The following is a 55,958-nucleotide window of genomic DNA, read 5'->3' as shown; positions in this document are numbered from 1 at the left end:
CCCTAGATCGGCGTCAAATCGCGTCGTTAGGCGTCAAACGGCGTCAACTCTCGTCAATCGGTTCCGCTCCTAACCGGCCTGTCGCATCGCTCCATTCACGTCCGCCGGTGCTCATGCGGATACGAATGGAGCAACACCATGTCCGATATCGATCGCCTGATCCCTGTCACAGACGCTTTCGCGATGGCCGGCATGCGCCGCACCAAGGGCTATGCCGAGGTCACCGCCGGCCGGCTCGCCGTCATTCGCAATGGCCGCCGCACCTTCATCCGCGCCAGCGAGGTGCAGCGCTATATTGACAGTCTCGCCGCCGCCGCGCCGCCGCCGTCGCACGGGCGCTGATCGGTGTCCCGTCGCGGCGCGGTGCTGCGCGGCGTTAGCAAGCACCAATCCTACACCATCGCCGAAATCGCCTTCGCCCTGCGCAAATGCCGGGGCACGGTGGAACGCTGGATCAAGGCCGGGCTTCCGGTCATGGCGGAGAAAAAGCCGCATCTGGTCCATGGCGCCGACGTGATCGCCTTCCATGCCGCCCGCAAGGTGCCGAGGCAGAAGTGTCGCATCTCCGAGTGCTACTGCTTCCATTGCCGTAGGCCTCGCGAACCGGCCGGCGGAATGGCGGACCTCCACGTCGGTTCGGGCTCGACCGGCAACCTGCATGCCCTGTGCTGCGAGTGCCTGGGGTCGATGCACAAACGGGTGTCCCTGACAAAATTCGACGACCTTCGCACCGTTCTGGACGTCGCGATCAGGCAGGCTCCCGCACGCATAGGTGAGTGAAGCGTGCCCTGTCTGAATGTCGCATTCCCCGCGAAAGGAACACCGATGCGAAAGCGCAACTCGAAAAACCAGCGCATCAAGCGTGATTACCTGATCTACCTCGCGGAAGCGCAGGGCCGCTCGAAGCCGACGCAGGATCAGGCGATGGCCGCCATCGCCGCCTTCGAGACCTCGACGGGGCAAAAGGACTTCGCACTGTTTCATATCGAGCAGGCACGCGGATTCAAACGCCAGCTTTCCGAACTGCGCCACCCCGAAACCAAGGCACCGCTGGCGACGGCGACGATCCATGCCCGGCTGATGGCCGTGAAGGCGTTCTTTCACTGGCTTGTCGGCCGGCAGGGCTATCGTCGGCTGGCTTATGGTGACGTCGAGTATTTCAATCCCTCGACCAAGGATGCGCGGATCGCCACGGCCAAGCGCGAGCGGCCCGCGCCGAGCGTCGAAATGGTCCTGCGTGTCGTGCAGGGAATGCCGGCCGGGACGGACATTCAGAAGCGCGATCGGGCCGTGATTGCCTTTGCTCTGGTGAGCGGCGCGCGCGACAACGCCATCGCCAGCTTCCGCCTGAAGCATGTCGACTTGGGGGCGCGGACGATCGCTCATGAGCCGCGCGACGGCGTGCGGACCAAATTCAGCAAGACCTATACGACATGGTTTTTCCCGGTCGGCGGCGGCCTTGAAGCGATCATCGCCGACTGGATCGCTCATCTGCGGACCACGCATCTTTTCGGCCCAGACGATCCGCTGTTTCCGGCGACCGAGATGCGCATTGGAGCCGATGGCGGATTCCGCCCGGCCGGCCTGAGCCGCCAAGGCTGGGCATCAGCGGAGCCGATCCGCCGCATTTTCCGCCAGGCCTTCGCTGCCGCCGGCTTGCCCTATTTCAATCCGCATTCGTTGCGGAAGACGCTCGCGGCATATCAGCATGAGGTCTGCGCGACATTGGAGGAGCACAAGGCCTGGAGCCAGAACCTTGGCCATGAAAAGCTCGATACGACCTTCACGCATTACGGGGCAGTACCCGGCCGTCGTCAGGCCGAAATCTTCGCCGGCCTTCGCGCTGGCGTGTCCCGCAATCCCGGCGGCATGTCCGATCAGGAGGTGCTGCGGCGTGCGGCGGAACTGATGCAGCAACGCGCGTCCTGAAGGCGGCACTTGCCAAGCCGCGACCGCCTGCCCTCTATGTCGATAGGCATAAGGCGATCGGGCGGGGCAGGGCGGCGTGACGGGTCAGAAGGGCGGAGAGCAGGAACCGGCCATCCAAGCCTTCATTCAGCGCTGGGCTGATCGCGAAGGCGGGCAAGAGCGCGCCAACTATGTGCTTTTCCTGTCTGAACTCTGCGACGTGCTGGGCGTTCAGCGGCCCGATCCGGCCAGCGCCACAACGCACAATAACGACTATGTCTTCGAGCGATCCGTGCGCGAGGCCGCCCGCGATGGAGGTGCCTCGACAAAGCGCATCGATCTCTACAAGCGCGACTCGTTCGTCCTGGAGGCCAAGCAGTCGCGGCAGGAAGGCGGCTCCAAGGCCATAGCCGGCCAGCTCGATCTCCTGAAAAGCGATGACGCCGCACGCGGCAGGCGGGGCGGCGCGCGGGCCTGGGACGTGCTGATGCTGAACGCCCGGCGGCAGGCGGAAGACTATGTGCGGCTCCTGCCCGCCGGCCATGAACCGCCGCCCTTCATCGTCGTCTGCGATGTTGGCCACTGTCTCGAAATCTATGCGAACTTCCGTCGCGACGGGAAGGCCTATGACCAGTTCCCCGACCGGAAGTCGTTTCGGGTCTATCTGGACGATCTCCACAACCCGGAGATTCGCGAGCGGCTGAAAGCCATCTGGCTTGATGCCCCATCATTGGACCCCGCCCGTAAATCCTCAAAAGTCACGCGCGAGATAGCCGAGCGTCTGGCCGCCGTGTCGAAGGCGCTGGAGAACACGAAGGACGCCAGGGGCAAGCCGCTTTATGCGCCTGAAGACGTGGCCGCCTTCCTGTCCCGCTGTCTCTTCACGATGTTTGCGGAAGACGTCGGTCTTCTGCCGGAAGCGTCTTTCAAGGATGTGCTGGAGCGCTGCGAAAAAGACCCGGATACCTTTTCGCATGATGTCGGCCAGCTCTGGGAAGCGATGGACGTTGGCGGCTATGCCCATGCCATCCGCAAGAGCGTCAAGAAATTCAACGGCCAGTTCTTCAAGAACCGCGCCGCCCTGCCCTTGGGGCGGGAAGAGATTGGCGAGCTGAAGCAGGCGGCCTCCTACAACTGGAAGGATGTCGAGCCCGCCATCTTCGGCACGCTGCTGGAGCAGGCTCTGGACCCGCTGGAGCGGCGCAGGTTGGGCGCGCACTACACGCCGCGCCCCTACGTCGAGCGGCTGGTGATCGCGACCGTCATGGAGCCCCTGCGGGCCGAATGGGAAACGGTGCTGAACACGATTGAGCTGAAGAAGGGCGAACTGGCGACGATCGGCCCCAACGATCCGCGCCGCGACGCCGTCTTCAGGGACGCGCGCAATCAGGCGCTGGCTTTCCATGCCAAGCTCTGCGCCACCCGCGTGCTGGACCCCGCCTGCGGCACCGGCAACTTTCTCTATGTCACCATGGAGCTGATGAAGCGCCTGGAGGGCGAAGTCATTGAAGTGGTGGAGGCGCTGGGCGGCCAGTCTGAACTGTCCTGGCTCGACCGCGCCACGGTGGACCCGCACCAGTTCCTGGGCCTCGAAATCAATCCGCGCGCGGCGGCCATTGCCGAGTTGGTGCTGTGGCTGGGCTATCTGCAATGGCACTTCCGCACGCAGACCAATGCGCCGCCGGAGCCGATCCTGAAGGCCTTCCGCAACATCAAGGTTATGGACGCCGTCTTGCAGGCGGACAAGGAACTGGCGCGCGGGCCAGACGGCAAGCCGCTTTATAGATCAAGGTCCGACGGCAGCATGCATGAGGTTTATGCATTCGAGAGGCCTAGACGAGCAGACTGGCCGCAATCCGAATTCATTGTTGGGAACCCGCCATTCATTCCAAATAGGCGATTTCGCGAGGAATTCGGCGACAATCAGATTGCTGCAATGAAGCTTGCATATCCAGAATTTACGCAAGCTGCTGATTTTGTACTATTTTTTTGGCTTCGCGCGTTAATTCAGCCGTCTTCTTCGTTGCAGCGCGTGGGCTTCATATCGACTAGCCGATTGAGAATGCAGCAAAATCGCAAGGTTTTTGAGAACGCGCTCGGCAAAAAATGGACAATAAACTACGCTATTCCAGACCATGATTGGCCATCTGGAACAGATGCTGCTGTTCGAGTTTGTTTCGTAGCGGTTTCACTCGAAAAAACGAAGCCGCAATTAGTTTTTGCTCCAGATCATGGTATTGTTAAAGGAAAATTTAAAGGTAATAATTCTGAATATAAAATTCAGAATGTCGAAAAAATTTCGAGTGATTTAACTTCTGATTTTGATGTAAATCTTATTGTCGATTTAAATTCGAATCTAGGGCTGTGTCACGCAGGCGTTAAGCCATACTCAAGGAAACTACATATTGATGAGGCGCAGCGGAATTTTCTATTTGAAGATCCTTTCAATGCAGAAAAATATGCTCCACTAATTATGAATGGACGTGACGTCGGTCAACGCCCGCGCAAGTTACATGTCTTAGACTTTTTTCACGTTCCAATTGATGAAATTGAGAAATCAATGCCGCGCGTTTTTCAGTATTTGCTTGAGCATGTTAAGCCGGAAAGGATGTCTGAGCGAAACATCAGACTTAGAACGCAATACTGGCTATTCGAGGCAAATAGAGAAGAAATGAGGAGTGGAATTAAAGGAATCGAACGATATATTTGTACTCTTGAAAATTCACCGCAACGCTATTTTACATTTTTGAATTCAACGAATTTGCCGGACCAGAAACTTCGAGTCGTAACCCATTCAGATGCTTATTTTCTCGGAGTGCTATCGAGTAAATTTCATGAGATGTTTTCGATCAGGATTGGCGGGCGGGAGCCGCTAATACTCCCGTTTACAATACGGATTGTTTTGCAAAATTCCCATTCCCAGACGCCACCGATATCCAGAAATCAACCATCCGCGCTACCGCGGAAGAACTGGATGCGCACCGCAAGCGCGTACTGGCCGCCCATCCGCACCTGACGCTGACAGGCCTCTACAACGTGCTGGAGAAGCTGAAGGCGGGCGTTGCGCCCGCTACGCTGGAAGCGGAGGACCGGCGCATCTTCGACGATGGCCTCGTGCTGATTATGCAGGAGCATCACGCCGCTTTGGATGCAGCCGTGGCGGCGGCCTATGGCTGGCCGGTCGATGCGCCGGAAGACGTGATACTGGCCAACCTTGTGGCGCTGAATCACGCGCGCGCCATGGAAGAGCAGGCAGGCCATGTCAAATGGCTGCGCCCGGATTTCCAGATACCGCGTTTCGGCACCACCACCGACAAGGCGCAACTGGCGCTCGTCGGCGGCGCAGGGGCAGGCCTCACCGAAACCATCGCCAAGGGGCAGAAGCCGTCCTTCCCGTCCGACGATTACGGCCAGATGGCCGCCGTCATGGCCGCCATGGCGAGCGCGGGCGGCGCGCTCGACGCCGCCGCTATCGCCGCCACCTTCCGACAGGGCCTGCGCATCCGCGACCGCGTCACCGCGACGCTGAACGCCCTAGCCCGCACCGGCTGGATATCGAGCGCTGACGGCGGCAAGACCTTCACCATGCGCCGCGTGGCGTGACCTGTCGGCAACATCGCAGATCAAAAGCGCATTGGGCTTTTTATTCGCCGAAAGCCATCGAAAACCGCCAGCAGCCGAGCCATTTGTTGGCCTTATCGTTGGCCTTTATGAAATATCGAACCTGGCTAAACTAATAATATCAATGGATTGAGTGAATACTACGACTCCCCTTGCGCACCATGTTCCCCCAGCTTCACCGCTAAGCCAGCCGCGACTGGCGAGTCATTCCGCAGGCGACCGCCAATCGACGGCTCGACACCGACGCCAAACCGGTGTGATCTCGGCAAGAGCGGAGGGAGTCCCGATGCGCAGCGTCATCGCAGCCATTTTTCTCATGCTGGGCCTTTGCCTTGCGCTGCCGGCGAATGCCCAGCTTGGCGGCACGCCGGGCACCGGGCCGCTCGTGCCGGGCGGGCCAAGGCAGGGCCTCGGGCCGCCCTCACTGCGCGACAACGTCCCAGACATCCGGCTGCACTCGAGCGAGGGGGGCATCCCGGGCGCGGGGCCGCCGATCGACTACAGAGGCGGCTATGGCGGCACGCCGGGCAATGCCGGCCTCGGGGGCGGCTATCGCTTCATCGATCGCCCGACGGTGCGGGCAGCGGGCCTCCGCTGCCGGACTCCGGCGCGGGTCTGCGTCTTAAGGGGCTCGGCTCCTGTTGGAACCGGCTGCTCATGCCGAACGGCAAATGGCGGCCGTGCGCGAGGTGCCGTCATACGATGACACCCTGAACGCCGCCGCCGCTTCAGGCCGAAGGATCGTGCGGGAATCTCGCCGGTCTCGCCTTGCGAAAGCCGGCCTGCGGACTATCTGCATGTCAAAGGGGTCAATCGCGGAGGCAGCGTCATGCACCACGAGAGACTGAAGCAGTTCCATTGCCAATCGGTCGAGAAGGCCCGCAAGGCGGGCATCCCGGCCTATTTTTCCTCGACGGGTTTGAGGGCGTTCTCCGCGTCCTGCCGGACGGCAGGAAGGACCGCATCGTCACGTCTCAGGGGCAGCCGGTCGTGCTGCCCGTTTGCCATGTCCAGCCGCAGCAGCTCAGCCTCGGCTGAAGCAGGACATTCGCCATGGGCCTCGCCGCAGGGCGGCGGGGCCAGAGCCCCGTCCTCGTTGCTTGTGAAGTTCCCTCAGCTTCCAGCCTTCTCATCGGCCATGGCCTTGTCGAGGATGCTGACGGCCTCTTCCAGGCTCTCCTTCACGCCGAGCATGAAGTCCTTCTGGAAGGCGATGATCGTGTCGGGCGGCTCGCCCTTGTAGGTATAGACCACGCTCACTTGCGCGGCATTGACATAGACCGGCTTCCCGTCGGCGGGCGATGTGAACTTGCAGAGCTTCGACATGGGGCCTCTCCTGAGAACGATTCGTCGGGCCGCACTATCGACGCTTGGCGAAGCGGCGGAAACCGCCGCCGGAGCAGGGACCGCGCTCACTGCGGTCAGAATGGAACGCGCGTCATTCCGGCACCTCTGCTTCGCGGCTTGTCCGGAATGACGAGGTGATTCCCCGTGAACTTGGCAGCTACACTTCCGCCAGCTTGAGCGCGGCGCGCACGGCGACGGGATAGCCCTCCGCGCCCAGCCCGGCGATGATCGCGGTCGCCGCCAGCGAGACATAGGATTTGTGGTAATGCGCCTCGCGGCGGTGGATGTTCGAGATGTGCAGCTCGATGATCGGGCCGGGGAACATCTTGAGCGCATCGAGGATCGCGATCGAGGTGAAGGAATAGGCCGCCGGGTTGATGACGATCGCGCAGCCTTCGTCGATGGCCTCGTGGATCCAGTCGACCAGCTCGTATTCCCGGTTGCTCTGTCGGAACTCCAGCGGATTGTCGCCGGCGGCCGCACGGCACATCGCCTCGACCTCGGCCAGCGTGGTGCTGCCATAGATATGCGGCTCGCGCTTGCCGAGCCGGTTCAGGTTGGGGCCGTTCAGGACGTAGATCGGCTTGTTCACGGCGCACCTGTCTCAAGTTCGGTCGAACGGTTTCAGCCCTGGTAGCCCATCAGCCGCGGCAGCCAGAGCACGAGCTCGGGCACGAAGGTGATCAGCGCCAGCGCGGCGATCATCGCGAACAGGAACGGCATGCAGTCGCGCACGATGTCCCGGAGCGGCACTTCGGCGATGTTGGTCATGATGAACAGCAGCAACCCGTAGGGTGGCGTGATCAGGCCGAGCATGATGTTGACCACGACGACCACGCCGAAATGCACCATGTCGATGCCGAGCGCCTTCGCCGTCGGGATGAAGACCGGCACGACGATCAGCAGGATCGCGGTTCCCTCGAGCAGGCAGCCGAGCACCAGCAGGATCACGTTGACCAGGATCAGGAAGCCGATCGGCGTCAGGTTCCAGCCGGCGAGGAGGACGCGCAGGCTGTCCGGGATGTTCTCGATCGTGACGACGTAATTGAAGACGAGCGCTCCGGCGATCAGCATGCCGATCGAGGCCGTGGTTCGCGCGCTATAGGCCAGCGAGCCGTAGAAGGCGCGCAGGCTGACGCTGCGATAGAGCAGCGTGGAGATCGCCAGCGCATAGGCCGCCGCGACGGCGGCAGCCTCGGTCGGCGTGGTCGCGCCGCCATAGATGCCGCCGAGCAGCACGACGGGCATCATCAGGGCGGGCAGGGCGCGCCAGGTGATGCCGGGCAGGGCTCGCAGCGGGATCGGCGCCTCGACCGGGAAGTTCTTGCGCCTCGCCGCGACCGCGACGATGCCCATCTGGGCCGCCGCCATCAGCAAACCGGGGATGACGCCTCCCAGGAAGAGGAAGCCGATCGAGGCGTCCGAGACCAGCGCATAGAGCACCATCGGGATCGAGGGCGGGATGATCGGTCCGATCACGGCGGACGCCGCCGTCAGCGCCGCGGCGAAGCTCGGCGGATACTTGCCGTCCTTGGTCATCATCGCTTGCATAATCCGGCCGGTTCCGGCCGCATCCGCGATGGCCGAGCCCGACATGCCGGCGAAGATCACGCTTTGGACGATGTTGACCTGGGCCAGACCGCCGCGGAAACGCCCGACCAGCGCATCGCAGAAGCGCAGCAGGCGCTCCGTCATCGAGCCGATATTCATCAGCTCCGCCGCCAGGATGAAGAGCGGCACGGCGAGGATGACGTAGTTCGTGTACATGCCGTTGAGCAGTTGCTCGGCGGCGATGCTGAGATCCTGGCCTGCCAGCAGCAGGTAGAAGATCGAGCCGGCGATCATCGCATGGCCGATCGGCAGGCCGAGCAGCGACAGCGTGACGATCGCCAGGATGGCGAGGGAGAACGGGCTGGTCATACGCCGGAGCCCGCCTTGGTGGGATCGAACTCCTCGGGCGCCTTGCCGCGAATGGCGGTCCAGCCGAGCCAGAGATAGCGGATGATCGCCGCCACGGCGAAGGCGAGGTAGATCGCATAGACCCAGTTGAACGGGATCTTGAGATAGGCCGTGCGCTCGACCTTCATGAACGCGACATAGTCGGCCATGGCCGGCAGCGAGAGCGTGTAGAGCATGACCAGCGCGACCGAGGTGATGATCGCCATGATCCGTCGCAGCCTCGGGCCGACCGCGCCGTAGATGATGTCGAAACGGATCTCCTCCCGCTCGCGCAGCACGAAGCCGGCGCCGAACAGCACGAGCCAGAGCCACAGCACGACGCTGATCTCATGCGTCCAGCCGATCGGCAGGTTGAGCACATAGCGGAACACGATCTGCAGGATGAAGACCGCGAACATGGCGAAGAGCATCAGCGCGAGGATGTTTTCCGCGCGCCGCGCCAGCCATGTGCCGATGGCAGTGAGGCGATCGATCATGGCGCTCCCGTCGAACCGCGTTGGGCCTCGTGCCGGCCGGGATCAGAGGGCGTTGATCTTCTCGACCATGCCCGGTGGCCAGCTCTTCGCCAGGTCCGAGGCCAGGTATTTCTTCTGGGCGAAGTCGCGGAAGGCGGCGAGGTCGGGGGTGTAGACCTCGAGCCCCTGCTTCTTGAAGAAGTCGACCAGCTCGGCTTCCTTGGCGAGATGCTCCTTCGTGCTCCAGTCGATCGCCGTATCGGCCGCCGCCTGGAAGGCCGCCTGCTTCTGCGCGTTCATGCCGTCCCAGACGCGCTTGGTGACGCAAAGCAGGTCGAAGCCGACCAGATGCGAGGTCAGCACGATCTGCGAGGAGACCTCGTAGAACTTCATGTTCTGGACGTTGGGGAGCGGGTTGTCCTGCCCGTCGATCGCTCCGCTCTGCAGGCCGGTATAGACCTCGGCATAGGCCATCGGCGTCGGATTGGCGCCGATCGACTGGCCGAGGAACTGCCAGGCGTCGCCGCCGGGCATGCGCAGCTTGACGCCGGCGAGGTCGGCCGGGGTGCTGATCTTCTTCTTCGGCTTCAGGCCGACCTGGCGGGCGCCGAAATAGGTCGGTCCCAGGATTTTGATGTTGAGCTTCTCCTCGGCCATCGTCTTCAGGTCGCGGCCGACATCGCTGGCGAAGACCTTCTTCAGGTGGTCGGCGTCGCGGAAGAGGTAGGCGGAGGTGACGATCGACCAGGCCGGGATCTGGTTCGAGATGTCCTGCGGCGCGATATTGCCCATCTCGAGGTTGTTGCGCTGCATTGCGACGAGTTCTGTCCCCTGCTTGAACAGGTTGCCGCCGTAATAGGGCTGCAGCGTGAACTCGTCTTTGATCGCCTCGCCGAAGCGCTTCATCATCTCGGCGCGGATGTCCTGTTCGGAGAACACGGCCGAGAAACGCAAGTTCGGCTTGGCCTGCGCGCTCGCGCCTTGCGCGAAACCTGCCACTGCCGCTGCCGCGCCGGCTGCCATGAATGCGCGTCTGTCGATCCCGGTCATCGCAAATCCTCCCATCACGGCGGTTATGCCCCGCCTCTCACCTCAGCATTGCCGATCATACCGGCGTTAGCAACATACGAATCTCATTTCATATGAGATTTTTTATATCATCATAGCAATTGCCCGGATGGCAGGTTGCGCTATCATCGCTGGCTTGCAGCCGCTCCACCCTCCGACAGGACGCCAAGGCCCGAAGCATGTTGACGATCACGCCCCCCAACGCCTCGATCGGCGAAATGGCGTATAGGCGCATCCGCTCCGACATCATCTTCGGACGCCTGGCGCCGGGCCAGAAGCTCAAGCTGGAACAGCTGAGGGAGGCCTATGGCACGAGCGTCAGCACGCTGCGCGAGCTGCTGAACCGGCTGTCATCCGAAGGGTTGATCGAGGCGGAGGGCCAGAAGGGCTTCATGGTCAGCCCCGTCTCGGCGACCAACCTGAAGGAGCTCGCCGCGATGCGCCTCCTGCTCGAAGGGCACGCGCTGGCGCAATCCTTCGATGCCGGCGACATGGAATGGGAGGGCCGCGTCGTCGCGGCCCATCACAAGCTCGCGCAGATGGAGCGCCGGATGCTCGACAGCGACCGGGCCGATTCCGAATTGTGGAAGCGCTATGACTGGGAGTTCCACCATGCCCTGATTTCGGCCTGCGGCTCGCAGGTGCTGCTCGATACCCACGCCACGATTTATGACAAGTACTTGCGTTACCAGATGGTCGCGGTGATCTTCCGCGGAAAGGTCGCGGCCGACGAGCACCAGATCCTGCTCGATTGCGCGCTGAAGCGGGACAAGGATCGTGCAGCCTCGGTCCTGGCGACCCATGTCAATGCCTGCGTCGATCACACGCTGGATCTCGGTAGGCTCGGATAAGGGTCTCAGCTCTCGCTCTTGGCGGGCTTGTCCGTGGCGCTGAAGTCGATCCGCTTCTGCAGGCCGAGCAGCAGGTTGTAGGACGTGACCGGCGTCAGCCCGGTCTCCTTGACCTTTCGCAGGGACGCCGAGGCCGTCGCCGTCAGGCCATCGCCGAGTGCATATTGGTAGTCGACGCCGACGCTGCGCAGGCTCGATTTGGCGTCGAGGCCGACATAGTCGTCGATCTTCCAACGCCCGATCAGGCTGAGTGCATGTTTCTCGTCGATGCGCGCGCTCAGCTTCGCCTCATGCGCGGTGACGACATTGATGACAGAGAAGGGCAGCGTCGTGTCCTCGACGGTGCGTCCCGAGGCGAGCTCGAGCGTGACCATCCGATAGGGCAGGCGCAGCTTGGCGGTGTAGAGCAGCCGCTCGACCGTATCGAACTCCTTGTCGGGAAATTCCGCGCGAAAGGGCGAGAGCGAGCCTTCGAGCGTGATGTCCGAGAAGGCCGCCGAGAAGAACAGGTTGGGCTGGAAGCGGTCATGGTCGCGCCGGAAGCCGAGATAATCCATGCCGTCGATGAAATGGGTGCGCGAGGCGGTGAAGGACAGGCCGATCTCGCTCGCGCCGAGGCGATAGGCGATGCCCGGCGTCAGCGATAGCGTGGTGAAGTTCTCGTCGCGCGGCAGGAAATCGCCGAGATTGAAGACGTTGCGCTCGTTCAGCGCCGTGATGCGCGCCTCGCCATTGGCGAAGACGCGAAAACCGCCGAGGCGATAATCGAGCCGCTCGCGCCAGGCCAGGCTGCTCCGGCGCCGCGACCAGCTCTGCTCGTCCCCGGCTGTGAGCGTGGATTGCACGGAGCCACCGTCGCCAAACGAGAAGCCGTGCTTCAGCGCCAGCGAATGCGCGCGGCCGGCGGCGAGTTCGCGCGGGTCATATTGGGTCTCGATCAGCACGAGATTGACGCCATAGCCGTCCTGCAAGGTGCCCTTGATGTAATCCCAGGTTGCAAAACTCGTCAGGACAGGGCTGCCGCGGCCGCCGACGACATTGCCCGGATTGGCGTCGAAGCCGCCGCGCAGGCCGATCGTTGCTGTCGAGATCTCGATGGCGGGCTTCGGCTCTTCGGCGGCGAGGGCCGCGCTCGCGGCGAATGCTGCAATACAAAGCAGAGCGATGACTTGAGCGATCATGTTGCCCACCATGTTCGGTGGGGCATGATCAGTCTATTATGATTAACACGGGATTAAATCATAAAATATAGCGGCGACAATAGTATTAATCAGTACATATAAATTTCAAGTAAAGCCTTCGGCGCAAAGCTCTCATCGTTGAGAGAGGCGGGTTAACGGTACCAGGTATGGTTAATGTTATCCTCTGATTGCGTTGACAATAAAATACAACCTATACGTGTCTCATCGCTTCAATCCCGAAGCGACAACAGGGAGAGTTCGATGAAATACGCATTTGTACTCGCTACGGTTGCAGCCTTCGCCGTGTCTCCGGCCATGGCTTCGGGCAAGGGCGGCCGCGGCGGCTCGCTGCTCGGCGGCATCATCACCCCGGTGACGACCTCCGTCTCGGGCCTCAACGTGACGGCGCTGAACAATGTCAGCGTGCTGAGCGGCACCAGCATCCTGAGCGGCATCGGCAACGGCAACAAGGTGAGTGTCGTGGCGCCGATCAAGGCGATCGTCAGCAAGAACGGCATCGTCGGCGGCCTGCTCGGCGGCTTCGGCCACGGCTGCGGCTGCAACTGACCGGTTGCCCGACCGGCGCCGCAAGCCGGGACGGCATGAGGGGGAGGAGGGCCGGTCTGCCGGCCCTTCTCTTCGTGAGCGCGACAGGCCGCGCTTCAGTCGGAGGCGATCTCCAGCAGCAGGTCTCCTGCCGCGACGGTGTCGCCCGGCCGGATCGCGATCGTCCGGGCGACACCGCTGGTCGGCGCCTTCAGCTCCATGAACAGCTTCATCGATTCCAGCACCGCGACGACCTGACCGGCTTCGACCGCGTCGCCCTCGCCGACGCGAAGCTCCGCCACGGTGCCGGGCATCGTGGCCCGCAGGGCGCCGTCCGCCTCGGTCGGTCCCGAGCGCTTCGCCGCAGCGGCCTCGACGGCGAGCGCGATTGCGATCCGGCCCTCGAAGCCGCGATAGCGCAGGTCGATGCCCTCGGTGTCGCAGACGGCCTCGACCTGCAGGCTCATCCCGTCGAGGGTCACGATCCAGCTCCCGCTTGAACCGGCGGGGGCGAGCACGACATCGTGCCGGCTTGCCCCGGTGGTCGCGCGCAGGAAGCCGTCATGGCTCTCGACGCTGACCCGCGCCGTTCTACCATGCGCGCTCGTCGTCAGATGCGTGACGGCGGGCCGTCCCGACGGCGCCAGCAGCCGGAAACCCATCAACGATCGCCAGGGCGAGGCTCCGCCTCCGTTCCGGCGCGCCGCCAGCCAGATCGCCGCCGCGACGGCCTCGACGGCGCCGTCCTCGACCGTCGCGGGCGCCCAGCCCTCGGGATAGGTCTCGCGCAGGAAGAGCGTCGTCGCTTCGCCGGCCATGAAGACCGGGCTCCGCAGGGCTCCGGCCAGGAAGGCCCTGGTCGTCGCCGGGCCGAGCACGCTCATTCGCTCCAGCCCGCCCGCCAGCTTGCGGATCGCGCCCTCGCGATCGGGCGCATGCGCGATCACCTTGGCGAGCAGCGAATCGTAATGCGGCGAGACCTCGCTGCCGGCTGCGACGCCGCTGTCGACGCGCAGGCCGTCCGGCTCGCGCCAGAGGCTGACCGTGCCCGTGTCCGGCCGAAAATCCTCGTCGGCGCGCTCGGCCGTCAGCCGGGCCTCGATGGCGTGGCCGCTGCAGTGGATATCGGCCTGTGCGAGCGGCAGCCGCTCGCCCGCGGCGATGCGGATCTGCCATTCGACCAGGTCGAGCCCGGTGATCGCCTCGGTGACCGGATGCTCGACCTGCAGTCGCGTGTTCATCTCCAGGAAGAACACGCCCTGCGTCGCGGCATCGACCAGGAACTCGACCGTGCCGAGATTGTCGTAGGAGATCGCCCGCGAAAGCTTCAGCGCATGGTCGTGCAGCGCCTTGCGGGTCTCGGCGCGCAGGTTCGGCGCCGGCGCCTCCTCGATCAGCTTCTGGTTCGCGCGCTGCACCGAGCAGTCGCGCTCGAACAGGTGGACGATGTTGCCGTGCTTGTCGCCCGCGACCTGCACCTCGACATGGCGCGGCCGCGTCACGAATTTCTCGATCAAGAGCCGCCCGTCGCCGAAGGCGGCCTGCGCCTCGCGGCTCGCGGCGGCGATCGCGCCGTCGAGCTCCGCTTCGTGCTCGACCTTGCGGATGCCCTTGCCGCCGCCGCCGGCGGAGGCCTTGACCATGACCGGCAGGCAGACGCGCAGGGCTTCGCGCCTCAGCGCCTCCGGCGACTGGTCCGCGCCGTCATAGCCGGGCACGCCTGGCACCCCGGCCTCGCGGGCGATCTGCTTGGAGCGGATCTTGTCGCCCATCGCGTCGATGGCCGCGGCCGAGGGGCCGATGAAGACGATGCCGGCCTTCTCGCAGGCCGCGATCAGGTCGAGGCGTTCGGACAGGAAGCCGTAGCCGGGATGGATCGCCTGCGCGCCGCTGGCGAGCGCGGCCTCGACGATCCGGTCGGCGCGAAGGTAGCTCTCGCGCGCCGGGGCGGGGCCGATCGCGACGGCCTGATCGGCAAGTCGCACATGCAAGGCGTCGCGATCCGCCTCCGAGAACACCGCGACCGTGCGGATGCCCATGCGCCGGCAGGTCTTGATGATGCGGCAGGCGATCTCGCCGCGATTGGCGATCAGGATGGTGTCGAACATCGATGCGCTCACATCCGGTAGACGGGGCGAGGGGAGGTGTCGCGCGGCTCGCCCGCAGCCAGCGACAGGCACAGGCCCAGCACGTCGCGCGTCTGCGCCGGCTCGATGATGCCGTCGTCCCAGAGCCGGGCCGTGGCGTAATAGGGGTCGCTCTGCTCCTCGAACTGCGCTCGCGTCCGGCGGTCGAGCTCGGCGATGGCGGCCTCGTCGGCCGCTCCCTTCAGGCTCTGGCGGCGCAGGTCCGTGACGACATTCGCGGCCACCTCCGGGCTCATCGTGGCGATGCGGGCATTCGGCCAGGAGAACAGGAAGCGCGGCCGGAAGCCGCGCCCGCACATGCCGTAATTGCCGGCGCCATAGGAGCCGCCGATCAGCACGGTGTATTTCGGCACGCGCGCATTCGAGACGGCATAGACCAGCTTGGCCGAATGCTTGGCGATACCGCCGCGCTCCGCCTCTGTGCCGACCATGAAGCCGGTGATGTTCTGCAGGAAGATGAGCGGAATCTGGCGCTGGTCGCAAAGCTCGATGAAATGCGCGCCCTTCACGGCCGATTCCGAGAAGAGCACACCATTATTGGCGATGATCCCCACCGGATGGCCATGGATGCGGGCGAAGCCGGTGACCAAGGTCGCGCCGTAATCGGGCTTGAAGGCGGTGAAGGCGCTGTCGTCGACGATGCAGGCGATCACCTCGCGCACGTCATAGGGCCGGCGCAGATCGGTCGGCACGATCCGCTCCAGCTCCGCCGCATTGCGCTTCGGCGGCGTGGATGGGTAGGGCGCGGCACTGACCTTTCCGGCTTCGCCGAGCGCACCGACGATTTCGCGCAGCTTGGCGAGCCCCTCCATCTCGGTCTCGACCAGATGGTCGCTGACGCCCGAGACCATCGTGTGCATCTCGGCGCCGCCCAGCGTCTCGCCGTCGACGATCTCGTTGATCGCCGCCTTCACGACCGGCGGCCCGCCGAGATGGATGCGCCCGGTGCCACGCACCATGATGACCTCGTCGGAGAGCGCCGGGATATAGGCGCCGCCGGCGGTGCAGCCGCCGAAGACCAGCGAGATCTGTGGGATGCCGGAGGCCGACATTCGGCACTGGTTGTAGAAGGAGCCGCCGAAATGGTCGCGGTCGGGGAAGACCCGGTCCTGCTCGGGGAGGTACGCGCCGCCGCAATCGACCAGATAGAGGCAGGGCAGGCGGTGCTCCTCGGTGATCTCCTGCGCGCGCAGGTGCTTGCGCACCGTCTCGGCGAAGAAGGAGCCGCCCTTCACCGTCGCATCGTTGGCGATCAGCATGCAGGCGCGGCCCTCGACCATGCCGATGCCGGTGACGATGCCGGCGCCGGGCACCTCGTTGCCGTAGAGCCCCCAGGCGGCCAGCGGCGAGAGCTCGAGGAACGGCGTCTGCGGGTCGAGCAGCAGGTCGATGCGCTCGCGCACCATGATCTTGCCGCGGCTCTCATGCCGCTCGCGCATTTTCGCGCCGCCGCCATTGGCGACAAGGCCGTGTCGCTCGCGGAGCGTGGCGAGCATCTCGGTGAGGGGCGGAGGAGAGGGCGTGCGCGCCTCGCTCGTGGAGCTTGCAGACATCGTTCCTCCGCCTCGACGCTCGCCCTTGATCTCGCCGATCAAGTCACCTACCGTCCGTTAGGTAGGCTAATTGCCTTGAACAGGTCAAGCAGCGGGATTGTGGCCATGGCGGCGGTAGAACAGTTCGGAGCCGGGGGCGCCGCGCCGGCGCGCTCGCCCTATTTCAGCGAGGAGCACGAGGCGCTGCGCGACCAGCTCCGCCGCTTCGTCGAGACCGAGATCAAGCCGCATGCGGCGGCCTGGGAGGAAGCCGGTTTCGTGCCGCGTGCGGTGCTGCGGCGGATGGGCGAGCTTGGGTTCCTCGGTATCCGCTACCCGGCCGACTATGGCGGCTCGGAAATGGATACGCTCGCCACCGTCGTCCTTGCCGAGGAGCTCGGCCGCTCGACTTTCTCGGGCGTCGCGATCACCGCGCTGGTCCATACTGACATGGCTTCGGTCCATGTCTTCAATGCTGGCAGCAAGGCGCAGCACGAGCGCTACATGCCCGACATCATCGCCGGCAAGGCGATCTGCGCCGTGGCGGTGACCGAGCCCGATGCCGGGTCCGACGTGAAGGGCATTCGCACCACGGCGCGGCGCGAGGGTGACACCTATGTGCTGAACGGCGCCAAGATGTTCATCACCAATGGCGTTTATGGCGATCTGTACTGCGTCGCGGTCAAGACCGATCTCTCGGCCAAGCCGTCTCAATCGGTCTCGATCTTCCTGGTGGAGAAGGGCACGCCCGGCTTCACGGTCTCGCGCGCGCTCGACAAGCATGGCTGGCGCTCGTCGGATACCGCCGAGCTCGCCTTCGAGGAGTGCCGCATCCCGGCCGAGAACCTGTTGGGGCAGGAGGGGCGCGGCTTCTACGCGATCATGCGCAACTTCCAGAACGAGCGCATCGTCATCTCCGCCATGGCGATGGGCGAGGCGCAGGCCGCGCTCGACCTGACGCTGGACTATGTCCGCACCCGAAAGGCTTTTGGCGCGCCGCTCTGGGAGAAGCAGGCGATTCGCCAGAAGCTCGCCATGCTCGCCGCCAAGGTCGAGGCCGGCCGCCAGCTCGTCCATCACGCCGCCTGGATGGATGCTCAAGGGTTGGACGCAACCCGCGAGGTCTCGATGGCCAAGGCCTATTGCGGCGAGCTGGTCAACGAGGTGATGTATGCCTGCGTCCAGTTCCATGGCGGCATGGGCTTCATGCGCGAGAGCGCGATCGAGCGCATGGCCCGCGACGCCCGCGTCCAGTCGATCGGCGGCGGCGCCACCGAGGTGATGCTCGAAGAGGTGGCGAAACGGCTGTGACGGCGCGGGCGAACAAGGCCGACAAGGAAGTCGAAGGCGGTTCGCGGCGCCTGATCCTCGACACCGCGGCGCGGCTGCTGCGCCAGGGCGGCTACCATCAGACCACCTTGCGCGAGGTCGCGGAGGCCGTCGGCATCCGCAAGGCCAGCCTCTATTACCATTTCGCCTCGAAGGAGGAGATCGTCGAGGCAGTGGTCAATGACGGGGTCCGTTTCGTCCACGAGGCCGTCGTCGCGGCCTTGGCCGAGACTTCGGACGCCGCGGCGCATGTCCGGCTCGAAGCGGCGATCCGCGCGCATCTGACGGCGCTGCACGGCCATGGAGATTATACCTCGGCCAGCATCAAGGCCTTCGCCTTCGGCGCCATGCCGGTTCCCGACAGCGTGCTGCGGGTCCGCCGGGCCTATGAGGAGGTCTGGCGCGCGCTGATCGCCGAGCTCCAGGACGCTGGCGCGATCTCCGCCGAGCGTTCGCCCGAGGCGCTTCGGTTTTTCCTGCTCGGCGCGCTCAACGGCTCGACCGACTGGTATCGTCCCGGTCGCTTCGACATTGCCGGCCTCGCGCGCGAGTTCGCGGTCCTGATCGCACCCCATAACGATGCCGTGAAAACCTAGCACGGCCTCATTCGCGCATGCTGTGATGCTGTATGAATCGCGGGCGGCGGCTCGGATGAGGACGGCATGGAATCCATCTATTACTCGATCACCTATGCCTGCCACCGCAAATGCGTGCATTGCTACGAGGACCGGTTCCGTCCCTATGTCCGCAATGCGCTCGGCGATGTCGTCGGCCAGACCATGGAAACCTGGCCCCGCGTCGTCGAGAACCTGCCGGAGCGGATGACCTATCTCGACCTGGAGCAGCCGGTGGCCGGCGGTGGCTGGCAGGAGCGCCGCGGCCGCATCATCCTCTCGGGCGGCGAGGTCCTGATCGACCCGATCCGCGAGTCCGCGCTCTATCCGCTGCTCGACGCCTTGCGCGAGCGCTATGCCGCCAAGGGCGGCGTCAATGTCGTGGTGCAGACGACGGGTGATCTCGTCACCGAGACGATCATTCACGAGCTCGTCGCGCGTGGCGTCTGGATGATCTCGGTTTCCGGGATGGACGATTTCCATGTCGGCATGGAGGGCGCCAAGCGCGACCCGCTCAAGGAGCGGCTGATCGCCTGGTTCGAGGCGGCCGGCATGCAGCGCTCCGGCTTGCAGCACGAGACGCGCAAATGGCACGAGGAGGATGGGCCGCTCTACTCCTTCTTCGGCGCCACACCCGATGCCTGGATCGGCAGGCTCTGGCCACGCGGCCGCGCCTGGAAGAACGGGCTTTCGACCGCGACCATGGCCGATAATTTCTGCAACCGCTGGTCCGGCGGGCTGAACTTCCTGAACCACCGCTACTCAGGCTCGGAAGTCGCGATCGATGCCGCCGGCGATGTCTATCCCTGCTGCATGAAGACGAAGCTGCCGATCGGCAACCTGACGCAGGAGCCGCTCGAACCCATGCTCGATTCGCTCGTTGGTCATCCGGTGTACGAGGCGATCAATGCCGGCCATCCCGAACGCATGGGGCTGGCCCATGGCTGGGATCTCGATACCTATCTCGCGAAATCGCAAACGATCCAGCCCAAGGGCGGCGAGTACCGCAATCTCTGCATCGGCTGCGACCGCTTCCACGAGGAGGTGCTCGGGCCGGTCATCGCGCGCCTTCGCGAGGAGCGGCTGGCGCGCGGACGACGGATGGCGGCGGAATGAACCTGTCGTCATTGCGAGCGCAGCGAAGCAATCCAGGGGCTTCACGCACTCCCTCCTGGATTGCTTCGTCGCTCCGCTCCTCGCAATGACGCTGACTGCCGATGGAAATGCTCGACATGCCGGGAGCCCGCTCATGATCACCCGCCGCACCGCGCTGCGCCTTGTCGCTCTTGCCGGGGCGGCCGGCCTGACCTCGCCCTTGCAGGCGCGTGCCAGGGATATCGCCGCCGACTGGCCGGGCATCCTCGAGCGCGCGAAGGGGCAGACCGTCTATTTCAACGCCTGGGCCGGCGACGAGCGCACCAATGCCTTCATCGCCTGGGCCGGCGAGGAGCTGAAGCGCGCCCATGGCGTCATCATCAACCATGTCCGCCTGCGCGACACCGCCGAGGCCGTCACCCGCGTCGTCGCCGAGAAACAGGCGGGCCGCGACAAGGATGGCAGCGTCGACCTGATCTGGATCAACGGCCCGAATTTCCTGGCGATGAAGCAGCAGGGCCTGCTCTACGGCCCCTTCGCCGAGGCCCTGCCGAACTGGCGCTATGTCGACACCACGAAGAAGCGCTCGAACATCGTCGATTTCACTGTGCCGGTGGAAGGGCTCGCCGCGCCCTGGCGGTTGGCGCAGGTCGTCTATCTCTATGACAGCGCCCGCACGCGTCGCGAGAGCCTGCCGATTTCCGTGCCGGCGATGCTGGGCTGGGCAAAGGCCAATCCGGGCCGACTCACGCACCCGACCATCGGCAATTTCCTCGGCTCGACCTTCCTGAAACAGGCGCTCTACGAGCTCGCGCCCAATCCCGAGATCCTCGACCGGGCCGCTGACGATGCGAGTTTCGCGATGGTGACCGCACCGCTCTGGGCCTGGTACGACGAATTGCGGCCCAATCTCTGGCGCCAGGGCAGGGAGTTTCCCGAGACCGGCCCGGCGCAGCGGCAGCTCTTGGTCGACGGCGAGATCGATTTTTACATCTCCTTCAATCCGGCCGAGGCCGCGACCGGCATCGCCAACCGCCAATTGCCGGACAGCGCGCGCGTCTTCGTGCTGGAGCGGGGCACGATCGGCAACAGCTCCTTCGTCGCGATCCCCTACAACGCCGCCCATGCCGAGGCGGCGATGGTGGCCGCCGATTTCCTGCTCGCGCCGGCGACCCAGGCGCGGGCGCAGGACCCGCGCCAGATGGGCAATTTCACCGTGCTCGATCTCGACAAGCTCTCGGCCGAGCAGCAGGCGCTGTTCGCCCGTCCCGACGGCATGCCCGCGCTGCCGACCAATGCCGAGCTCGGCATCGTGCTGCCCGAGCCGCATCCCTCCTGGATGACGCGCATCACGGCGGAATGGGAGAAGCGCTATGTCCGCTGAGATGGTGGCGCGCCCGGTGGCGACGATCTCGCGATGAGCGGCGCGGCGCAGCCGTGATCAGCGTGGTGATGCCGATATTGAACGCCGCGGCCGGACTCGATGCGGCGCTCGCGCAATTCGCGGGGGCACGCGCCGCGAGGCTCGTCGGCGAGATCATCGTCAGCGATGGCGGCTCGCGGGACGACGGCCTCCGGATCGCCGAGGCAGCCGGAGCCCTGGTGGTTGCCGGCTCTCCGGGACGCGGCGGCCAGCTCGCGCGCGGCGCCGCGAGCGCGACCGGCGACTGGCTCCTCTTCATCCATGCCGACACGCTGCTGGGCGAAGGCTGGATGCCGGCCGTTGAGAATTTCATCGCAAACGAGGGCGAGAACGCGGCCACCGCCTTCACCTTCGCGCTGGATGACGACGCGCCGGCCGCGCGGCGGCTGGAACGCGTCGTCGCCTGGCGCTGCCGCGCCTTATCGCTGCCTTACGGCGACCAGGGCCTGCTGATCTCGCGCCGGCTCCATGACGAGCTCGGCGGTTATCGCCCGCTGCCTCTGATGGAGGATGTCGATCTCGTCCGGCGCATCGGCAAGGCGAGGCTGCACATCCTCCCCGTTCGCGCCGTCACCAGCGCCGCGCGCTATCGTCGCGACGGCTATTTGCGGCGCAGCCTGCGCAACCTGTCCTGCCTCGCGCTCTATTTTGCCGGCGTGCCGATCCGGCTCATCGCGAAACTCTACGGCTGAGCGATGGTCCCCACCTTGATCGTCATGGTGAAGGCGCCGCTCGCCGGCCGGATCAAGACCCGGCTGGCGCGCGAGGTCGGGGCGGTCGAGGCCGTCCGCTTCTACCGGGCCGCCACTGCCGCGCTGCTGCGGCGTGTCGGCTTCGACCGGCGCTGGCGCACGCTGCTCGCGGTCGATCCACCCCGAGCCATTGGCGCAACCTTCTGGCCCGTCGGGCTCGCCCGCTGCGCGCAGGGCCCGGGCGATCTTGGCGCGCGTATGCGCGATCTCCTCGCGCTGACGCGCGGTCCCATCGTCCTGATCGGGTCCGACATCCCCGGCATCGCGCCTGGCCATCTGAACGCTGCCTTTGCCGCGCTCCGCCATCATGACGCGGTTTTCGGCCCGGCGGAGGATGGCGGCTTCTGGCTCGTCGGCCTGCGCGCCGGATTCCGGCCGCGCCATCTCTTCGACGGCGTACGCTGGTCGAGCGAGCACGCACTCGCTGACACGCTCGCCAATCTCGCGGACGCCAGGGTGGCGCTGGTCGAAACGCTCTTCGACGTCGACGACGCCCGCGACTGGCGCCGCTGGAAACGCCTGCCGCTGCATGGCAGACCGGCATGATGCTGCGGCTCGTTCCGGCTCTGACCATTCTCGTCTTCCTGGCCCCCGTCCTCGTCGGGCTCGCCGGCACGCTTGCGCCTGCCTTCGGCTATCTGCCGGCGATCGGCGCCACGGAGATTTCGCTCGAGCCCTGGCGCACGCTCCTCGGCTGGCCCGGTTTCGCATCGTCGCTGAGGCTGACCGTGACGGTCGGGTTCCTGGCGAGCCTCCTGTCGCTGTTCGGCGCCGTGGCTCTCGTCGCGACGCTCTCGCATTCGCGGCGTTTCGCCCGGTTCCAGGCGCTGCTGACGCCACTCTTGGCCTCGCCCCACGCTTCGATCGCGCTCGGGCTCGCCTTCGTCCTGGCGCCGTCGGGCTGGATCGTCAGGCTGATCTCGCCCGAGCTGACAGGGTGGATGCGGCCGCCCGGCGATCTCGTCACGATCCGCGACCCCTATGGGCTGGCGCTGGTCTTCGGCCTCCTGACCAAGGAGATCCCCTATCTCGTGATCATGATCGCCGCAGCGCTCGGCCAGGTGCCGGCCGCGCGGCTGATCGCCGGCGCCCGCAGCATGGGCTATGCCCGCCACACCGCATGGCTGAAGCTGGTGTTGCCGCAGCTCTGGCCGCAGATCCGGCTGCCCTTCTACGCCGTGATCGCCTATTCGCTCTCGGTCGTCGACCAGGCGCTGGTACTGGGGCCGGGCAACCCGCCGCCGCTCGCCGTGCTCGCGACCCGCTGGTTCTCGGACTATGACCTCGCGCGCTACCTGCCGGCCGCGGCCGCCGGCATGCTTCAGCTCGGATTGGTCCTGGCTGGCCTCATCTTGTGCCGGCTCGGCGAAGTCCTGCTCTGCCGTTTCGGCCGGACCTGGGCGGAGCGCGGCGGCCGGCAGGGACTGGCCGACCGTTTGCTGCCGCTCGTGGCCGGCTTGGTTTGGCTCACGCTCGCGATCGGCCTCCTCGCCCTGCTGGCTCTCGCCCTGTGGTCCTTCACCGCAAGCTGGCCCTTCGGTGCGGCTTTGCCGCGATCCTGGAGCGTGGCGGCCTGGATGAGTTCATCGGATCGCCTCCTTGCCACGCTGGCGACCACGGTTGTGCTGGCGGCCGCGGCGACCGCGCTCGCGCTCCTTCTCTGCATCGGCTGCCTCGAGCATGAGGCGCGCAGCGCCCGCAAGCCGGGCAATGGCGTTCTCTGGCTGCTCTATGTGCCGCTGCTCGTGCCGCAGATCGCCTTCCTGTTCGGTCTCCAGGTCGCGCTCGTCCGGCTGCGGCTCGACGGCACGATGCTCGCCGTGATCTGGGCTCATCTGGTCTTCGTGCTGCCCTATGTCTTTCTCAGCCTGGCCGATCCCTGGCGGGCGCTCGACCCGCGCTATGCCCGCAGCGCCGCGAGCCTGGGCGCGTCGCCGGCGCGCATCTTCCTGAGCCTGAAGCTGCCGATGCTGCTGCGGCCGATCCTCGTCGCGGCCGCCGTCGGCATCGCCGTCAGCATCGGGCAATATCTCGCCACGGTCTTCGCCGGTGCAGGCCGCATCGCCACGATCACCACCGAGGCGCTGACGCTGGCGAGCGGTGCGGACCGCGCGACCATCGGCGTGCTCGGCTTGCTGCAGGCGCTGGTGCCCCTGGTCTGCTATGCCGTCGCGGTGATCGTTCCACGCATCATCTTCCGCAACCGGCGGGGCCTGGCATGACCGCGACCACGGCCCAGGCTCCGGCGCTCGTGCTCAGCCGGATCGTGATCCGGCTGGGGCCGGTGGCGCTGATCGACGGTCTCGATCTCGTGATTGCGCCGGGCACGGTCGCGACGGTCATGGGCCCGAGCGGATCGGGCAAGTCGAGCCTGCTTGCCTATGTCGCCGGTTTCCTCGACCGGCGGATTTTCCAGGCAAGCGGCGTGGTCTCGATAGACAATGCCGACGTCACTACGTTGAAGCCGCAGCAGCGCGGTCTTGGCCTGCTCTTTCAGGACGATCTGCTGTTCCCGCATCTGTCGGTCGCCGGCAATCTGCTTTTCGCCCTTCCGGAAACGGTGCGCGGACGCACTGAGCGCCGGGCGCAGGTCGATGAGGCTTTGGCGAGCGCCGATCTCGCCGGTTTTGGCGAGCGCGATCCCGCCACGCTCTCGGGCGGACAGCGCGCGCGGGTCGCGCTGATGCGCGTGCTGATCTCCCGGCCGCGGGCTCTGCTGCTCGACGAACCGTTCTCGAAGCTCGACAGCGTCCTGCGCGACCAGTTCCGCGCCATGGTCTTCGAGCAGGCGCGCCGGCGTGCCTTGCCGGTGCTGATGGTGACGCATGATCCGCAGGACGCCGAGGCGGCGGGCGGTCCCGTCATCAGCCTCTAGCGCCTGCTGCGCTCGCCCGAGCCCGACATGGACGCAGACCGGGGCGGCGTGGCCGCGGCCTGACCGCAAGCCCGGTCCTTGCTAAGCATCATGTCGCCAGCACCTGGACCGCCCGGCGGCGGTGCAGGTCACCCATCCGAGGATCGATCCCGCATGCGCGCCTTCTATCACCCCGACCAGTCGCTCCACGATCCGCAGCAATATATGCGCTTCGGCCGCATCGTTGCGCCGAAGGACTTGCCGGAGCGGACGGAGCAATTGCTCGGGGCGCTCGCCCGCCACGGCATCGCGCCCGAGCGTCCGGCGGCCCATGGCGTCGATCCGATCCTCAAGGTGCATAGCGAGGAGTTCGTGCGCTTCCTCGAGACGCTTTGGGAGCGCTGGCAGCAGCTTCCCGAGCGCGGCCCCGAAGCCTGGCCCAACACCTTCCCCTATTGGAGCGGCCGGGTCGACGAGGACGTTCGCCCGCCCTGCCGCCCGACCGGGATCGTCGGGCAGCTCGGCTGGTTCCTCGGCGATCTCTCGGTGCCGGTCGGCGAGCATTGCTGGATCTCGACGCTGCGCTCGGCCGAGACCGCCGTCACCGGCGCCGATGCGATCCTCGCGGGCGAACGCGCGATCTATGCGCTCTGCCGACCGTCCGGGCACCATGCCCGCGCCGACCGCGCCACCGGCTTCTGCTACATCAACAACACGGCTGTCGCCGCTCAGCGGCTGCGCTCGAAATTCGGCAAGGTCGCGATCCTCGATGTCGACGCTCATCATGGCGACGGCACGCAGCAGATCTTCTATCGCCGCGACGATGTGCTGACGATCTCGGTCCATGCCGATCCGGCGAACTACTATCCGTTCTACACCGGCTATGAGGACGAGCGAGGCAACGGGCCGGGCGAGGGCTTCAATCTCAACCTGCCGCTCGCCCATGGCGCGGGCGGCGCGGAGATGGAGGCGGCGGTCGATCGCGCCGGCCGCGCCATCCGCGATTTCGGCGCGCAGGCGATCGTCCTCGCGCTCGGCTACGACGCGCATAAGGACGACCCGATCGGCGTGCTCAAGCTTGAGGCCGTCGATTTCGGCACGATCGGCCGGCAGGTCAGGGCGATGGGCCTGCCGACCCTGGTGGTGCAGGAGGGCGGCTACGCGATCGAGGCGATCGGCGGCTGCCTGGATGCGTTTTTGGGCGAGTTCAAGGGATAGCTTCCTTCTCCCCTCGGGGGAGAAGGTCCCGGCAGGGGGATGAGGGCGCTTCGACCGGGTGCGCCATCCTTCCCTCATCCGTCAGCGCTACGCGCTGCCACCTTCTCCCCCGAGGGGAGAAGGGCAGGCCTTCGCCTCAGATCACTGCCTCGATCAGGAACGGGCCCTTCCGCGACAGCGCGCCCTGGAACAGCTTGGTGAACTCCTCGGCCGTCGTCGCGCGGGCCGCTTCGACGCCCATGCCGCGCGCCATCGCGACCCAGTCCAGCGCCGGCTCGTCGAGATTGAGCATCAGCTTGGCGTTGCGGCCGAAATCATTGACGCCGACGGCGCGCATCTCGCCATGCAGGATCTGGTAGGTGCGGTTGGCGAAGATCACCGTGACGACGTCGAGATTCTCGCGCGCCTGCGTCCACAACCCCTGCACCGTGTACATGCCGGACCCGTCGGCCTGCATGCCGATGACCTTGCGGTCGGGGCAGGCGACGGCCGCGCCGATCGCGAGCGGAATGCCTTCGCCGATCGCGCCGCCGGTGAGCTGGATGTAGTCGTGCTGCGGGGCGTTGGCGCATTGCTGGTAGAAGACGCGGCCCGACGAGACCGATTCGTCGCAGACGATGCTGTTCTCGGGCAGCAGGCTCGCGACGATCGTGCAGACCTTGTCGGCGTCGAGCGCGCCGGTGGGCAGCGCAGCCGTCTCGCCGCGCGGCTGGGCGATATAGGCGGGCTCGGCCCGGCGCGCGCCGAGCTCGTCCGCCAGCATCTCGAGCGCCAGCGGCAGGTCGTCGCCGATCTCGGCGAGCGTCACCACCGCGCACCTGTCCTGGATCAGGCGGCCGGGCTTGCCGGGATAGGCGAAGAAGCCGACCGGCACCTTGGCGCCGACCAGCACCAGGAGGTCGATCTCCTTGAGCTGCTCGACCGCGATATCGACGGGGTAGGGCACTTTCGGCAGGGCGACGCGGCCGGCGCCGCGCTCGACGCGTCCGTTCGACATCTGCCCGAAGACGCGCGCGCCGGTGGCGGCGCAGATCCGCGCCGCCAATTCCATCGGCCCCTCGCGCAGCGCCATGTTGGTCATCATCAGCGCGGCGCGCTTGCCGTGCTTGCGCAAGGCCGCCGCAACCTCGGCCACCGCGCCGGCATCAATCGACTTCAGTTTCGGCACGGCCGTGGGCGAAAGTTTCGCGGGCTCGACGCTGCCCCAGGCGCAGTCGGCCGGCAGGATCACCGTGGTGACGCCGGGCAGCGACAGCGAGGCGGCATAGGCCTCGCCGATCGCCGGCCCGACATCCTCCGGCGTGGCGATGCGGCGGACGAAATGCGACATCGGCCGGGCCAGGCTTTCGATATCGCTGGTCAGCGGCGCGTCATGGACGAGGTGATAAGTTGCGTGGTCGCCGACGACATTGATCATCGGGGTCCAGGCCCGGCGGGCATTGTGCATGTTGGCGAGCGCGTTCGCCATGCCCGGCCCGCAATGCAGCAGCGTCGCCGCCGGCTTGTCGGCCATGCGGGCATAGCCGTCGGCCGCGCCCGTCACCACGCCTTCGAACAGGCCCAGCACGCAGCGCATCTCCGGCTTGCGGTCGAGCGCCGCGACGAAATGCATTTCGGAGGTGCCGGGATTGGCGAAGCAGACATCGACATCGTTGACGAGAAGCGTGTCGCAAAGGCGGTCGGCGCCGTTCATGGGGAAAACCTCGTGGGGAGATGCGCGGCGCGCGGGACGGCAGCGAGGGGAACGGAAGCGTCGCCTGCTGTCAAACAAGAGAAATTTATCGCCTTCGTTCAGGAAACTGATCGCCGCCTTGACGGATTTGCATATGCATTTAACCTGCCTTGGAACGAAGGTTGCATCCCGCCGCGGATGAGGCTGCGATAGCCTCGGCACCACGGCGTGAACGCAAGCACAGCAGGGGAAGACGGATCATGACGGGTTTGAAGCGTTTTGGGGCGGCCGGCTTCGGCGTCGCGGCCCTTGTCCTGGCCGGTGCCGCGCAGGCGCAGACCAAGGTCTCGATCGGCATCTCCGGCTGGACCGGCTTCGCGCCGCTGGTGCTCGCCAAGGAGGCCGGCATCTTCGCCAAGAACGGCCTCGACGTGACGATCAAGAAGATCCCGCAGAAGGACCGTCACCTCGCCATGGCCTCGGGCGACATCCAATGCGCCGCGACGACCGTCGAGACCTGGATCGTCTGGGACGCCGCCGGCATCAAGACCAAGCAGATCTTCCAGCTCGACAAGAGCTATGGCGCCGACGGCATGGCGGTGCGCAGCGCGACCGGCTCGATCAAGGAGCTCAAGGGCAAGACGGTCGCAGCCTCGGCGCCCGGCACCTCGCCCTATTTCGCGCTGGCCTGGTTCCTCAAGGAAAACGGCATGTCGGTGAAGGACGTCACCGTGGTCAACATGGAGCCCGGCCCGGCGGCGCAGGCCTTCATCGCCGGCCAGAACGACGCGGCGATGACCTACGAGCCCTATCTCTCCGCCGTGCGCGACAAGCCCGACGCCGGCAAGATCATCGCGACCACGCTCGACTATCCGATGGTGATGGACACCTTCGGCTGCACGCCGGCCTTCATCGCGGCCAACGAGGACGCCGTGAAGGGGCTGACCAAGAGCTATTTCGAGGCCGTCGCCATGATCAAGTCCGACCAGGCCAAGGCCTATGGCATCATGGGCGCCGACGTGAAGCAGACCGGCGAGCAGTTCGGCAAGTCGGCCGGCTTCCTGCGCTGGTCGGATGCCGAGGGCAACAAGGCGTTCTTCGCCGGCGAATGGCAGGCCTTCACCGCCAAGGCTGCCGACCTGCTGCTCGAGATCGGCCTGATCAAGTCGAAGCCCGATATCAACGCGCTGGTCGATACGCGCTTCGTCACGGCCGGTGCGATGTGACGATCCTGCCGGACGTGCTGGCGCCGCGTCTCGGAATCGTCTTCTGCGGAACCCAGGCCGGGCGGGTCTCGGCCTTGCGGGGCGCCTATTATGCCGGTCCGGGAAACAGGTTCTGGCCGGTGCTGCACGCGGTCGGGCTTGTCCCCCGGCAATTGCGCCCGGAGGAATTCTCTTGCCTGCCCGAGTATGGGATTGGCCTCACCGATGTCGCCAAGACGACATCGGGGCCGGACACCGCGCTCCTGCCTGCTCATTTCGATGTTGAAGGATTCCTGATGAAGATGCGTGCGGCCGCTCCGGCCTTCATCGCCTTCAACGGCAAGCGGGCGGCCCAGGCCGTGCTCGGCCTGCCGGGCCCGCGGATCTTCTATGGCCGACAGCCCGTCGACGTTGCCGGCTGCGCGGCTTTCGTGCTGCCATCCACCTCCGGCGCCGCCTCGGGCTTCTGGTCGATCGCGCCGTGGCGGGACCTGGCAGTGGCCTGCCGCGCGCAGCAGGCGGCCTGACGATGAAGCCGCTTCAGCCGGTCTCGGCACCCTCCCGCATCGGGCTCGGGCTCGCCTTCTTCGCGCTCTTCGTCGCGCTCTGGTCAGTCGCGACCTTCGGCGGCTATGTCCAGCGCCTGTTCCTGGCCGATCCGCTGACCATGGTCGGCGAGGGCTACAAGCTGCTGGTCGAATACGGCTTCGCCTTCGATATCGGCATGACGATCTGGCGGGTCATCGGCGGTTTCGTGCTCGCCGTCATCGTGGCGCTGCCGCTCGGCATCATGATGGGCGCCTACAAGCCGATCGAGGCCTTTTTCGAGCCCTTCGTCTCCTTCGCGCGCTATTTGCCGGCTTCGGCCTTCATTCCGCTGCTGATCCTCTGGGCCGGCATCGGCGAGACCCAGAAGCTGCTGGTCATCTTCATCGGCTCGGTCTTCCAGCTCATCCTGATGATCGCGGTGGCGGTCGGCTCGATCCGGCGCGACCTCGTCGACGCCGCCTATACGCTCGGCGCCGGCGATCGCTCGGTCGTGCTGCGCGTGCTCCTGCCCAACGCCGCCCCCGAGATCGCCGAGATCCTGCGCATGGTGCTCGGCTGGGCCTGGACCTATGTCATCGTCGCCGAGCTGATCGGCTCCTCGTCTGGCATCGGCCACATGATCACCGACAGCCAGGCCCTGCTGAACACCGGGCAGATCATCTTCGGCATCATCGTCATCGGCCTGATCGGGCTGATCTCGGATTTCCTGTTCAAGGCGGTCAACCAGCGCCTGTTCCCCTGGGCCGCCAAATGAGCAAGCTCGTCATCGACAATGTCGGCAAGTCGTTTCCGGGGCGCCATGGCGGCCAGGCGACACGGGCCCTGCTGCCGACCTCGCTCAGCGTCGGCGACAACGACTTCATCACCATCCTCGGCCCCTCGGGCTGCGGGAAATCCACGCTGCTGCGCATGATCGGCGGTCTGGAGACACCGAGCGAGGGCCGCATCCTGCTCGATGGCGAGCCGGTCACCGGGCCGGGCGCCGATCGCGGCTTCGTCTTCCAGAGCTACACGCTCTTCCCGTGGCTGACGGTGGCGCAGAACATCGCCTTCGGCCTGCGCGAGAAGGGCATGGCGGAAGCCGAGCGGCTGAAGCTCGCTGCCGACTGGGCCGGCCGCATCGGCCTCAAGGGCTTCGAGAACCACTTTCCGAAGCAGCTTTCGGGCGGCATGCAGCAGCGCACGGCGATCGCCCGCGCGCTTGCCAACGACCCCAAGATCCTGCTGCTCGACGAGCCCTTCGGCGCGCTCGACAACCAGACCCGCGCCTTGATGCAGGAAATGCTGCTCGGCATCTGGGAACGCGAGCGGAAGACCGTGCTCTTCGTCACGCATGACGTCGAGGAGGCGATCTTCATGGCCTCGCGCGTCGTCGTCATCAGCGCCCGGCCCGGCCGCATCAAGGCCGATATCCCGGTCTCGCTGCCGCATCCGCGGCCCTACACCATCAAGACGAGCCCGGAATTCGTCGCGCTCAAGGAACGGCTGGTCGAGGAGATCCGGGCGGAGGTGATGGCCAGCGCAGCCTGAGCGCCGTTGACTCGCCGCCGGTATGGTGGTTCGCTCTCTCCCAATTGGCCTGACCACATGGCCAAATGACCTCGGCAGGAGCCGGGGCGGGATGGGACCGGGGAGTGACACGTGCCGCTCGAAGCCGTCGAGTCGCCGCGCCTTTATCGTCAGATCGCCGATCAGCTGCGCCATCTCATGGACCGGCGCGAATATCCCGTGGGCGGCCGTCTGCCGCCCGAACGCGAACTCGCCGAGAAGCTCGGCGTCTCGCGCCCCTCAGTACGCGAGGCCTTGATCGCGCTCGAGGTCGAGGGCCGGGTGCGCATCCGCATGGGCTCGGGCGTCTATGTCGTCGATCCGCCGCGGGCCGCGCCGTCTGCGATCCTCGTCGCCGACGATGCGCCGGAGGGGCCTTTCGAGGTCCTGAAGGCGCGCGAGCTGGTCGAGAGCGCCGTCTGCGCCGAAGCCGGGCCTCAGGCGAGTGGCGCCGATATCGCGCGGCTGGACGAGATCTTGCTGCAAATGAAGGAAGCCTGTCTCTCGAGCGACGAACTGGTCGCGCTCGACCGGGCCTTCCATGCCACGATCGCCGGGATCCTCGGCAATGCGGTGCTGGTCCGCTTCGTCGGAACCTTGTTCGACCAGCGCATCAACCCGTACTTCCGGCAGCTTGCGAGCTACTTTGAGAATGCCGGCTCCTGGCGGGCCGCCGTCGCCGAGCACAGGGCGATCCGCGATGCGCTCGCCGCCGGCTCCGGCGAGGCCGCGAGCGTGGCGATGCGGCGGCATTTGCGGCGCTCGCAGGAGCGCTTTTCACAAAGTTTCGGAGACGGCGTTTCAACTGGGCAGGAGAGCGTCGACGCCTGCCCGGCCAGCAAGAACTGACGCGGAACCAGTTTTTAAGTCCATGGGAGGACAGCAGATGAAGACCTATCTCACCCTGGCCGCGGCGGCCGCCGCCGGCCTTCTCCTCGCCGGTGCACCGGCGCAGGCGCAGACCAAGCTGAAATGGGCCCATGTCTACGAGACCGTTGAACCCTTCCACACCGAGTCGGTCTGGGCCGCCGAGGAGATCAAGAAGCGCACCAACGGCAAATACGAGATCACGGTCTATCCGGCTTCGCAGCTCGGCAAGGAGACCGACATCAACCAGGGCCTGACGCTCGGCACGGTCGACATGATCATCTCCGGATCGAGCTTCGCGGCCCGCAGCTACCCGCCGATCGGCGTGACCTATTATCCCTTCATCTTCCGCGGCCCCGACCATCTGCTCTCCTATGTGAAGAGCGACGTCTTCAAGGAGATGGCGAACGGCTATCAGGAGAAGACCGGCCACCAGATCCTGGCTGTGACCTATTACGGCACGCGCCACACCACCTCGAACAAGCCGATCAAGACCTGCGCCGACATGAAGGGCCTGAAGATCCGCGTGCCCGACGTGCCGGCCTATCTCGCCATGCCGCGCGCCTGCGGCGCCAACACCACGCCGATCGCCTTCGCCGAGGTCTATCTCGCCCTCCAGAACGGCACGGTCGAGGCGCAGGAGAACCCGCTCAACACCATCGACGCCAAGAAGTTCTACGAGGTCCAGAAGCACATCGTGCTGACCGGCCACATCGTCGACCATCTCAACACGGTCGTCGCCAAGCAGCTCTGGGACAAGCTCTCGCCCGAGGACCGCAAGATCTTCACCGACGTCGCCCAGGAGGCGGCCGAGCGCGCCACCAAGAAGATCCAGGCCGACGAGACCAAGCTGGTCCAGGTCTTCAAGGACAAGGGGCTCTCGGTCACGGAGATCGACAAGGCCGACTTCCTCGCCTCCGTGCAGAAGAACGTGACCTTCGAGCAGTACGGCTATCGCAAGGCCGACTGGGAACGCATCCAGGCGATCAAGTGAGCTGACTGCAACCCTCGTCATGCTCGGGCTCGTCCCGAGCATCTCTTCCCGAAGATTCTCGGGTCTGCGCTTCGCTCCGCCCGAGAATGACGCCGGCACGTAGCCTTTCGTCAGAAAAGATCCTTGCCATGACCACGACGCCGGAAATCCACACCCAGGTGACGAGCGAGGAGATCGCCCAGGTCTTCGACGAAGCGCCGCCCCCGGCCGATCTCTCCGGCTACGGCGTCGAGGACTGGTTCACGCTCGCCGCCTTCTGGCTTATGGTCGGCTGTGTTGTCCTGCAGTTCTTCACCCGCTACGTACTGAACGATTCCTATGCCTGGACCGAGGAGATCGCGATCTACGCGCTGATCGTCGTCGTCTTTCTCGGTTCTTCGCTCTGCGTGCGCGCCTCGCGGCATATCCAGGTCGATTTCCTCTATCGCTACCTGCCGCACGGCCCCGGCCGCGTTCTGTCGACCGCCGTCGACCTGATCCGCATCGCCTTCTTCGGCTACGGTACCTGGCTCATGCACAAATACGCGTCGCTCATCCCCGACGAGATGATGACGACCATCCAGTTCCCCAAATCGATCATCTTCAACGCCGTCCTCATCGCCTTCGCGCTGATGACGCTGCGCTCGATCCAGATCGCCTGGCAGAACGCCCGGCGCGGCTATTCGGTGCTGGAGCGCCCCGCGGCCTTCGACGGATCGGAGGACTGAACGGTGCTGATCCTGCTCGGAACCTTCCTCGGCTTGATGATCCTCGGCGTGCCGGTGGCGATCGCCATGGCCGTCGCCTCGCTCGCCTTCATCGTCATTTCCGGCACCGTCCCCGACGTGATCATGGCGCAGCGCATGATCGCCGGCGTCGAAAGCTTCCCGCTGCTCGCCGTGCCCTTCTTCATTCTCGCCGGCAACCTGATGAACATCGCCGGCATCACCGGCCGCATCTATTCCTTCGCGGTTGCGCTGGTCGGCTGGATGCGCGGCGGCCTCGCGCAGGTCAACATCATCGGATCGGTGATCTTTGCCGGCATGTCGGGCACCGCGATCGCGGATGCCGCCGGCATCGGCACGATCGAGATCAAGGCGATGAAGGACCACGGTTATTCGACCGAGGTGGCGGTCGGCGTCACGGCCGCTTCCGCTACGCTCGGGCCGATCATTCCGCCCTCGCTGCCCTTCGTCATCTACGGCATGATGTCGAATACCTCGATCGGCGCGCTTTTCCTCGCCGGCGTCGTCCCCGGCGTGATGATGACGCTGTTCATGATGGCGACCGTCGCCATTTTCGCTCGCATCTACAGCTGGGGCTCGGACACGAAGTTCTCGCTGCGCCAGCTCGGCGCAGCCGGGATCGAGGTCGTCGTCGTCTTCTCCTTCCCGCTCGTGGCCTATGCGCTGATCTGGGCCGGCCTCTCGGAGAATGCCGCGATCGGCCTCGCGCTCGTGGTGCTGCTGGCGCTCGACTATTATTTCGACTTCTCGGCCGTGATGGCGCTGATGACGCCGGTCATCCTGATCGGCGGCATGACGCTGGGCTGGTTCACCCCGACCGAGGCGGCTGCCGCCGCCGTCATCTGGTCGCTCTTCCTCGGGCTCGTGCGCTATCGCTCGATGACCATGCGCAGCCTGACCAAGGCGACCTTCGACACCATCGAGACCACGGCCTCGGTGCTCTTCATCGTCACGGCCGCCTCGATCTTCGCCTGGCTGCTGACCGTGTCCAACACGGCGCAGCTCTTGTCCGACCTCATCCTCGGCTTCACCCAGAACAAATGGGTCTTCCTGATCCTGGTGAACCTGCTGCTGCTCTTCATCGGCTGCTTCCTCGACACCATCGCCGCGATCACCATCGTGGTGCCGATCCTGCTGCCGATCGCGCTCAAGCTCGGCGTCGATCCGATCCATTTCGGCCTGATCATGACGCTCAACCTGATGATCGGCCTTTTGCATCCGCCGCTCGGCATGGTGCTGTTCGTGCTCTCGCGCGTCGCCAAACTCTCGGTCGAGCGCACCACCATGGCGATCCTGCCCTGGCTGGTGCCGCTCTTCGCGGCGCTGATCGCGATCACCTTCATCCCCGAGCTGACGCTGTGGTTGCCGCGAACCATGGGAATGCTGCGGTAACAACGGCGGTTCCTGCGTCTGGCGCATGGGCTCAGCCCTTTGGCTTTGAAGGCATGCGTCAGCATCAATTCAGCAATGCAGTGCAGCCGGTAAACGGCGGCACTTGAGGAGTTGCAGTCGCGCCTGCGGATTGCCATTTTTGTAAGCGAAGGGGTTATCGCCGACAGGAGTGAAGCAATTGCGTTCGCTCATTGAATCGATGCTCGCGAAGCTGGTGACATCGCCGCCGCTCGAGATCGTCTTCGCCGACGGCTCGCATCGCCTGGTCGGATCGGGCAGCAAGCCCGCGCTGACCATGCGCATCCTCGACCGGCCGACCGAGCTCCAGCTCGCATTGAATCCCGAACTCGCGCTGGGCGAGGCGGTCATGGACGGCCGGGTCGTGGTCGAGCAGGGCAGCCTGTACGATCTGCTCGACCTGCTGGTCGCGGGCCTGCACGAGCAGGCGCCCTCGGCCTGGGTCCAGGCGCTCACTCGGGCGCGCACCGCCATCCGCCGGTTCAGCCAGCACAACACGCCGGCCTGGGCGCGGAGCAACGTCTCGCGCCACTACGATCTCAAGGCGGATTTCTTCAAGCTCTTCCTCGACGCGGACATGCAGTATTCCTGCGCCTTCTTTCCGGAGCCGGGGATTTCGCTGGAGGAGGCGCAGGCCGCCAAGAAGCACAGGCTCATCGCCAAGCTCGCGGTCGAGCCCGGCCAGCGCGTCCTCGATATCGGCTCCGGCTGGGGCGGGCTCGGCCTGAGCATCGCACGCGAGACCGGCGCCAAGGTGAAGGGCATCACGCTCTCGACCGAACAGCTCGCGATCGCGCAGGAGCGCGCCGCAGCGGCAGGCCTGCCGATCGAGTTCAAGCTCGAGGATTATCGCAATGTCGCCGGGCCGTTCGAGCGCATCATCTCGGTCGGCATGTTCGAGCATGTCGGCGTCGGCTATTACCGGGCCTATTTCCGCAAGATCGCCGAACTCCTGACGGAGGACGGCGTCGCGCTCGTCCACACCATCGGCCGCACCACGCCGCCCGGCGCCACCAATCCCTTCATCGCCAAATACATCTTCCCCGGCGGCTATATTCCGGCCTTGTCCGAGATCACGGCGGCGGTCGAGCGCGAGGGGCTCGTGATCACCGATGTCGAGGTCCTGCGGCTGCATTATGCCGAGACGCTGAAGGCTTGGCGCGAACGCTTCCTCGCCCGGCGTGACGAGGCGGTGGCGATGTATGACGAGCGTTTCGCGCGGATGTGGGAGTTCTATCTCGCGGCCTCCGAGGCGAGCTTCCGCCACAACGACCTCGTCGTCTTCCAGCTCCAGCTCGCCAGGAAGCTCGACACCTTGCCGATGACGCGCGGCTACATGGAGCGGTGAAGCGGCGCCGCAGGGCGGCCGGTCGCTTGCGAGATTGAGCGGCCCCCTGCTTCCCGATACGCTGAATGCAATAAGTTCAGCGGAGGGAACACATGCGATTTCACATTTTTGCGCTCGGCCTGGCGATGTTTGCCCACGCCGCTCCGGCTTTGGCCCAGGACGCGCCGGCTCGTGACGCGCCCGTCCGCGACGAATTCTTCTGGCTGGGCGAGATCAACAAGGCCACCGCGGTGATCAACACCGAGGAAGGCCTGCTCGACAAGGCGATGGCGCCCCGCATCACCGCGGGCATCGTCAAGGTTCTCGAGGACGGGGCCAAGCCCGGCGCCAAGCGCCCCTCCACGGTGATCACCTTCGAGCCGCTGCTGATCGCGGCGGCCGGGGAGGACGTGACGCTGCTCCATGCCGGCCGCTCCAGCCAGGACATGCACGCCACCTACCGGGCCGCGATCCTGCGCGACGACATGCTGGCCCTGGCCGATCAGCTGAGCCGGACGACCGCGACCCTCGTCGGCCTGGCGGAAAAGCACGTCGATACGATCGTTCCGAACTACACCAACGGTGTGGCGGCGCAGCCCAACAGTTTTGGGCACTATCTGCTCGGGCATGCCGCGGGGCTGGAGCGCGACGCGCAGCGCATTCGCGAGGCCTATGCGCGCATCGACCGCTCCGCGATGGGGACGACGGTGCTGAACGGCACGAGCTGGCCGCTCAACCGCGCGCGCATGGCCGACTATCTCGGCTTCGCCGCCACCGTCGACAATGCCTATGACGCCGCCCAGATCTCGTCGATGGAGCAGCCCGTCGAGGCCGGCGGCATCGTGACGAGCATCGCCCTTCACGCCGGAAACTTCGTCGAAGACATCATGACGCAATATGCGCAGGCCCGTCCCTGGATCCTGCTGCAGGAGGGCGACGGCAACACCTATGTCTCCAGCGCCATGCCGCAGAAGCGCAATCCGGGACTGCTGAACAGCACGCGGCGCGATGCATCGACGGCGATCTCGCTGGCCATGGGCGTCGCCATCCAGGCTCATAACATCACGCCCGGAATGGGCGACCCCAAGGAGGTAAAGCCCAACAGCGCCATGGTCAGGAGCGGCATCGCCGTGCTGAGGAACTGGGACAGGATCCTGAAGGGGATGGTGATCAGCCCGGATCGCGCGCTCGAGGAACTGAACAGCGACTGGACCGCCTCACAGGAGCTCGCCGACGTGCTGATGCGGAAATACAAGCTGCCCTTCCGGGTCGGGCATCATTTTGCGTCGGATGTCGTGTCCTACGCGAAGGACAAGGACATCAAGCCGCTCGACTTTCCCTATGCGGAGGCGAGGCGCATCTATGCCGAGGCGGTGAAGGGATCGGACTATCCGGCGGAGCTGCCGATGAGCGAGGCGGAGTTCCGTTCGACGCTCGATCCGATCGCCATCATTCGCAACCGCGCCTCGGCCGGCGGGCCGCAGCCTGCCGAGATGCAGCGCATGCTGGGCGAGGCCAGGCAGAGAAACGCGCAGCAGGCCGAGTGGATCAAGGAGAAGCGCGCGAGGATCACCTCGTCACTGGTCAGGCTCGACGGCGATTTCCAGAAGCTGCAGGCTAAGGCGCCCTAGAATGGCGCCTCAGATGTGAGCGCGATCGCGTAGATCGCGTCGCCGTCGCGCTCGGACAAGAGCGTGACGGCCTCTCCCCGGTCGAGCATCGCGCTGTCGCCGGTACCGAGGCTTTCGGCGTCGGACCCATCCGTCAGTGTCCAGCGGTTCGCGTTGGCGACGAGGATGAGGATCTGGCTGGTGGCAGCGAGCTCGATCGGTCCTGGCCCGGTGAGGCGCGTCATCTGATGCGACCAGCGCCCGCGCCGCGTCATCACGTTGAGATCGTCGATTGGCCCACTGAGGAGCCGGCCCTCGACCGGCCGGTCGGCCGCGAAGGCGCAAGGTTCGGATGCCCGCTCCAGCCTGACCGTCTCGCCGTCGGCGAAGGCCAGCGCGATGCCATTGCCCTTCAGCACCGACAGCGTCCGGTCGATGCCGGGAAAGGTCGAGAACGGCCCGTCCGCCCCGACATGCGCCGTCGAGATGCGCCAGTCGAAATCGCTCAGCGAGGCGCCTTCGGGCGAGACGGCGATCTCGGTCGTCGTGCCGCCGCCGTTCTTCCACGGCATCGAGCGGCATTCGGCGGCGCGGATGATGCGCATGCTCAGCCCAGGATGCCCGGCAGCTTGAGCCCCTTCGCCTTGGCGCAGTCGATGGCGATCTCGTAGCCGGCATCGGCATGACGCATCACGCCGGTCGCCGGGTCGTTCCAGAGCACGCGCTCCAGGCGCTTGGCCGCTTCCGGCGTGCCGTCAGCGACGATGACGACGCCCGAATGCTGCGAATAGCCCATGCCGACACCGCCGCCATGGTGCAGCGAGACCCAGGTCGCGCCGCCGGCTGTGTTCAGCAGGGCGTTCAGCAGCGGCCAGTCGGAGACGGCATCCGAGCCGTCCTTCATCGCCTCGGTCTCGCGGTTCGGCGAGGCGACCGAGCCTGAATCGAGATGGTCCCGGCCGATCACGATCGGCGCCTTGACCTCGCCCTTCGCCACCATCTCGTTGAAGGCGAGGCCGAGCCGATGCCGGTCGCCGAGCCCGACCCAGCAGATCCGCGCCGGCAAGCCCTGGAACTTGATGCGCGCGCGCGCCATGTCGAGCCAGTTATGCAGGTGCGTGTCGTCCGGCATCAGCTCCTTGACGCGCTGGTCGGTGCGGTAGATGTCCTCCGGATCGCCGGAGAGCGCGGCCCAGCGGAACGGCCCGATGCCGCGGCAGAACAGCGGCCGGATATAGGCCGGCACGAAGCCGGGGAAGTCGAAGGCGTTGTCGACACCCATATCCTTCGCCATCTGGCGGATATTGTTGCCGTAATCGAGCGTTGGCACGCCCATGCGCTGGAAGTCGAGCATCGCGCGGACATGGCTTGCCATGGACTTTTTCGCCGCCTCGATCGTCCCGGCCGGGTCGCGCTCCTTGCGCTCCTCCCATTCCTCCAGCGTCCAGCCCGCCGGCAGGTAGCCGTTGAGCGGATCATGCGCCGAGGTCTGGTCGGTGACGACGTCGGGTCGGATGCCGCGGCGGACCATGTCGGGGAAGATCTCGGCGGCATTGCCGAGCACGCCGACCGAGACGGCCTTGCCCTTGGCATGGGCGGCCTCGATGATCTTAAGGGCCTCGTCGACGCTGTCGGCCTTCTCGTCGAGATAGCCGGTGCGCAGGCGGAAATCGATCGAGGACGGCTTGCACTCGACCGCGATCATCGAGGCGCCAGCCATGGTCGCGGCCAGCGGCTGGGCGCCGCCCATGCCGCCGAGACCGCCGGTCAGGATCCACTTGCCCTTGAGGCTGCCATTGTAGTGCTGGCGGCCGACCTCGACGAAGGTCTCGTAGGTGCCCTGAACGATGCCCTGCGTGCCGATATAGATCCAGGAGCCGGCCGTCATCTGGCCGTACATCATCAGCCCGGCCTTATCGAGCTCGTGGAAATGCTCCCAGTTGGCATAGGCCGGCACCAGGTTGGAATTGGCGATCAGCACGCGCGGCGCGTCGGCATGGGTGCGGAAGATGCCGACCGGCTTGCCCGATTGCACCAGCAGGGTCTCGTCGGCTTCGAGCGAACGCAGCGAGGCGCAGATCCGGTCGAAATCCTCCCAGGTCCGGGCGGCGCGGCCGATGCCGCCATAGACCACGAGCTCGCCCGGCTTCTCGGCGACATCGGGGTCGAGATTGTTCATCAGCATGCGCAGCGGCGCTTCGGTCAGCCAGCTCTTGGCCGAGAGCTCGCTGCCCTTCGGGCTGCGGATGACGCGGCTGTTGTCGATGCGGGTCATGAATGGCTCCGTTCGAGCTTGGTCGCCGCGTCGAGCGCGGCTTCGATGATGGCGGAAAGCGCGGTCTGCAGCCTGGCGGCCTTGGCTGCGTCGAAGCGCCATGGCGGCGCCTCCTCGGTGAGATAGGCGCAGAACGCGATCTCCATCTGGATCGCGTGCACATGCTGGCTCGGCTGGCCGTAATGCCGGGTGATCCAGCCGCCCTTGAAGCGGCCGTTGCTGACATGGCTGAAGCCGGATCCGGCGAGCGCGGCTTCCGCCGCCGCCTGAATCTCGGGTGCGCAGCTCGCGCCCGAATTGGTGCCGAGATTGAGTGTCGGCAGCGTGCCGGGGAAGAGCCGCGGCATCACCGAGGCGATCGAGTGACAGTCCCAGAGCAGGCAGAAACCGTGCTCGGCTTTCGCCCGCGCGATCTCGGCCGCCACCGCATCGTGATAGGGCCGGAAATAGCGCGCGATACGCCGCGCGATCTCCGCCTCGTCCGGTGGCGCGGGCCAGATCGGCTCGCCATCGAAGGTCGTGATCGGCACCAGGTCCGTCGTCGCCTGGCCGGGATAGAGCGAGGCGCCGGATGGGTCGCGGTTCAAGTCGATGACATAGCGCGACAGATGCGCCTCGACGATGGTCGGCTCGAAGCGCCCGGCGAAAGCATAGAGCTGGCGCATGTGCCAGTCAGTGTCCTCGACGGCGAGGCCGGTCGGGTTGAGCGCCGCGCGGATCTCGTCCGGCAGGCCGGTGCCGGGATGCGGCATGGAGAGGACAAGCGGGGAGCTGCCGCGGGTGACGGTGAAGATGTCGGTCATGAGGTGGCTCCGTCATGCTCGGGCTTGACCGGAGCATCTCCTGCAAGAGATTCTCGGGTCTCCGCTGCGCTCTGCCCGAGAATGACGCACGCCCCGTCATGCTCGCCCTTGTGGCGAGCATCCACGTCTTGAACGCTGCCGGTGATGAACGACGGCGTGGATGGTCGGGACAAGCCCGACCATGACGGTGAGTGCGTCATCACGCGCCCAACTCCGCGAAGCTGTCGAGCCCGGCCGCCCGGCCCAGCGCGCCGGAGAGCACGAGCTCCGTCGCGGCGGCGAGATCGGGGGCGAGGTAGCGGTCTGCCTCCAGCGGCGCGATCTTCTCGCGCAGCAGCGCCAGCACCGGCTCGAGCCGTGCGCTTGTCTTCATCGGCCGGTGGTGCTCGATCGCCTCGGCCGCCGCCATCAGCTCGACGCCGACGATGCTTGCCGCATTCCGCGCCATGTCGAGCAGGCGGAAGGCGCCATGCGTCGCCATCGAGACATGGTCCTCCTGGTTGGCGGAGGTCGGGATCGTGTCGACCGAGGCCGGATAGGCTTTCTGCTTGTTCTCCGAGGCCAGCGCCGCGGCGGTCACCTGCGCGATCATGAAGCCGGAATTGAGCCCGGCGTCGCGCGCCAGGAAGGCCGGCAGCCCGCTCATCACGGGGTCGACCAGCAGCGCCATGCGCCGCTCGGAGAGATTGCCGATCTCGCACAGTCCCATGGCGAGGATGTCGGCGGCGAAGGCGACGGGCTCTGCGTGGAAATTGCCGCCCGAGACGATCTCGCCCGGCCCGAGCACGAGCGGGTTGTCGGTGACGGCATTGGCCTCGATCGAAAGCGTCGTCGCCGCATTGGCGAGAAGGTCGCGCACCGCGCCCATCACCTGCGGCTGGCAGCGCAGTGAATAGGGGTCCTGAACCTTGGAGTCGCCGAAGCGATGGCTGTCGCGGATCTCGCTGCCTGCGATCAACTCGAGCAGGATTTGCGCGACCTTGATCTGCCCGGGCTGGCCGCGTAGCGCCTGGATGCGCGGGTCGAACGGCGTGTCCGAGCCTTTCAGCGCATCGACCGAGAGCGCGCCTGCGACCAGCGCGGCGTCGAAGACGCGCGCGATGTCGTCGAGCGCGGTGATCGCGATCGCGGTCGAGACCTGCGTGCCGTTGATGAGGGCGAGGCCTTCCTTGGCGCCGAGCGTCAGTGGCTCCTGGCCGATGCGCTTCAGCGCCGCTGCGGCCGAAAGCAGTTCGCCCTTCAGCCTGATCTCGCCGACGCCCATCAGCGCCGCTGTGAGATGGGCGAGTGGCGCGAGATCCCCGGACGCGCCGACCGAGCCCTTGGCGGGAACGACCGGCAACGCGTCGGCTGCAAGCGCGCCGGTGAGCGCCGCGACCACCACGGGGCGCACGCCCGAGGCGCCGCGCGCCAGGCTCGCCGCCTTCATCGCCAAGATCAGGCGCACAATCCGGTCGGGCAGGGCAGGGCCGGTGCCGACCGCATGCGAGAGGATCAGGTTGCGCTGCAAGGTGGCAAGGTCGGCATCGGCGATCCGCACGCTGGCGAGCTTGCCGAAGCCGGTATTGACGCCATAGGTCACGGTGCCGGCAGCGACGATTTCGTCGACGATCGCCTGCGCGGCGGCGATCGGCTCGGCGCTGCTTGCATCTAGCCTGGCCGTGGCGCCGTCGATCACGTCGCGCCACTGTGTCAGGGCGGTCTCGCCCGGCCTCAGAGACAATGCTGCGGTCATTGGCCGTTCCAGATGCGGGAGTGAAGCGGGTTGAAGCCGATGCGGTAGGCGAGCTCGGCCGGCCGCTCGATCGCCCAGATCGCGAGATCGCAAGCCTTGCCGGCCTCCAGCGTGCCGATCTGATCCTGGAGGCCGAGCGCCTGTGCCGCGTTCCGGGTCAGGCCTGCGAGCGCCTCTTCCGGCGTCAGACGGAACAGGGTGCAGGCCATGTTGAGCACGAGCAGCGGCGAGGTCAGAGGCGAGGAGCCCGGGTTGGCGTCGGTCGCGAGCGCGATCGGCACGCCATGCTTGCGCAGCAATTCGACCGGTGGCTTTTGCGTCTCGCGCAGGAAATAGAAGGCGCCGGGCAGGATCACCGCGACCGTGCCCGCCTTCGCCATGGCGACCACGCCCGACTCGTCGAGATATTCGAGATGGTCGGCCGAGAGCGCGCCATGCTCGGCCGCGAGCTTGGCGCCGCCGAGATTGGAAAGCTGCTCGGCATGGATTTTTACGGGTAGACCCTTCGCCTTGGCTGCTGCGAAGACCTGCGCGGTCTCCTCCGGCGAGAAGGCGATGCCCTCGCAAAAGACATCGACGGCGTCGGCGAGCTTGTCTGCCGCCACCGCATCGAGCATCGGCCCGGCGACGAGGTTGGTATAGTCGCCCGAGCGGCCCTTGAACTCCGGCGGCACGGCATGCGCGCCGAGGAAGCTGGTGCGCACCGTCACCGGCCGCTCGTGCCCGAGGCGGCGCGCGACCCTGAGCTGCTTCAGCTCTGCTTCCTGCTCCAGCCCGTAGCCCGATTTGATCTCGACGGTGGTGACGCCTTCGGCGATCAGGGCCGAAAGCCGCCGGTCGGCGCTGGCGAAGAGCTCGTCTTCGCTCGCCGCCCGCGTCGCCTTGACGGTGGAGAGGATGCCGCCGCCGGCGCGCGCGATCTCTTCGTAGCTCGCACCTTGCAGCCTGAGCTCGAATTCATGCGCCCGATCGCCGCCATAGACGAGATGGGTATGGCAATCGATCAGGCCGGGCGTGATCCAGCGCCCGGCGCAATCGACGGTCTTGCGCGCTGCGAGGGCCGGCGCCTCGCAGCGTGGGCCGGCATAGAGGATGCGGCCGTCGCGCGCGGCGATGAGACCGTCCTCGACCGCGCCGTAGGGCTGGTCTGCGCCGGCCGCCATGGTCGCGAGCCGCGCATTGATCCAGGATATGTCACAGTCCGAAGGCCCCGCCGCCACGTCGCGTCCTCTCGACTTCGCTTGCGATCCCGTTATGCTAGACAATTGCATATGCAATTAGCAAGCGGCATTTGCCTATGCAAATCAAGCGAGGAGCCCGCGTGACATCGACCCAGATCCTGCATCTCGCCTACGCCCTCTTGCCTGACGGTTTTGCCGAGAACGTGACGCTGACCGTCACGGACGGGACGATCGCGGCCGTTGCCGTCGGAAACCCGGCTCCCGAGGCTGGCTTGCGCCTGGACGGGCTGGTGCTGCCCGGCATGCCGAACCTGCACAGCCATCTGTTCCAGCGCGGCATGGCGGGCCTCTCGGAGCGGCGCGGCGCCACGGCGGATTCGTTCTGGACCTGGCGCGAGGTGATGTACCGCTTCCTCGACCGGCTTGACCCCGACGACGTCCAGGCGATCGCGGCCCAAGCCATGGTCGAGATGCTGGAGGGCGGCTTCACAGCGCTGGCTGAATTCCACTACCTGCACCACGACAAGGACGGCCGGCCCCATGCGAATATCGCGGCGATGGCTGAGGCCGTCGCGGCGGCGGCGGATGAGACCGGCATTGGCCTGACCCTGCTGCCGGTGCTCTACCGCTTCGGCAATTTCGGCAGCGCGCAGCCGGCTCATGGCCAGCGCCGCTTCGTCAATGATCGGGACGGCTTCGCCCGGCTGATGCAGGCGAGCGCGGAGGCGATCCGGGACCTGCCCGATTCGCGGCTCGGCGTCGCGCCGCATTCGCTGCGGGCCGTGGCGCCCGACGATCTGGGCTGGCTGCTCGATCTCGTGCCCGCCGGCCCGATCCATATCCATGTCGCTGAGCAGATGCGCGAGGTCGAGGACAGCCTGGCGATCACCGGGCGGCGCCCGGTCGAATTCCTCTGCGACACGGTCGCGCTCGATCGGCGCTGGTGTCTGATCCATGCCACGCATCTCGTTGGGGCTGAGCGCGACGCGATCGCGCGCAGCGGCGCGGTCGCGGGCCTGTGCCCGATCACCGAGGCGAGCCTCGGCGACGGCATTTTCGATGGCGTGCGCTATCACGCGGCCGGCGGCGTCTTCGGCGTCGGCAGCGATTCCAATATCCAGATCGATGCCGGGGCCGAATTGCGCCTGCTCGAATACTCCCAGCGCCTGCGCGATCGCGGCCGGGCGCTTCTTGCCGAGGCGGAGGCCTCGTCGGGGCTCGCGCTCTGGAAGAACGCTTGCGCCGGCGGCGCGCAGGCTTGCGGTCGCGCGCTTGGAAGCATTGCGGCGGGGCAGCGGGCGGACCTGGTCTCGCTCGATCTCGACCATCCGGCGCTGGCGGGCAAGCGCGGCGAAGCGGCGCTCGACAGCGCGATCTTTGCCGCCAATGCCCTGCCTTTGCGCGATGTGCTGGTTGGCGGCGAACGGCTTGTCAGCGAAGGTCGCCATGTCGCGCGCACAGCGGTCGCGGCGCGATTCGCCGCGACGATGCGCCGGCTGCTCGCATAAGGATCGTCATGTCGGATATCGGGATCGATGCGGTAAAACTGGATGGCTCAGGGCCGGTCTATGACCAGATCCGCCGTGCCATCCGCGATCTCGTCCTGAATGGCATGTGGCCGCCCGGCACCTCGGTGCCGCCGGAACATGCGTTGATGGAACGGCTCGGCGCCTCGCGCATGACGGTGCATCGCGCCCTGGTGCAGCTCGCGCGCGAGGGGCTGATCACCCGCCGCAGGCGCTCGGGCACGATCGTCGCGAGCCCGCCCGCCAGCCATGCGATGCTCGATATCCTCTCGATCCCGGACGAGGTCAGGCGGCTCGGGCAAGATTATGCCTTCGAGATTCTCGCCCGTCGGGACGGGCGCCCCTCGGCCGAGCTCGCCGCGCGCTTCGCGTTGAAGCGTTCGGATCCGGTCGCCCATCTCGTCACCTTGCATCGCAGCGGCGGCAAGCCGCATGTGCTCGAGGAGCGCGTGATCCATCTCGCGACCGTGCCGGCGGCGGGCGAGGAGCGCTTCGAAACCACCCCGCCGGGCGACTGGCTTCTGCAGAACAGCCTCTGGTCCCAGGCCGAGCATGCCATCAGCGCGATCGCGGCCGGCGAGCGCGAAGCGGAACTGCTGGCGATCGGGCGCGGCGATCCGTGCCTGCTGGTGGAGCGCCGGACCTGGAACCAGGATCGGCCGGTGACGGCCGTGCGCCTGCTCTATCCGGGTGGGCGCCATCGCTTCATCGGGCGCTTCGGGCCCTACGGCGCGGTCTGACGCGAAAAAGGCCCGCCCCGCGAAGGGCAGGCCTTTTCCAGGAATCGTAACGACGTGGTCGATCAGCAGGCGTAGCGAACGCGGCGACCCCATTCGTCGCGGCCGACGCAGACCCGATCCGGCGTCGTCGCGGAACCGATGATCGCGCCTCCCGCGCCACCGATCGCCGCGCCGGCCAGCGCTCCGCCCGCCCGGCCGGTCGCCAGACCGCCCACCACCGCGCCGCCGGCCGCACCGATCAGGGCGCCGGTGCCGGCATTCTGCTCGCGCTGCGTGCAGGCCCCGAGCGACAGCGTGACCGCGGCGAGGATGAGAAGTTTCTTCATGGCAAATGGCTCCTTGGATGAAGAGGGCAGCCACACCGCGCGCCTTCCCCTCGTCGCCCTTAAACGGGCAATGCCCGTAAAAGTTCCACGGGCGCGACAATCTGCGAGCGCTACGATGGCAGCACGATGGCGGCGGGTTGCCGATGCTGCGACATTCTGCCTTTCGGGCGGGCCCCTGGAACCTTCGATTGGAAGCGACGTTGACCTCACAATCCCACGGCGGGTTACCCCGTCCAACACCATGGAGGAGGTTCAGATGACGGCTCAGGTTTCGGCCACTTCATCATCCAATCCGCTGATCGCCGGAGCGCGCGTCGCTGGCACGGATGTCTACAACACGGCCGGCGACCACCTCGGCGAGATTTACGACGTGATGCTGGACAAGCAGACCGGGAAGGTCGCCTACGCCATCATGTCTTTCGGCGGATTCCTCGGGCTGGGCGAGAAGTACCACCCGATCCCCTGGAGCGTGCTCGACTACGACACGGCACGGGGCGGTTACGTGGTTCCCCTGACCAAGGAAAAGCTCGAGGCTGCGCCGATGTATGACAGCGAAGGCGAGCCGGATTGGGACGACAAGGCCTATGGCAAGCGCGTCCATGATTACTACGGCACGATGCCGTACTGGATGATGTAGGCGATACGCCGGACGCAGGTCGCGGCGGTTGCTATCCCCCCAGCCGAACCGTCGTGACGGCGGGATGCGGGCCGAAAGGCCCGCATCTTTTTTGCGTCGCGCGCGGGGCGCTTTTTGATACTGGCCGTGTGTTCTTGGCGGGAACCAAAATCGCTGCCGCGCGTCGTCTCAGCAGCGACATAGCCGTCACAGCCGGTCACGTTTTCACCGTCCGTCGACGCGTTGCAGAACCCACATCCGTCAGGAGCGCGTCATGCAGATTCGTTATGGCTACCGCATTGAGCTGACCTGCCCGCATGAACTGCCCTTGATCACGATGCTCGACGTGCATCCCTCGCGCCGCCATGACCTTGTCCGGCCCGATGCGATGGTTGTGACCTCGCTGCTCGACCCATCCGTCACCGTGCCCGTGGAGCACTATCTCGATCAGTTCGGCAATATCTGCCGCCGGCTCGTCGCTCCGGCAGGAGGCGTCATGCTCCAGTCGGAAGGACTGGTTCACGATTCCGGCGAGCCGGAGCCGGTCAATCCGGCTGCCCGCGAGATGCCGCCCTCGCGCCTGCCGCAGGAGGCGCTCGTCTATCTTCTCGGCAGCCGCTATTGCGAGACCGACACGCTGTCCGATCGCGCCTGGAGCCTGTTCGGCCATTTGCCGCAGGGCTGGGCCCGGGTGCAGGCCATCGTGGATTTCGTCCATAACCACCTGACCTTCGGCTACGAGTTCGCGCGCAATACGCGCACGGCCGCCGAGGCCTTCGACGAGCGCATCGGCGTCTGCCGCGACTTCGCTCATCTGGCCGTGGCCTTGTGCCGGTGCCTCAACATTCCGGCGCGCTATTGCAACGGCTATCTCGGCGATATCGGCGTGCCCAAAAACCCCGCCCCGATGGACTTCAACGCCTGGTTCGAGGTGTTCCTCGGCGGTCGCTGGTACACGTTCGATGCCCGCCACAACGAGCCTCGCATCGGCCGCATCGTGATCGCCCGTGGCCGCGATGCCACCGACGTCGCGATGCTCAGCTCGTTCGGCGCCCATATTCTGCAAAGATTCGAGGTCATGACCGAAGAGGTCGAGGAAGCCGTCTCCGCCAAGCCGGAGATGATCGCCAGCAGGCTTTGGGATGCCGAGCCTGCTATCATGACATGAGGGCCGACAGCCTCCGCCATTCGCCGGCCCGCGTGCATCAGGGTGCCATGCGCCATACCGTCGTCATCAATGCGCGGGCCGGGACCGTGCTGGCCGCGGGCTCGGATGCCTTTGCCGCGCGCGTCGAAGCGGCTTTCGCCGCCTATGGCTGCTCTGCCGAAATCCGCCTCGTGCCGCCGCGCGAGCTCGATGACGCGCTCTCGCTCGCGATCGCCGATGAGGAGGCGATACCGGTCATCGCCGGCGGCGACGGCACCATAAACGGCGTGCTGCCGATCCTGCTGCAGGCGGAGCGCCCGGTGGGAATCCTCCCGCTCGGAACGGTCAACGTGCTCGGGCGCGACCTTGGCCTGATTGGCACCCTCGAGCGGCAGATCGAGGCGCTTTGCATGGGTGAGCCGGTGACGATGGATATCGGCCGCGTCAATGACCGCCTCTTCCACTCCCTGTCGGGCATGGGCTTTTTCAGCCTGATGGCCCGCGAGCGCGAATATGCGCGGCGGCGTTTCCCGTTCAGCCGGGCCATCGCCTTCGCCGTCGCCATGACGCGCTCGATCCTGTTCACACGCCCGATCACGGTCGAGATCCGCGTCGCCGGCGAGCGCCGCGAGGTCAAGGCGGATGCGGTGCTCGTCACCATCAACAGCTTCGACGGGCCCGAATGGCGCCGCAGCCGGCTCGACGGCGGCATGTTCGAGGTGCACATCCTCAATGCCGGCGGGCTGCTTTCCCGCTGCAAGGCCGCGCTCTCGGTCGTGTCGGGCACGTGGAAATCATCCAAGCATCTGACCTCGTTCATGAGCGACGAGGTGACCTTGATCCGCCGCGACACGAAGCGCGGACACATCACCTTCGACGGCGAAGTCGAGCGCAAGGCGGGGGAGCTCGCCTATCGCCTGCTGCCGAAAGCCGTCCAGGTCATCGCCGCCCGCGCTCAGTCCGTCTAGGCTCGTCTCAATTCGGCCGGCTTGTCATCGTTCAGGACCAGGATGTTTTCGCTCCAGCCCCGTTTTCTCATCCCCCTGGCCGCTGCCTTCGCCTTTCTGGGGCTGACGCTCTTCGTGCTCTCGGGCCGCACATTCGCCTTCGACACCAGCCTGGTTCTGCTGTTTCGCGAGACGGGCGATCCCGCGAAGCTTCTCGGCCCGCCCTGGCTGCCCGAAATGATGCGCGACGTCACTGCGCTGGGCAGCTTCGTCGGGCTGGGCTTCATGACGATCGCCGCCGGCCTCGTGCTCTGGCTCTGCGGCTATCGGCGCCTCGCGGTCGGCCTCGCCGCCAATGTCGTGGCGGCGACGCTGGTCAGCACCGGGCTGAAGATCGCGGTCGGGCGGGAACGGCCCGACATCGTCGAGCATTCCGCGCTGACCTTTACCGCCAGCTTCCCGAGCGGCCATGCCTTCCTCTCGGCCGTGACCTTGCTCAGCATCGCCGGGTTCATCGGCCTCGCCTCGCGGCGCCAGGACATCACCCGGCTCTGCATCGGGCTGGCCTGGGTCCTGATCGTCCTGATCGGCGTCAGCCGGATCTATCTCGGCGTGCACTGGCCGAGCGACGTGCTGGCCGGCTGGTGCCTGGGCGTCGCATGGTCGAGCCTCGCCGTCGCCCTTCTCGGCCGCGGCATGGCGGCGATGGAGGCGCCGGCGGGTACCGGCGCGCCGCTGGTGCGCTGAACGCGCCTCAGCGCATGTCGATCGTGGTGTTGACTCCGAGATCCGGCGTCCGCCCCAGGATTTTGGCCGTCGCCAGCTTGAAGGCGATGACGACGCCGCTCGACGGGCCGTCCCAGATTTCGGCGGAGATCGGGCTGAAGGCCAGCAGGGTCACGTCCGGGTCGTCGGGTCCGTTCGGGAACCAGGCGCTGACCAGCGGGCTCCAGATCCGCTTCAGCAAGTCGCGGTCGTCGAGCTTGGCGGCCTCGCATTCGATCGTCGCGTAGAAATTATGGTCCTCGTCGCTGAGCGCGATCGAGACGGTCTGCGACGGGTCGATCTCTTCCGCCGGGCCGGTATGGCTATGGGTGACGAACAGGATCCTGTGGTTCTCCCGGTCGACATGACCCGACATCGGCCGCGTCCTGATCCTGCCGTCGACCACGATCGACACCATGCAGATCTTGTGGTCGGTCAGGGCGGTCCAGATCCGCTGCTGGAACTGCGTCTCGACCATCGCGGTTCTCCTTCCGTGCATCGCACGCGGCACCTCACGATCTGAAACGCATCGGCGTGGCGCGCGTTCCTGACGGTGCAGGAAGGCGCTCGGCCTGGAGCGGTGCGAGCCGAGTCTTCACGCCTTTCCGCATCGGCGCAATGGCGCGCAGGGCATGAGGGAGCGGAACCACACGCAGCGCGGGACGTTGTCGCGCTAGTGCCGGCGCCCGCCGCCTCTCCATGATAGGAACCCTTGATGCTCGCCTCCCGGAACATGCTTCTGCTGCTCGTCGCCATCCTCGTCGTTGGTCTCGCGGTCACGGGCTATGCGCTCTACGAGGAAAAGAAGCAGCCGGACGGCGTCGAGATCTCGGTCGGCAAGGACGGGCTCTCGATCAAGGAGAAGTGACGGCCCAACGTGTTCCGAAGGGGGCCGCGTCGCTCGACAAAAACCATCTGCATACTGTATGCGAGCGAGGGCGCCTGCGAGCCATGCCCCGGGCGAATAGCGTTCGCCGGGCAAAGGCGTTAACACCGGCGCCGAGTGTTCAGATCGTTCGAGAGGCTGCGATGACCGAAATCTTCAAGAACCTGATTGCCGGCGAATGGGTCGGTGCCGCTAAGACCTCGCGCAACATCAATCCGTCGAACACAAACGACGTCGTCGGCGAATATGCGCAGGGTTCGGTCGAGGATCTGAACAACGCCGTCGCCGCCGCCAAGGCCGCCTTTCCGGCCTGGGGCCGCAGCAATCCGCAGGAACGCTACGAGATCCTGAAGAAGGCCTCCGACGAGATCCTCGCCCGCAGGGAGGAGCTCGGAAAGCTGCTCTCGCGCGAGGAGGGCAAGACCCTGCCGGAAGGCATCGGCGAGGCGACCCGCGCCGGCCAGATTTTTGCGTTCTTCGCCGGCGAGTGCCTGCGTCTCGGTGGCGAGGCGATCCCCTCCGTGCGTCCCGGCGTCGGCGTCGAGGTCACGCGCGAGCCGGTCGGCATTGTCGGCATGATCACGCCCTGGAATTTCCCGATCGCGATCCCGGCCTGGAAGCTCGCCCCGGCGCTGGCCTATGGCAACTGCGTCGTGCTGAAGCCGGCCGATCTCGTGCCCGGCTCGGCCTGGGCGCTGGTCGACATCATCCAGCGCGCCGGCCTGCCCAAGGGCGTGCTCAACCTGGTCATGGGCCGCGGCTCGGTCGTCGGCCAGGCGCTGCTCGAGCACAAGGACGTGCACGCGATCTCGTTCACCGGCTCGGTCAATACCGGCCGCAAGGTCGCCGCCGCCTGCATCGCCGGCAATCCGATGAAGAAGGTCCAGCTCGAGATGGGCGGCAAGAACCCGCTCGTGGTTCTGGACGACGCCGACCTCAAGACCGCGGTCGAGACGGCCGTCAACGGCGCCTTCTTCTCCACCGGCCAGCGCTGCACGGCGTCTTCGCGCCTGATCGTCCAGAACGGCATCCATGACCGCTTCGTCGATGCAGTCGGCGAGCGCCTGAAGAACCTGGTCGTCGACGACGCGTTGAAGAGCGGCACCCATATCGGCCCGGTCGTCGACCAGAGCCAGCTCGATCAGGACATGAAATACATCGCCATCGCCAAGGACGAGGGCGCCAAGCTCCATTGGGGTGGCGAACTGCTCAACCGCGAGACGCCGGGCTTCTATCTCCAGCCGGCCTTGTTCACCGAGACCACCAACGCCATGCGCATCTCGCGCGAGGAGGTTTTTGGCCCGGTCGCCAATGTCGTGCGCGCCAAGGATTACGAGGAGGCGCTGGCGCTGGCCAACGACACCGAGTTCGGGCTCTCGGCCGGCATCTGCACCACCTCGCTGAAATACGCGACGCATTTCCGGCGCAACAGCGAGGCCGGCATGGTGATGGTCAACCTGCCGACGGCGGGCGTCGACTATCACGTGCCCTTCGGCGGCCGGAAGGGCTCGAGCTACGGCCCGCGCGAGCAGGGCGCCTATGCCAAGGAATTCTACACGACGGTGAAGACGGCCTACACCCTGGCCTGAGCCTCCGTCGCCATCAGACGAAGGGGCCGCGCCGGCAAGGCGCGGCCCTTTTGCGTCAAAAACCCTCCAGCACGATCTTGCCCTTGGCGCGATTGCTCTCGATCAGCGCATGCGCCCGCTTCAGGTTGGCGGCGTTGATCGTGCCGAAATGCTCGGCGAGCGTGCTGCGGATCGAGCCCTCGTCGACCAGCCGCGAGACCTCGTTCAGCAGGTCGCCCTGCGCCTGCATGTCGGCGGTCTGGAACAGCGAGCGGGTGAACATCAGCTCCCAGTGTAGCGACAGGCTCTTGCGCTTGAGCATATTGGCGTCGAGCGTCTCCGGGTCGTCGATCAGCCCCAGTCGTCCTTGCGGCGCCAGCAGTTCGACGATCGCGGCGAGGTGGCTGTCCGTATGCGTCGTCGAGAACACGAAGCCGGGTGCGCCGATCCCGAGGGCTGCGATCTGTCCGGCGAGCGGCCTGGTGTGATCCACGACGTGATGCGCGCCGAGCTCCTGCGCCCACTTGCGCGTCTCGGGCCGCGACGCCGTCGCGATCACGGTGAGATCCGTCAGGCCGCGCGCGAGCTGGATCGCCATCGAGCCGACGCCGCCAGCGCCGCCGATGATCAGGATCGCCCCGGCCGCGCCCGGCACCGCATCCTTCACCTTGAGCCGGTCGAACAGCATCTCCCAGGCGGTGATCGCCGTCAGCGGCAGCGCCGCGGCTTCCGCGAAACCCAGCGTCGCGGGCTTACGACCTACGATCCGCTCATCGACGAGATGGAACGCGGCATTGCTGCCGGGCCGGTCGATCGCGCCGGCATAGAACACGGCGTCGCCGGGCTTGAACGCTCTGACCTCCGGGCCAACGGCCTTGACGATGCCGCTGGCGTCCCAGCCCAGAACCTTGGTTTCGCCCTCGGCCGGCTGGCTGCGCATCCGCACCTTGGTGTCGACCGGATTGACTGAGACCGCCTTGAGCTCGACCAGCAGGTCGCGCTCCGAGGCGACCGGCTGAGGCAACTCGACATCGATCAGACTGGTCTCGGCGGTGATGGCTTGGGACTGACGGTATCCGACGGCGCGCATGGGCTGGCCTCCTGCATTTGTGATAGAGGCCAGATGCGCTTTACACTCGGATCCCGCAAGAACGCACAATTTCAGCTCATAGTGTCGAAAAGGATACTGTCATGCCGCCCCGCTTTCAGGAGCCCTATTGTTCCGCGGGCTGTCCCGTCGAGGCGGCGCTCGGGCTGATCGGTGGCAAGTGGAAGGGCATCATCCTCTATCATCTGTTCGAGGGCACGATGCGCTTCAACGTCATCCGCCGGCGAATGCCCGGCGTCACGCAGCGCATGCTGACGACGCAATTGCGTGAGCTGGAGGCCGACGGCCTGCTTGTCCGCGTGGTCTATCCGGAGGTTCCGCCGCGCGTGGAATACAGCCTCTCCGTCAAAGGCCGCACGCTGGAGCCGGTCATCATGGCGCTGAAGGCCTGGGGCGAGCGCCATGCAAAGCAAGCGGCCTGAGCCCGTTGCGCCCGACAAAAGGCCGCCGCCCCGTAGGACGGCGGCCGGAATGTGTCGCGACGATCAGTAGTAGTAATGCCACCTGCCGCGGCGCCAGACCCGGCGGCGCCACCGCCGCCTGCGCCGGCGCTGATTCCGCCTGTGCCAGGCGCGATGCGCGCGCCAGCGCGGGCCGGGCGGCATATGGCTGAATTCGGCATCGGTTTCGTCGAGCGCTGAACTGTCGAGCAGCGCCGTCTCGAGGGCCTGTTGAGACGTTTCCGTCGTCGGACGGGCCAGCGCCGCGCCGCCTGTGGCGACCGCGAAACCGCCGACCAGCGTGACGACGAATGAGCGTCTGTCCATGTGTTTCCTCCTTGTCTTGCTCCACCGGAGCCAAGGAGAAACGATCGCGGGCGCGGTCGGGTTCCTGTCTTCGAGACACGTCAGGGCGCCTCGGTCTCATGCGGCCGGTCAGTAAGGCAGCCCGACATAATTCTCCGCCAGCGCTGCCATCGCATGGTCGGAGGAGACCAGATAATCGAGTTCGGCGCGCTGCATGCGCCTCGCGAAGGCGCCGTTTTCGGGGAAATGGTGCATCAGCGAGGTCAGCCACCAGGAGAAGCGCTCGGCCTTCCAGACGCGGGCCAGCGCGTGCGCGGAATAGCTGTCGATCCCCGCCACCGAACGCTCGATGAAGAATTCGATCAGCGCCCGTGACAGGTAATGCACGTCGCTGGCCGCGAGATTGAGCCCCTTGGCGCCGGTCGGCGGCACGATATGGGCGGCGTCGCCGGCCAGGAACAGCCGCCCGAAGCGCAGCGGCTCGGCGACGAAGGAGCGCAGCGGCGCGATCGATTTCTCGATCGAGGGGCCCGTCACGAGCGCCTCCGCCGTGGCGGGATCGAGGCGCCGGCGCAGCTCGTCCCAGAAGCGGTCGTCGGGCCAGTTCCCGACATCGTCGTCCAGCGGGCATTGCACGTAGTAGCGGCTGCGTTGCGGCGAGCGCATCGAGCATAGTGCGAAGCCGCGCTCGTCGCCGGCATAGATCAGCTCGTGCGAGACCGGCGGCACGTCGGTCAGGATGCCGAGCCAGCCGAAGGGATAGGTCCGCTCGAAGGTCCGGAGCACCGCCTCCGGCACGCTGGCGCGCGAGATTCCGTGATAGCCGTCGCAGCCCGCGATGATCGCGCAATCGAGCCGTCGCGGGGCGCCGTGCAGGCTGAAGGTGACGTGCGGTCTCTCGCCATCGAAGGCGTGGAGCGCGACGTCCTGCGCCTCGAAGATCGTCGCCGCTCCCGCCGCGGCGCGCAGGTCCATCAGGTCGCGCGTCATCTCGGTCTGGCCGTAGACGGTGACATGGCGGCCGCCGGTCAGACGGCTGAGGTCGATGCGGTGCCGGCTGCCGCCGAAGAGCAGGTCGAACCCGTCATGGCGCAGCCCCTCGGCATGCAGCCGGGTGCTGGCGCCGACCTGGTCGAGCAGCCCGACCGTGCCGTCCTCCAGCACGCCGGCCCGGATGCGCGACAGCACGTGCTCGCGGCTGCGGCGTTCGAGGATGACACTGTCGATCCCCGCCTTGTGCAGAAGCTGGCCGAGGAGGAGGCCGGAGGGACCCGCGCCGATGATGGCGACCTGCGTGCGCAAAACCGTTCCTCCGGGCTCCCGCTCTGACGGCGGCTCCGGATTAAGTTGCCATAGCAACGATCACGGGAAAAGCGCCATCTCCAGTTCCGCGATGCTGCCGAGGCAGAGATCGCTGATCGGCTCGAGGGTCGTGCGCGTGCCGGTCCCGGTCAGGACGCCGACGCGTAGCCCGGCCTTGGCGGCGCGGCCCATCTCCATGTCGTGAGCGTTGTCGCCGATCACGGCGACCTCGCCGGGCACGAGCCGGCAGGCCTCGCAGAAACCCTGCACCATGCCCGGGCCAGGCTTCACGCCATGGCCGGAATCATAGCCGGCGAGGAAGGAGAGGTGCGGTGCCAGGTTGAAATGGGCGGCGGTGGCGGCGACCGCCCCCGCGCTGTCGCTGGACGCGATCCCGAGCGCGAGCCCCCGCGCCCTCAGCCGCTCGAACAGGCCGGAGAGATCGCAGACCGGGATCATTCGCGGCACGGCGCTCTGGAA

Annotated in this window: 56 protein-coding genes (2 of these 56 cut by a window edge); 36 read left to right on the top strand and 20 right to left on the bottom strand. The window is 66.2% G+C overall.

Translation table 11 applies throughout. The features are described 5' to 3' along the window. The 6 genes from ACTIF2_RS11700 to ACTIF2_RS11675 form a co-directional block, all read left to right on the top strand. Positions 1-6: the final stretch of a hypothetical protein gene (locus ACTIF2_RS11700; RefSeq protein ID WP_439497237.1), read on the top strand. It extends 2,007 nt beyond the left edge of the window; 6 of the gene's 2,013 nt are visible here — the last part of the coding sequence; the start codon falls outside the window, past its left edge; its stop codon occupies positions 4-6. Positions 7-138: 132 nt separating this feature from the next. After that, on the top strand, positions 139-342 hold the full coding sequence (locus ACTIF2_RS11695; RefSeq protein ID WP_439497236.1) for a hypothetical protein: 204 nt from the start codon (positions 139-141) through the stop codon (positions 340-342). 3 nt (positions 343-345) lie between these two features. Continuing rightward, a complete protein-coding gene (locus ACTIF2_RS11690) occupies positions 346-780 on the top strand; it encodes a hypothetical protein (RefSeq protein ID WP_439497235.1) in 435 nt (144 codons plus the stop codon). A 45-nt stretch (positions 781-825) separates the two neighbouring features. Beyond that, positions 826-1,929 (top strand): site-specific integrase, encoded by a 1,104-nt coding sequence (locus tag ACTIF2_RS11685; RefSeq protein ID WP_439497234.1) that lies wholly within the window; start codon positions 826-828, stop codon positions 1,927-1,929. Positions 1,930-2,005: 76 nt separating this feature from the next. Beyond that, a complete protein-coding gene (locus ACTIF2_RS11680; RefSeq protein WP_439497233.1) occupies positions 2,006-4,924 on the top strand; it encodes a class I SAM-dependent DNA methyltransferase in 2,919 nt (972 codons plus the stop codon). Positions 4,925-4,944: 20 nt separating this feature from the next. Beyond that, positions 4,945-5,511: a hypothetical protein gene (locus ACTIF2_RS11675; RefSeq protein ID WP_439497232.1), complete on the top strand. Its 567-nt coding sequence runs from the start codon at positions 4,945-4,947 to the stop codon at positions 5,509-5,511. Between the two features lie 1,131 nt (positions 5,512-6,642). On the opposite strand, the gene ACTIF2_RS11670 is transcribed toward ACTIF2_RS11675, so the two are convergent. From ACTIF2_RS11670 to dctP, 5 genes are all read right to left on the bottom strand, one after another. Beyond that, a complete protein-coding gene (locus ACTIF2_RS11670) occupies positions 6,643-6,855 on the bottom strand; it encodes a hypothetical protein (protein WP_439497231.1) in 213 nt (70 codons plus the stop codon). 178 nt (positions 6,856-7,033) lie between these two features. Further along, entirely contained in the window at positions 7,034-7,468 is a 435-nt protein-coding gene (locus ACTIF2_RS11665) for a type II 3-dehydroquinate dehydratase (RefSeq protein ID WP_439497230.1), read from the bottom strand. A gap of 32 nt (positions 7,469-7,500) precedes the next feature. After that, positions 7,501-8,796 carry a TRAP transporter large permease gene (locus tag ACTIF2_RS11660; protein WP_439497229.1) on the bottom strand — a complete coding sequence of 432 codons (1,296 nt, stop codon included), beginning with the start codon at positions 8,794-8,796 and terminating at the stop codon, positions 7,501-7,503. Beyond that, the gene (locus tag ACTIF2_RS11655; RefSeq protein WP_439497228.1) at positions 8,793-9,311 is read right to left on the bottom strand and encodes a TRAP transporter small permease; all 519 of its coding nucleotides are present in this window, start codon (positions 9,309-9,311) and stop codon (positions 8,793-8,795) included. Before ACTIF2_RS11655 ends, ACTIF2_RS11660 begins: the two co-directional genes overlap by 4 nt. Before the next feature lie 42 nt (positions 9,312-9,353). Next, positions 9,354-10,340: a TRAP transporter substrate-binding protein DctP gene (dctP, locus tag ACTIF2_RS11650; RefSeq protein ID WP_439497227.1), complete on the bottom strand. Its 987-nt coding sequence runs from the start codon at positions 10,338-10,340 to the stop codon at positions 9,354-9,356. A 197-nt stretch (positions 10,341-10,537) separates the two neighbouring features. Here dctP and ACTIF2_RS11645 point away from each other — a divergent pair, with 197 nt between their 5' ends. Continuing rightward, entirely contained in the window at positions 10,538-11,209 is a 672-nt protein-coding gene (locus ACTIF2_RS11645; protein WP_439497226.1) for a GntR family transcriptional regulator, read from the top strand. Between the two features lie 5 nt (positions 11,210-11,214). On the opposite strand, the gene ACTIF2_RS11640 is transcribed toward ACTIF2_RS11645, so the two are convergent. Next, positions 11,215-12,390 carry a hypothetical protein gene (locus ACTIF2_RS11640; RefSeq protein ID WP_439497225.1) on the bottom strand — a complete coding sequence of 392 codons (1,176 nt, stop codon included), beginning with the start codon at positions 12,388-12,390 and terminating at the stop codon, positions 11,215-11,217. A gap of 261 nt (positions 12,391-12,651) precedes the next feature. On the opposite strand from ACTIF2_RS11640, the gene ACTIF2_RS11635 reads away from it, so the two are divergent. Continuing rightward, complete coding sequence (locus ACTIF2_RS11635; RefSeq protein WP_439497224.1) at positions 12,652-12,957, top strand: hypothetical protein; 306 nt, start codon at positions 12,652-12,654, stop codon at positions 12,955-12,957. A gap of 95 nt (positions 12,958-13,052) precedes the next feature. Here the strand turns inward: ACTIF2_RS11635 and ACTIF2_RS11630 are convergent, their stop codons facing one another. Continuing rightward, the gene (locus tag ACTIF2_RS11630) at positions 13,053-15,044 is read right to left on the bottom strand and encodes an acetyl/propionyl/methylcrotonyl-CoA carboxylase subunit alpha (RefSeq protein ID WP_439497223.1); all 1,992 of its coding nucleotides are present in this window, start codon (positions 15,042-15,044) and stop codon (positions 13,053-13,055) included. An 8-nt stretch (positions 15,045-15,052) separates the two neighbouring features. After that, positions 15,053-16,636: an acyl-CoA carboxylase subunit beta gene (locus tag ACTIF2_RS11625; RefSeq protein WP_439497222.1), complete on the bottom strand. Its 1,584-nt coding sequence runs from the start codon at positions 16,634-16,636 to the stop codon at positions 15,053-15,055. Between the two features lie 105 nt (positions 16,637-16,741). Here ACTIF2_RS11625 and ACTIF2_RS11620 point away from each other — a divergent pair, with 105 nt between their 5' ends. The 9 genes from ACTIF2_RS11620 (at position 16,742) to ACTIF2_RS11580 (ending at position 25,900) form a co-directional block, all read left to right on the top strand. Next, entirely contained in the window at positions 16,742-17,926 is a 1,185-nt protein-coding gene (locus tag ACTIF2_RS11620) for an acyl-CoA dehydrogenase family protein (protein ID WP_439497221.1), read from the top strand. Next, complete coding sequence (locus ACTIF2_RS11615; RefSeq protein ID WP_439497220.1) at positions 17,923-18,540, top strand: TetR/AcrR family transcriptional regulator; 618 nt, start codon at positions 17,923-17,925, stop codon at positions 18,538-18,540. The genes ACTIF2_RS11620 and ACTIF2_RS11615 overlap by 4 nt, the downstream gene beginning before the upstream one ends. 66 nt (positions 18,541-18,606) lie before the next feature. After that, the gene (locus tag ACTIF2_RS11610) at positions 18,607-19,674 is read left to right on the top strand and encodes a radical SAM/SPASM domain-containing protein (protein ID WP_439497219.1); all 1,068 of its coding nucleotides are present in this window, start codon (positions 18,607-18,609) and stop codon (positions 19,672-19,674) included. A 133-nt stretch (positions 19,675-19,807) separates the two neighbouring features. Further along, a complete protein-coding gene (locus tag ACTIF2_RS11605) occupies positions 19,808-21,037 on the top strand; it encodes an ABC transporter substrate-binding protein (protein ID WP_439497218.1) in 1,230 nt (409 codons plus the stop codon). A 68-nt stretch (positions 21,038-21,105) separates the two neighbouring features. Then, positions 21,106-21,768, top strand: a complete 663-nt coding sequence (locus tag ACTIF2_RS11600) for a TIGR04283 family arsenosugar biosynthesis glycosyltransferase (protein WP_439497217.1) — start codon at positions 21,106-21,108, stop codon at positions 21,766-21,768. Positions 21,769-21,771: 3 nt separating this feature from the next. Beyond that, positions 21,772-22,374 (top strand): TIGR04282 family arsenosugar biosynthesis glycosyltransferase, encoded by a 603-nt coding sequence (locus tag ACTIF2_RS11595; protein ID WP_439497216.1) that lies wholly within the window; start codon positions 21,772-21,774, stop codon positions 22,372-22,374. After that, on the top strand, positions 22,371-24,050 hold the full coding sequence (locus ACTIF2_RS11590; RefSeq protein WP_439497215.1) for an ABC transporter permease: 1,680 nt from the start codon (positions 22,371-22,373) through the stop codon (positions 24,048-24,050). Before ACTIF2_RS11595 ends, ACTIF2_RS11590 begins: the two co-directional genes overlap by 4 nt. Then, complete coding sequence (locus ACTIF2_RS11585) at positions 24,047-24,703, top strand: ATP-binding cassette domain-containing protein (RefSeq protein ID WP_439497214.1); 657 nt, start codon at positions 24,047-24,049, stop codon at positions 24,701-24,703. Before ACTIF2_RS11590 ends, ACTIF2_RS11585 begins: the two co-directional genes overlap by 4 nt. 153 nt (positions 24,704-24,856) lie before the next feature. Next, the gene (locus ACTIF2_RS11580; protein WP_439497213.1) at positions 24,857-25,900 is read left to right on the top strand and encodes a histone deacetylase family protein; all 1,044 of its coding nucleotides are present in this window, start codon (positions 24,857-24,859) and stop codon (positions 25,898-25,900) included. A gap of 136 nt (positions 25,901-26,036) precedes the next feature. Here ACTIF2_RS11580 and ACTIF2_RS11575 read toward each other — a convergent pair whose 3' ends face one another. After that, on the bottom strand, positions 26,037-27,593 hold the full coding sequence (locus tag ACTIF2_RS11575; RefSeq protein WP_439497212.1) for an acetolactate synthase large subunit: 1,557 nt from the start codon (positions 27,591-27,593) through the stop codon (positions 26,037-26,039). A 239-nt stretch (positions 27,594-27,832) separates the two neighbouring features. Between ACTIF2_RS11575 and ACTIF2_RS11570 the strand changes: the two genes are divergently transcribed. The 10 genes from ACTIF2_RS11570 to ACTIF2_RS11525 all read left to right on the top strand — a co-directional run bounded on the left by ACTIF2_RS11570 (position 27,833) and on the right by ACTIF2_RS11525 (position 37,828). Then, positions 27,833-28,798 (top strand): ABC transporter substrate-binding protein, encoded by a 966-nt coding sequence (locus tag ACTIF2_RS11570; protein WP_439497211.1) that lies wholly within the window; start codon positions 27,833-27,835, stop codon positions 28,796-28,798. Continuing rightward, positions 28,795-29,304, top strand: a complete 510-nt coding sequence (locus ACTIF2_RS11565; RefSeq protein ID WP_439497210.1) for a mismatch-specific DNA-glycosylase — start codon at positions 28,795-28,797, stop codon at positions 29,302-29,304. The genes ACTIF2_RS11570 and ACTIF2_RS11565 overlap by 4 nt, the downstream gene beginning before the upstream one ends. Positions 29,305-29,306: 2 nt before the next feature. Further along, positions 29,307-30,080 carry an ABC transporter permease gene (locus tag ACTIF2_RS11560; RefSeq protein WP_439497209.1) on the top strand — a complete coding sequence of 258 codons (774 nt, stop codon included), beginning with the start codon at positions 29,307-29,309 and terminating at the stop codon, positions 30,078-30,080. Then, positions 30,077-30,856 (top strand): ABC transporter ATP-binding protein, encoded by a 780-nt coding sequence (locus ACTIF2_RS11555; RefSeq protein ID WP_439497208.1) that lies wholly within the window; start codon positions 30,077-30,079, stop codon positions 30,854-30,856. The genes ACTIF2_RS11560 and ACTIF2_RS11555 overlap by 4 nt, the downstream gene beginning before the upstream one ends. A gap of 111 nt (positions 30,857-30,967) precedes the next feature. Beyond that, on the top strand, positions 30,968-31,723 hold the full coding sequence (locus ACTIF2_RS11550) for a FadR/GntR family transcriptional regulator (protein ID WP_439497207.1): 756 nt from the start codon (positions 30,968-30,970) through the stop codon (positions 31,721-31,723). Positions 31,724-31,760: 37 nt separating this feature from the next. Continuing rightward, positions 31,761-32,735, top strand: coding sequence for a sialic acid TRAP transporter substrate-binding protein SiaP (locus ACTIF2_RS11545; RefSeq protein WP_439497206.1), 975 nt, complete (start codon positions 31,761-31,763; stop codon positions 32,733-32,735). A 128-nt stretch (positions 32,736-32,863) separates the two neighbouring features. Further along, on the top strand, positions 32,864-33,442 hold the full coding sequence (locus ACTIF2_RS11540) for a TRAP transporter small permease (RefSeq protein WP_439497205.1): 579 nt from the start codon (positions 32,864-32,866) through the stop codon (positions 33,440-33,442). A gap of 3 nt (positions 33,443-33,445) precedes the next feature. Further along, positions 33,446-34,852, top strand: a complete 1,407-nt coding sequence (locus ACTIF2_RS11535) for a TRAP transporter large permease (RefSeq protein ID WP_439497204.1) — start codon at positions 33,446-33,448, stop codon at positions 34,850-34,852. 178 nt (positions 34,853-35,030) lie between these two features. Beyond that, positions 35,031-36,218: a class I SAM-dependent methyltransferase gene (locus tag ACTIF2_RS11530; protein ID WP_439497203.1), complete on the top strand. Its 1,188-nt coding sequence runs from the start codon at positions 35,031-35,033 to the stop codon at positions 36,216-36,218. Between the two features lie 92 nt (positions 36,219-36,310). Beyond that, entirely contained in the window at positions 36,311-37,828 is a 1,518-nt protein-coding gene (locus tag ACTIF2_RS11525; protein ID WP_439497202.1) for an argininosuccinate lyase, read from the top strand. On the opposite strand, the gene ACTIF2_RS11520 is transcribed toward ACTIF2_RS11525, so the two are convergent. The 5 genes from ACTIF2_RS11520 to hutI form a co-directional block, all read right to left on the bottom strand. After that, complete coding sequence (locus ACTIF2_RS11520) at positions 37,825-38,412, bottom strand: HutD/Ves family protein (protein WP_439497201.1); 588 nt, start codon at positions 38,410-38,412, stop codon at positions 37,825-37,827. The two genes, ACTIF2_RS11525 and ACTIF2_RS11520, sit on opposite strands and share 4 nt — an antisense overlap. Positions 38,413-38,414: 2 nt before the next feature. Beyond that, entirely contained in the window at positions 38,415-40,082 is a 1,668-nt protein-coding gene (hutU, locus tag ACTIF2_RS11515; RefSeq protein WP_439497200.1) for a urocanate hydratase, read from the bottom strand. After that, a complete protein-coding gene (gene hutG, locus ACTIF2_RS11510) occupies positions 40,079-40,885 on the bottom strand; it encodes an N-formylglutamate deformylase (protein WP_439497199.1) in 807 nt (268 codons plus the stop codon). The genes hutU and hutG overlap by 4 nt, the downstream gene beginning before the upstream one ends. 199 nt (positions 40,886-41,084) lie before the next feature. Beyond that, positions 41,085-42,620, bottom strand: coding sequence for a histidine ammonia-lyase (hutH, locus tag ACTIF2_RS11505; RefSeq protein ID WP_439497198.1), 1,536 nt, complete (start codon positions 42,618-42,620; stop codon positions 41,085-41,087). After that, positions 42,617-43,876 carry an imidazolonepropionase gene (gene hutI, locus ACTIF2_RS11500; RefSeq protein ID WP_439497289.1) on the bottom strand — a complete coding sequence of 420 codons (1,260 nt, stop codon included), beginning with the start codon at positions 43,874-43,876 and terminating at the stop codon, positions 42,617-42,619. The genes hutH and hutI overlap by 4 nt, the downstream gene beginning before the upstream one ends. Positions 43,877-43,941: 65 nt before the next feature. On the opposite strand from hutI, the gene ACTIF2_RS11495 reads away from it, so the two are divergent. Next, positions 43,942-45,309, top strand: coding sequence for a formimidoylglutamate deiminase (locus tag ACTIF2_RS11495; RefSeq protein WP_439497197.1), 1,368 nt, complete (start codon positions 43,942-43,944; stop codon positions 45,307-45,309). 8 nt (positions 45,310-45,317) lie between these two features. Further along, positions 45,318-46,067, top strand: coding sequence for a UTRA domain-containing protein (locus ACTIF2_RS11490; protein WP_439497196.1), 750 nt, complete (start codon positions 45,318-45,320; stop codon positions 46,065-46,067). 62 nt (positions 46,068-46,129) lie between these two features. Here ACTIF2_RS11490 and ACTIF2_RS11485 read toward each other — a convergent pair whose 3' ends face one another. Then, the gene (locus ACTIF2_RS11485; RefSeq protein ID WP_439497195.1) at positions 46,130-46,393 is read right to left on the bottom strand and encodes a glycine zipper domain-containing protein; all 264 of its coding nucleotides are present in this window, start codon (positions 46,391-46,393) and stop codon (positions 46,130-46,132) included. 256 nt (positions 46,394-46,649) lie between these two features. Here ACTIF2_RS11485 and ACTIF2_RS11480 point away from each other — a divergent pair, with 256 nt between their 5' ends. From ACTIF2_RS11480 to ACTIF2_RS11465, 4 genes are all read left to right on the top strand, one after another. Further along, positions 46,650-47,030, top strand: coding sequence for a PRC-barrel domain-containing protein (locus ACTIF2_RS11480; RefSeq protein WP_439497194.1), 381 nt, complete (start codon positions 46,650-46,652; stop codon positions 47,028-47,030). 253 nt (positions 47,031-47,283) lie between these two features. Further along, positions 47,284-48,177, top strand: coding sequence for a transglutaminase-like domain-containing protein (locus tag ACTIF2_RS11475; protein ID WP_439497193.1), 894 nt, complete (start codon positions 47,284-47,286; stop codon positions 48,175-48,177). Between the two features lie 47 nt (positions 48,178-48,224). Beyond that, positions 48,225-49,124, top strand: a complete 900-nt coding sequence (locus ACTIF2_RS11470) for a diacylglycerol/lipid kinase family protein (protein WP_439497192.1) — start codon at positions 48,225-48,227, stop codon at positions 49,122-49,124. A 42-nt stretch (positions 49,125-49,166) separates the two neighbouring features. Next, positions 49,167-49,850, top strand: a complete 684-nt coding sequence (locus tag ACTIF2_RS11465) for a phosphatase PAP2 family protein (protein ID WP_439497191.1) — start codon at positions 49,167-49,169, stop codon at positions 49,848-49,850. A 7-nt stretch (positions 49,851-49,857) separates the two neighbouring features. Here the strand turns inward: ACTIF2_RS11465 and ACTIF2_RS11460 are convergent, their stop codons facing one another. Next, positions 49,858-50,346, bottom strand: a complete 489-nt coding sequence (locus ACTIF2_RS11460; protein ID WP_439497190.1) for a pyridoxamine 5'-phosphate oxidase family protein — start codon at positions 50,344-50,346, stop codon at positions 49,858-49,860. Between the two features lie 237 nt (positions 50,347-50,583). On the opposite strand from ACTIF2_RS11460, the gene ACTIF2_RS11455 reads away from it, so the two are divergent. Together ACTIF2_RS11455 and ACTIF2_RS11450 are read left to right on the top strand one after the other, a co-directional pair. Then, entirely contained in the window at positions 50,584-50,736 is a 153-nt protein-coding gene (locus ACTIF2_RS11455) for a hypothetical protein (protein ID WP_439497189.1), read from the top strand. Positions 50,737-50,897: 161 nt separating this feature from the next. After that, complete coding sequence (locus ACTIF2_RS11450) at positions 50,898-52,343, top strand: aldehyde dehydrogenase family protein (RefSeq protein ID WP_439497188.1); 1,446 nt, start codon at positions 50,898-50,900, stop codon at positions 52,341-52,343. Positions 52,344-52,398: 55 nt separating this feature from the next. Here the strand turns inward: ACTIF2_RS11450 and ACTIF2_RS11445 are convergent, their stop codons facing one another. Beyond that, on the bottom strand, positions 52,399-53,412 hold the full coding sequence (locus tag ACTIF2_RS11445; protein ID WP_439497187.1) for a zinc-binding alcohol dehydrogenase family protein: 1,014 nt from the start codon (positions 53,410-53,412) through the stop codon (positions 52,399-52,401). 101 nt (positions 53,413-53,513) lie between these two features. Between ACTIF2_RS11445 and ACTIF2_RS11440 the strand changes: the two genes are divergently transcribed. Beyond that, the gene (locus ACTIF2_RS11440; protein ID WP_439497186.1) at positions 53,514-53,852 is read left to right on the top strand and encodes a winged helix-turn-helix transcriptional regulator; all 339 of its coding nucleotides are present in this window, start codon (positions 53,514-53,516) and stop codon (positions 53,850-53,852) included. Between the two features lie 63 nt (positions 53,853-53,915). Here ACTIF2_RS11440 and ACTIF2_RS11435 read toward each other — a convergent pair whose 3' ends face one another. The 3 genes from ACTIF2_RS11435 to ACTIF2_RS11425 form a co-directional block, all read right to left on the bottom strand. Then, positions 53,916-54,197: a hypothetical protein gene (locus tag ACTIF2_RS11435; RefSeq protein ID WP_439497185.1), complete on the bottom strand. Its 282-nt coding sequence runs from the start codon at positions 54,195-54,197 to the stop codon at positions 53,916-53,918. 108 nt (positions 54,198-54,305) lie between these two features. Next, positions 54,306-55,478 (bottom strand): 4-hydroxybenzoate 3-monooxygenase, encoded by a 1,173-nt coding sequence (pobA, locus tag ACTIF2_RS11430; RefSeq protein WP_439497184.1) that lies wholly within the window; start codon positions 55,476-55,478, stop codon positions 54,306-54,308. A 60-nt stretch (positions 55,479-55,538) separates the two neighbouring features. Further along, positions 55,539-55,958, bottom strand: partial view of an HAD family hydrolase gene (locus ACTIF2_RS11425; protein WP_439497183.1) — the 3' portion only. 282 nt of this gene lie beyond the right edge of the window; only the last 420 of its 702 coding nucleotides appear in the window; its start codon lies off the right edge, out of view; its stop codon occupies positions 55,539-55,541.

Source organism: Allobosea sp., from assembly GCF_051860145.1.
Lineage (GTDB): Bacteria > Pseudomonadota > Alphaproteobacteria > Rhizobiales > Beijerinckiaceae > Allobosea.
The sequence above is the reverse complement of the archived record's forward strand: the minus strand, read 5'-3'. Positions and strand labels throughout refer to the sequence as shown.

Excerpts from the sequence above, each read along its gene's own strand:
- ACTIF2_RS11695 (WP_439497236.1), top strand. The coding sequence starts at position 139 with ATGTCCGATATCGATCGCCTGATCCCTGTCACAGACGCTTTCGCGATG.
- ACTIF2_RS11685 (WP_439497234.1), top strand. The coding sequence starts at position 826 with ATGCGAAAGCGCAACTCGAAAAACCAGCGCATCAAGCGTGATTACCTG.
- ACTIF2_RS11670 (WP_439497231.1), bottom strand. The coding sequence starts at position 6,855 with ATGTCGAAGCTCTGCAAGTTCACATCGCCCGCCGACGGGAAGCCGGTC.
- ACTIF2_RS11660 (WP_439497229.1), bottom strand. The coding sequence starts at position 8,796 with ATGACCAGCCCGTTCTCCCTCGCCATCCTGGCGATCGTCACGCTGTCG.
- ACTIF2_RS11655 (WP_439497228.1), bottom strand. The coding sequence starts at position 9,311 with ATGATCGATCGCCTCACTGCCATCGGCACATGGCTGGCGCGGCGCGCG.
- dctP (WP_439497227.1), bottom strand. The coding sequence starts at position 10,340 with ATGACCGGGATCGACAGACGCGCATTCATGGCAGCCGGCGCGGCAGCG.
- ACTIF2_RS11645 (WP_439497226.1), top strand. The coding sequence starts at position 10,538 with ATGTTGACGATCACGCCCCCCAACGCCTCGATCGGCGAAATGGCGTAT.
- ACTIF2_RS11640 (WP_439497225.1), bottom strand. The coding sequence starts at position 12,390 with ATGATCGCTCAAGTCATCGCTCTGCTTTGTATTGCAGCATTCGCCGCG.
- ACTIF2_RS11635 (WP_439497224.1), top strand. The coding sequence starts at position 12,652 with ATGAAATACGCATTTGTACTCGCTACGGTTGCAGCCTTCGCCGTGTCT.
- ACTIF2_RS11630 (WP_439497223.1), bottom strand. The coding sequence starts at position 15,044 with ATGTTCGACACCATCCTGATCGCCAATCGCGGCGAGATCGCCTGCCGC.
- ACTIF2_RS11625 (WP_439497222.1), bottom strand. The coding sequence starts at position 16,636 with ATGTCTGCAAGCTCCACGAGCGAGGCGCGCACGCCCTCTCCTCCGCCC.
- ACTIF2_RS11620 (WP_439497221.1), top strand. The coding sequence starts at position 16,742 with ATGGCGGCGGTAGAACAGTTCGGAGCCGGGGGCGCCGCGCCGGCGCGC.
- ACTIF2_RS11610 (WP_439497219.1), top strand. The coding sequence starts at position 18,607 with ATGGAATCCATCTATTACTCGATCACCTATGCCTGCCACCGCAAATGC.
- ACTIF2_RS11605 (WP_439497218.1), top strand. The coding sequence starts at position 19,808 with ATGATCACCCGCCGCACCGCGCTGCGCCTTGTCGCTCTTGCCGGGGCG.
- ACTIF2_RS11600 (WP_439497217.1), top strand. The coding sequence starts at position 21,106 with ATGCCGATATTGAACGCCGCGGCCGGACTCGATGCGGCGCTCGCGCAA.
- ACTIF2_RS11595 (WP_439497216.1), top strand. The coding sequence starts at position 21,772 with ATGGTCCCCACCTTGATCGTCATGGTGAAGGCGCCGCTCGCCGGCCGG.
- ACTIF2_RS11590 (WP_439497215.1), top strand. The coding sequence starts at position 22,371 with ATGATGCTGCGGCTCGTTCCGGCTCTGACCATTCTCGTCTTCCTGGCC.
- ACTIF2_RS11585 (WP_439497214.1), top strand. The coding sequence starts at position 24,047 with ATGACCGCGACCACGGCCCAGGCTCCGGCGCTCGTGCTCAGCCGGATC.
- ACTIF2_RS11580 (WP_439497213.1), top strand. The coding sequence starts at position 24,857 with ATGCGCGCCTTCTATCACCCCGACCAGTCGCTCCACGATCCGCAGCAA.
- ACTIF2_RS11575 (WP_439497212.1), bottom strand. The coding sequence starts at position 27,593 with ATGAACGGCGCCGACCGCCTTTGCGACACGCTTCTCGTCAACGATGTC.
- ACTIF2_RS11570 (WP_439497211.1), top strand. The coding sequence starts at position 27,833 with ATGACGGGTTTGAAGCGTTTTGGGGCGGCCGGCTTCGGCGTCGCGGCC.
- ACTIF2_RS11560 (WP_439497209.1), top strand. The coding sequence starts at position 29,307 with ATGAAGCCGCTTCAGCCGGTCTCGGCACCCTCCCGCATCGGGCTCGGG.
- ACTIF2_RS11555 (WP_439497208.1), top strand. The coding sequence starts at position 30,077 with ATGAGCAAGCTCGTCATCGACAATGTCGGCAAGTCGTTTCCGGGGCGC.
- ACTIF2_RS11545 (WP_439497206.1), top strand. The coding sequence starts at position 31,761 with ATGAAGACCTATCTCACCCTGGCCGCGGCGGCCGCCGCCGGCCTTCTC.
- ACTIF2_RS11540 (WP_439497205.1), top strand. The coding sequence starts at position 32,864 with ATGACCACGACGCCGGAAATCCACACCCAGGTGACGAGCGAGGAGATC.
- ACTIF2_RS11525 (WP_439497202.1), top strand. The coding sequence starts at position 36,311 with ATGCGATTTCACATTTTTGCGCTCGGCCTGGCGATGTTTGCCCACGCC.
- ACTIF2_RS11520 (WP_439497201.1), bottom strand. The coding sequence starts at position 38,412 with ATGCGCATCATCCGCGCCGCCGAATGCCGCTCGATGCCGTGGAAGAAC.
- hutU (WP_439497200.1), bottom strand. The coding sequence starts at position 40,082 with ATGACCCGCATCGACAACAGCCGCGTCATCCGCAGCCCGAAGGGCAGC.
- hutG (WP_439497199.1), bottom strand. The coding sequence starts at position 40,885 with ATGACCGACATCTTCACCGTCACCCGCGGCAGCTCCCCGCTTGTCCTC.
- hutH (WP_439497198.1), bottom strand. The coding sequence starts at position 42,620 with ATGACCGCAGCATTGTCTCTGAGGCCGGGCGAGACCGCCCTGACACAG.
- ACTIF2_RS11490 (WP_439497196.1), top strand. The coding sequence starts at position 45,318 with ATGTCGGATATCGGGATCGATGCGGTAAAACTGGATGGCTCAGGGCCG.
- ACTIF2_RS11485 (WP_439497195.1), bottom strand. The coding sequence starts at position 46,393 with ATGAAGAAACTTCTCATCCTCGCCGCGGTCACGCTGTCGCTCGGGGCC.
- ACTIF2_RS11480 (WP_439497194.1), top strand. The coding sequence starts at position 46,650 with ATGACGGCTCAGGTTTCGGCCACTTCATCATCCAATCCGCTGATCGCC.
- ACTIF2_RS11475 (WP_439497193.1), top strand. The coding sequence starts at position 47,284 with ATGCAGATTCGTTATGGCTACCGCATTGAGCTGACCTGCCCGCATGAA.
- ACTIF2_RS11470 (WP_439497192.1), top strand. The coding sequence starts at position 48,225 with ATGCGCCATACCGTCGTCATCAATGCGCGGGCCGGGACCGTGCTGGCC.
- ACTIF2_RS11465 (WP_439497191.1), top strand. The coding sequence starts at position 49,167 with ATGTTTTCGCTCCAGCCCCGTTTTCTCATCCCCCTGGCCGCTGCCTTC.
- ACTIF2_RS11460 (WP_439497190.1), bottom strand. The coding sequence starts at position 50,346 with ATGGTCGAGACGCAGTTCCAGCAGCGGATCTGGACCGCCCTGACCGAC.
- ACTIF2_RS11455 (WP_439497189.1), top strand. The coding sequence starts at position 50,584 with ATGCTCGCCTCCCGGAACATGCTTCTGCTGCTCGTCGCCATCCTCGTC.
- ACTIF2_RS11450 (WP_439497188.1), top strand. The coding sequence starts at position 50,898 with ATGACCGAAATCTTCAAGAACCTGATTGCCGGCGAATGGGTCGGTGCC.
- ACTIF2_RS11445 (WP_439497187.1), bottom strand. The coding sequence starts at position 53,412 with ATGCGCGCCGTCGGATACCGTCAGTCCCAAGCCATCACCGCCGAGACC.
- ACTIF2_RS11440 (WP_439497186.1), top strand. The coding sequence starts at position 53,514 with ATGCCGCCCCGCTTTCAGGAGCCCTATTGTTCCGCGGGCTGTCCCGTC.
- ACTIF2_RS11435 (WP_439497185.1), bottom strand. The coding sequence starts at position 54,197 with ATGGACAGACGCTCATTCGTCGTCACGCTGGTCGGCGGTTTCGCGGTC.